This window comes from Armatimonadota bacterium (genome assembly GCA_017993055.1).
Taxonomy (GTDB): domain Bacteria; phylum Armatimonadota; class UBA5829; order DTJY01; family DTJY01; genus JAGONM01.
Genome location: JAGONM010000023.1, coordinates 1 through 56,694, shown reverse-complemented (window position 1 = coordinate 56,694; position 56,694 = coordinate 1). Strand labels below are relative to the sequence as shown.

The 56,694-nt window shown below is 64.1% G+C and carries 57 protein-coding genes; 21 read left to right on the top strand and 36 right to left on the bottom strand.

Annotated features, from left to right (window positions below):
• The first annotated feature begins 80 nt into the window (after positions 1 to 80).
• Genes KBC96_09970 through KBC96_09950 form a run of 5 tightly spaced genes read left to right on the top strand, consistent with a single transcriptional unit; the run spans position 81 to position 4,678 of the window.
• The gene (locus tag KBC96_09970) at positions 81 to 896 is read left to right on the top strand and encodes a sugar phosphate isomerase/epimerase (GenBank protein MBP6964721.1); all 816 of its coding nucleotides are present in this window, start codon (positions 81 to 83) and stop codon (positions 894 to 896) included.
• Positions 893 to 1,702, top strand: coding sequence for a sugar phosphate isomerase/epimerase (locus tag KBC96_09965; protein ID MBP6964720.1), 810 nt, complete (start codon positions 893 to 895; stop codon positions 1,700 to 1,702). The genes KBC96_09970 and KBC96_09965 overlap by 4 nt, the downstream gene beginning before the upstream one ends.
• Before the next feature lie 48 nt (positions 1,703 to 1,750).
• Positions 1,751 to 2,545, top strand: coding sequence for an endonuclease/exonuclease/phosphatase family protein (locus tag KBC96_09960; GenBank protein MBP6964719.1), 795 nt, complete (start codon positions 1,751 to 1,753; stop codon positions 2,543 to 2,545).
• Positions 2,542 to 3,342, top strand: a complete 801-nt coding sequence (locus KBC96_09955; protein MBP6964718.1) for an endonuclease/exonuclease/phosphatase family protein — start codon at positions 2,542 to 2,544, stop codon at positions 3,340 to 3,342. The genes KBC96_09960 and KBC96_09955 overlap by 4 nt, the downstream gene beginning before the upstream one ends.
• Complete coding sequence (locus tag KBC96_09950; GenBank protein ID MBP6964717.1) at positions 3,299 to 4,678, top strand: FAD-dependent oxidoreductase; 1,380 nt, start codon at positions 3,299 to 3,301, stop codon at positions 4,676 to 4,678. Before KBC96_09955 ends, KBC96_09950 begins: the two co-directional genes overlap by 44 nt.
• Before the next feature lies 1 nt (position 4,679).
• Here the strand turns inward: KBC96_09950 and KBC96_09945 are convergent, their stop codons facing one another.
• The 5 genes from KBC96_09945 to ndk form a co-directional block, all read right to left on the bottom strand.
• Positions 4,680 to 5,477 (bottom strand): amidohydrolase family protein, encoded by a 798-nt coding sequence (locus KBC96_09945; protein MBP6964716.1) that lies wholly within the window; start codon positions 5,475 to 5,477, stop codon positions 4,680 to 4,682.
• A gap of 1 nt (position 5,478) precedes the next feature.
• Positions 5,479 to 7,014: a 4Fe-4S dicluster domain-containing protein gene (locus KBC96_09940; GenBank protein ID MBP6964715.1), complete on the bottom strand. Its 1,536-nt coding sequence runs from the start codon at positions 7,012 to 7,014 to the stop codon at positions 5,479 to 5,481.
• A gap of 71 nt (positions 7,015 to 7,085) precedes the next feature.
• The gene (locus KBC96_09935) at positions 7,086 to 8,003 is read right to left on the bottom strand and encodes a DUF362 domain-containing protein (GenBank protein ID MBP6964714.1); all 918 of its coding nucleotides are present in this window, start codon (positions 8,001 to 8,003) and stop codon (positions 7,086 to 7,088) included.
• 42 nt (positions 8,004 to 8,045) lie between these two features.
• A complete protein-coding gene (locus KBC96_09930; protein ID MBP6964713.1) occupies positions 8,046 to 9,083 on the bottom strand; it encodes a DUF362 domain-containing protein in 1,038 nt (345 codons plus the stop codon).
• 79 nt (positions 9,084 to 9,162) lie between these two features.
• On the bottom strand, positions 9,163 to 9,579 hold the full coding sequence (gene ndk, locus KBC96_09925; GenBank protein MBP6964712.1) for a nucleoside-diphosphate kinase: 417 nt from the start codon (positions 9,577 to 9,579) through the stop codon (positions 9,163 to 9,165).
• A 507-nt stretch (positions 9,580 to 10,086) separates the two neighbouring features.
• Here ndk and KBC96_09920 point away from each other — a divergent pair.
• From KBC96_09920 to KBC96_09895, 6 genes are all read left to right on the top strand, one after another.
• The gene (locus KBC96_09920; protein ID MBP6964711.1) at positions 10,087 to 12,105 is read left to right on the top strand and encodes an N-acetylmuramoyl-L-alanine amidase; all 2,019 of its coding nucleotides are present in this window, start codon (positions 10,087 to 10,089) and stop codon (positions 12,103 to 12,105) included.
• A gap of 147 nt (positions 12,106 to 12,252) precedes the next feature.
• Positions 12,253 to 13,188, top strand: coding sequence for a hydroxymethylbilane synthase (gene hemC, locus KBC96_09915; GenBank protein ID MBP6964710.1), 936 nt, complete (start codon positions 12,253 to 12,255; stop codon positions 13,186 to 13,188).
• Between the two features lie 124 nt (positions 13,189 to 13,312).
• A complete protein-coding gene (nadB, locus tag KBC96_09910) occupies positions 13,313 to 14,890 on the top strand; it encodes an L-aspartate oxidase (protein ID MBP6964709.1) in 1,578 nt (525 codons plus the stop codon).
• A complete protein-coding gene (gene cobA / locus KBC96_09905; GenBank protein MBP6964708.1) occupies positions 14,887 to 16,419 on the top strand; it encodes a uroporphyrinogen-III C-methyltransferase in 1,533 nt (510 codons plus the stop codon). The genes nadB and cobA overlap by 4 nt, the downstream gene beginning before the upstream one ends.
• Positions 16,420 to 16,423: 4 nt before the next feature.
• Positions 16,424 to 17,992: a tetratricopeptide repeat protein gene (locus KBC96_09900; protein MBP6964707.1), complete on the top strand. Its 1,569-nt coding sequence runs from the start codon at positions 16,424 to 16,426 to the stop codon at positions 17,990 to 17,992.
• Positions 17,993 to 18,039: 47 nt separating this feature from the next.
• Positions 18,040 to 19,218 carry a radical SAM protein gene (locus KBC96_09895; GenBank protein MBP6964706.1) on the top strand — a complete coding sequence of 393 codons (1,179 nt, stop codon included), beginning with the start codon at positions 18,040 to 18,042 and terminating at the stop codon, positions 19,216 to 19,218.
• 146 nt (positions 19,219 to 19,364) lie between these two features.
• On the opposite strand, the gene KBC96_09890 is transcribed toward KBC96_09895, so the two are convergent.
• Both KBC96_09890 and KBC96_09885 read right to left on the bottom strand, forming a co-directional pair.
• The gene (locus KBC96_09890; GenBank protein ID MBP6964705.1) at positions 19,365 to 19,952 is read right to left on the bottom strand and encodes a DNA-3-methyladenine glycosylase; all 588 of its coding nucleotides are present in this window, start codon (positions 19,950 to 19,952) and stop codon (positions 19,365 to 19,367) included.
• Between the two features lie 60 nt (positions 19,953 to 20,012).
• Positions 20,013 to 22,094: a SpoIIE family protein phosphatase gene (locus KBC96_09885; GenBank protein MBP6964704.1), complete on the bottom strand. Its 2,082-nt coding sequence runs from the start codon at positions 22,092 to 22,094 to the stop codon at positions 20,013 to 20,015.
• A 214-nt stretch (positions 22,095 to 22,308) separates the two neighbouring features.
• Here KBC96_09885 and KBC96_09880 point away from each other — a divergent pair, with 214 nt between their 5' ends.
• The gene (locus KBC96_09880; protein ID MBP6964703.1) at positions 22,309 to 22,959 is read left to right on the top strand and encodes a cyclase family protein; all 651 of its coding nucleotides are present in this window, start codon (positions 22,309 to 22,311) and stop codon (positions 22,957 to 22,959) included.
• Positions 22,960 to 23,002: 43 nt separating this feature from the next.
• Complete coding sequence (locus tag KBC96_09875; protein ID MBP6964702.1) at positions 23,003 to 24,496, top strand: AAC(3) family N-acetyltransferase; 1,494 nt, start codon at positions 23,003 to 23,005, stop codon at positions 24,494 to 24,496.
• A 149-nt stretch (positions 24,497 to 24,645) separates the two neighbouring features.
• Here KBC96_09875 and KBC96_09870 read toward each other — a convergent pair whose 3' ends face one another.
• From KBC96_09870 to trpE, 15 genes are all read right to left on the bottom strand, one after another.
• A complete protein-coding gene (locus tag KBC96_09870) occupies positions 24,646 to 25,998 on the bottom strand; it encodes a sulfatase (GenBank protein MBP6964701.1) in 1,353 nt (450 codons plus the stop codon).
• 189 nt (positions 25,999 to 26,187) lie between these two features.
• Positions 26,188 to 26,688 carry a shikimate kinase gene (locus KBC96_09865; protein ID MBP6964700.1) on the bottom strand — a complete coding sequence of 167 codons (501 nt, stop codon included), beginning with the start codon at positions 26,686 to 26,688 and terminating at the stop codon, positions 26,188 to 26,190.
• Between the two features lie 3 nt (positions 26,689 to 26,691).
• The gene (gene recO / locus KBC96_09860) at positions 26,692 to 27,462 is read right to left on the bottom strand and encodes a DNA repair protein RecO (protein ID MBP6964699.1); all 771 of its coding nucleotides are present in this window, start codon (positions 27,460 to 27,462) and stop codon (positions 26,692 to 26,694) included.
• A gap of 63 nt (positions 27,463 to 27,525) precedes the next feature.
• Complete coding sequence (locus KBC96_09855; protein ID MBP6964698.1) at positions 27,526 to 28,059, bottom strand: hypothetical protein; 534 nt, start codon at positions 28,057 to 28,059, stop codon at positions 27,526 to 27,528.
• A gap of 215 nt (positions 28,060 to 28,274) precedes the next feature.
• Positions 28,275 to 29,021 (bottom strand): deoxyribose-phosphate aldolase, encoded by a 747-nt coding sequence (gene deoC / locus KBC96_09850; GenBank protein MBP6964697.1) that lies wholly within the window; start codon positions 29,019 to 29,021, stop codon positions 28,275 to 28,277.
• Positions 28,999 to 29,802, bottom strand: a complete 804-nt coding sequence (trpA, locus tag KBC96_09845; GenBank protein MBP6964696.1) for a tryptophan synthase subunit alpha — start codon at positions 29,800 to 29,802, stop codon at positions 28,999 to 29,001. The genes deoC and trpA overlap by 23 nt, the downstream gene beginning before the upstream one ends.
• Positions 29,799 to 31,010, bottom strand: a complete 1,212-nt coding sequence (gene trpB, locus KBC96_09840; GenBank protein ID MBP6964695.1) for a tryptophan synthase subunit beta — start codon at positions 31,008 to 31,010, stop codon at positions 29,799 to 29,801. The genes trpA and trpB overlap by 4 nt, the downstream gene beginning before the upstream one ends.
• Positions 30,991 to 31,635 (bottom strand): phosphoribosylanthranilate isomerase, encoded by a 645-nt coding sequence (locus tag KBC96_09835; GenBank protein ID MBP6964694.1) that lies wholly within the window; start codon positions 31,633 to 31,635, stop codon positions 30,991 to 30,993. The genes trpB and KBC96_09835 overlap by 20 nt, the downstream gene beginning before the upstream one ends.
• Complete coding sequence (trpC, locus tag KBC96_09830; GenBank protein MBP6964693.1) at positions 31,628 to 32,440, bottom strand: indole-3-glycerol phosphate synthase TrpC; 813 nt, start codon at positions 32,438 to 32,440, stop codon at positions 31,628 to 31,630. The genes KBC96_09835 and trpC overlap by 8 nt, the downstream gene beginning before the upstream one ends.
• A complete protein-coding gene (gene trpD / locus KBC96_09825; GenBank protein ID MBP6964692.1) occupies positions 32,437 to 33,465 on the bottom strand; it encodes an anthranilate phosphoribosyltransferase in 1,029 nt (342 codons plus the stop codon). The genes trpC and trpD overlap by 4 nt, the downstream gene beginning before the upstream one ends.
• The gene (locus tag KBC96_09820; protein ID MBP6964691.1) at positions 33,462 to 34,538 is read right to left on the bottom strand and encodes a hypothetical protein; all 1,077 of its coding nucleotides are present in this window, start codon (positions 34,536 to 34,538) and stop codon (positions 33,462 to 33,464) included. Before KBC96_09820 ends, trpD begins: the two co-directional genes overlap by 4 nt.
• A gap of 32 nt (positions 34,539 to 34,570) precedes the next feature.
• Complete coding sequence (pabA, locus tag KBC96_09815; protein ID MBP6964690.1) at positions 34,571 to 35,140, bottom strand: aminodeoxychorismate/anthranilate synthase component II; 570 nt, start codon at positions 35,138 to 35,140, stop codon at positions 34,571 to 34,573.
• Between the two features lie 23 nt (positions 35,141 to 35,163).
• Positions 35,164 to 35,514 (bottom strand): DUF5615 family PIN-like protein, encoded by a 351-nt coding sequence (locus KBC96_09810; protein MBP6964689.1) that lies wholly within the window; start codon positions 35,512 to 35,514, stop codon positions 35,164 to 35,166.
• Positions 35,511 to 35,750: a DUF433 domain-containing protein gene (locus KBC96_09805; protein ID MBP6964688.1), complete on the bottom strand. Its 240-nt coding sequence runs from the start codon at positions 35,748 to 35,750 to the stop codon at positions 35,511 to 35,513. Before KBC96_09805 ends, KBC96_09810 begins: the two co-directional genes overlap by 4 nt.
• Before the next feature lie 31 nt (positions 35,751 to 35,781).
• Positions 35,782 to 37,266, bottom strand: coding sequence for an anthranilate synthase component I (gene trpE / locus KBC96_09800; protein ID MBP6964687.1), 1,485 nt, complete (start codon positions 37,264 to 37,266; stop codon positions 35,782 to 35,784).
• Positions 37,267 to 37,405: 139 nt separating this feature from the next.
• Here trpE and KBC96_09795 point away from each other — a divergent pair, with 139 nt between their 5' ends.
• Positions 37,406 to 37,822: an NUDIX hydrolase gene (locus KBC96_09795; protein ID MBP6964686.1), complete on the top strand. Its 417-nt coding sequence runs from the start codon at positions 37,406 to 37,408 to the stop codon at positions 37,820 to 37,822.
• Between the two features lie 119 nt (positions 37,823 to 37,941).
• Here the strand turns inward: KBC96_09795 and KBC96_09790 are convergent, their stop codons facing one another.
• The 8 genes from KBC96_09790 to arsB all read right to left on the bottom strand — a co-directional run bounded on the left by KBC96_09790 (position 37,942) and on the right by arsB (position 43,816).
• On the bottom strand, positions 37,942 to 38,640 hold the full coding sequence (locus tag KBC96_09790; protein MBP6964685.1) for a cytochrome C biogenesis protein: 699 nt from the start codon (positions 38,638 to 38,640) through the stop codon (positions 37,942 to 37,944).
• Between the two features lie 2 nt (positions 38,641 to 38,642).
• Positions 38,643 to 39,551, bottom strand: a complete 909-nt coding sequence (locus tag KBC96_09785) for a thioredoxin family protein (protein ID MBP6964684.1) — start codon at positions 39,549 to 39,551, stop codon at positions 38,643 to 38,645.
• A 13-nt stretch (positions 39,552 to 39,564) separates the two neighbouring features.
• Entirely contained in the window at positions 39,565 to 40,092 is a 528-nt protein-coding gene (locus tag KBC96_09780; GenBank protein ID MBP6964683.1) for a thioredoxin fold domain-containing protein, read from the bottom strand.
• Positions 40,093 to 40,159: 67 nt separating this feature from the next.
• Positions 40,160 to 40,393, bottom strand: coding sequence for a TM0996/MTH895 family glutaredoxin-like protein (locus KBC96_09775; protein ID MBP6964682.1), 234 nt, complete (start codon positions 40,391 to 40,393; stop codon positions 40,160 to 40,162).
• Between the two features lie 107 nt (positions 40,394 to 40,500).
• The gene (locus KBC96_09770) at positions 40,501 to 41,562 is read right to left on the bottom strand and encodes a permease (GenBank protein ID MBP6964681.1); all 1,062 of its coding nucleotides are present in this window, start codon (positions 41,560 to 41,562) and stop codon (positions 40,501 to 40,503) included.
• Entirely contained in the window at positions 41,555 to 42,427 is an 873-nt protein-coding gene (locus KBC96_09765; protein ID MBP6964680.1) for an arsenite methyltransferase, read from the bottom strand. Before KBC96_09765 ends, KBC96_09770 begins: the two co-directional genes overlap by 8 nt.
• A gap of 1 nt (position 42,428) precedes the next feature.
• A complete protein-coding gene (locus tag KBC96_09760) occupies positions 42,429 to 42,755 on the bottom strand; it encodes a winged helix-turn-helix transcriptional regulator (protein MBP6964679.1) in 327 nt (108 codons plus the stop codon).
• Positions 42,752 to 43,816 (bottom strand): ACR3 family arsenite efflux transporter, encoded by a 1,065-nt coding sequence (arsB, locus tag KBC96_09755; protein MBP6964678.1) that lies wholly within the window; start codon positions 43,814 to 43,816, stop codon positions 42,752 to 42,754. The genes KBC96_09760 and arsB overlap by 4 nt, the downstream gene beginning before the upstream one ends.
• 274 nt (positions 43,817 to 44,090) lie before the next feature.
• On the opposite strand from arsB, the gene KBC96_09750 reads away from it, so the two are divergent.
• On the top strand, positions 44,091 to 45,200 hold the full coding sequence (locus KBC96_09750; protein MBP6964677.1) for a hypothetical protein: 1,110 nt from the start codon (positions 44,091 to 44,093) through the stop codon (positions 45,198 to 45,200).
• 45 nt (positions 45,201 to 45,245) lie between these two features.
• Here the strand turns inward: KBC96_09750 and KBC96_09745 are convergent, their stop codons facing one another.
• The 3 genes from KBC96_09745 to nifS form a co-directional block, all read right to left on the bottom strand.
• Positions 45,246 to 46,004, bottom strand: coding sequence for a ribonuclease H-like domain-containing protein (locus tag KBC96_09745; GenBank protein ID MBP6964676.1), 759 nt, complete (start codon positions 46,002 to 46,004; stop codon positions 45,246 to 45,248).
• Positions 46,005 to 46,132: 128 nt separating this feature from the next.
• Positions 46,133 to 46,957 (bottom strand): transcriptional repressor LexA, encoded by an 825-nt coding sequence (gene lexA, locus KBC96_09740; GenBank protein MBP6964675.1) that lies wholly within the window; start codon positions 46,955 to 46,957, stop codon positions 46,133 to 46,135.
• A gap of 187 nt (positions 46,958 to 47,144) precedes the next feature.
• A complete protein-coding gene (gene nifS / locus KBC96_09735; protein ID MBP6964674.1) occupies positions 47,145 to 48,320 on the bottom strand; it encodes a cysteine desulfurase NifS in 1,176 nt (391 codons plus the stop codon).
• A 186-nt stretch (positions 48,321 to 48,506) separates the two neighbouring features.
• On the opposite strand from nifS, the gene KBC96_09730 reads away from it, so the two are divergent.
• The 4 genes from KBC96_09730 (at position 48,507) to KBC96_09715 (ending at position 52,188) form a co-directional block, all read left to right on the top strand.
• Positions 48,507 to 48,929 (top strand): NfeD family protein, encoded by a 423-nt coding sequence (locus KBC96_09730; GenBank protein MBP6964673.1) that lies wholly within the window; start codon positions 48,507 to 48,509, stop codon positions 48,927 to 48,929.
• A 4-nt stretch (positions 48,930 to 48,933) separates the two neighbouring features.
• Complete coding sequence (locus tag KBC96_09725) at positions 48,934 to 49,854, top strand: SPFH/Band 7/PHB domain protein (protein ID MBP6964672.1); 921 nt, start codon at positions 48,934 to 48,936, stop codon at positions 49,852 to 49,854.
• A 176-nt stretch (positions 49,855 to 50,030) separates the two neighbouring features.
• On the top strand, positions 50,031 to 51,044 hold the full coding sequence (locus KBC96_09720; GenBank protein MBP6964671.1) for a D-cysteine desulfhydrase family protein: 1,014 nt from the start codon (positions 50,031 to 50,033) through the stop codon (positions 51,042 to 51,044).
• A gap of 37 nt (positions 51,045 to 51,081) precedes the next feature.
• Positions 51,082 to 52,188: a Nif3-like dinuclear metal center hexameric protein gene (locus tag KBC96_09715; GenBank protein MBP6964670.1), complete on the top strand. Its 1,107-nt coding sequence runs from the start codon at positions 51,082 to 51,084 to the stop codon at positions 52,186 to 52,188.
• Between the two features lie 53 nt (positions 52,189 to 52,241).
• On the opposite strand, the gene KBC96_09710 is transcribed toward KBC96_09715, so the two are convergent.
• Together KBC96_09710 and KBC96_09705 are read right to left on the bottom strand one after the other, a co-directional pair.
• Positions 52,242 to 53,051 (bottom strand): GNAT family N-acetyltransferase, encoded by an 810-nt coding sequence (locus tag KBC96_09710; GenBank protein ID MBP6964669.1) that lies wholly within the window; start codon positions 53,049 to 53,051, stop codon positions 52,242 to 52,244.
• Positions 53,052 to 53,066: 15 nt separating this feature from the next.
• A complete protein-coding gene (locus KBC96_09705; GenBank protein MBP6964668.1) occupies positions 53,067 to 55,613 on the bottom strand; it encodes a hypothetical protein in 2,547 nt (848 codons plus the stop codon).
• A 205-nt stretch (positions 55,614 to 55,818) separates the two neighbouring features.
• Here KBC96_09705 and KBC96_09700 point away from each other — a divergent pair, with 205 nt between their 5' ends.
• Both KBC96_09700 and KBC96_09695 read left to right on the top strand, forming a co-directional pair.
• A complete protein-coding gene (locus KBC96_09700) occupies positions 55,819 to 56,082 on the top strand; it encodes a ribbon-helix-helix protein, CopG family (GenBank protein ID MBP6964667.1) in 264 nt (87 codons plus the stop codon).
• Complete coding sequence (locus KBC96_09695; protein ID MBP6964666.1) at positions 56,066 to 56,467, top strand: PIN domain-containing protein; 402 nt, start codon at positions 56,066 to 56,068, stop codon at positions 56,465 to 56,467. Before KBC96_09700 ends, KBC96_09695 begins: the two co-directional genes overlap by 17 nt.
• 7 nt (positions 56,468 to 56,474) lie before the next feature.
• Here the strand turns inward: KBC96_09695 and KBC96_09690 are convergent.
• Positions 56,475 to 56,694: gfo/Idh/MocA family oxidoreductase (locus KBC96_09690; protein MBP6964665.1), on the bottom strand; the 220-nt coding region annotated here is incomplete at its 5' end.

Below are 56,694 nucleotides of genomic sequence, written 5' to 3'. Positions count from 1 at the left end.
GTCGGCACAAATCGCCAGGCCGGACGCGGGCGGGGAGGTTCGGGGCCGGGGGAAGAAGAACTCAAGGGTGGAGGGCGCTGATGTCCGGGATCGGCATAGCTGTGTGGAACTTCGAGGGTGACGATATCGCGGTCAAACTGCGCATGTTCGCCGAGATGGGTTACACGGCCGCGAGCATCAACAACCGCTCGCTCGATCTGCTGTCCGACGAGGACGAGTCGAGGATCGCCGAGACAGCCGACGAGCACGACCTCGCGCTGACGTTCCACGGCGGCTTCACCGATGAGTCCCAGGATTCGCAGGTTGCAGCGCGCCGGGCGGAGCGCATCGCCCGGCTGCACGAGCGCACCGGACGGGTCGCGTGTACATCCTATGATGTGCCGGGCACGCCGATCCCAGGCTGCTGCAGCCGGAAGGAGCCTGAGCGTATACTCGGCATGCTGGAGGACGTGCTGCGAACCATGAGCGGGACAGGCGTCAAGGTGCTGCTCGAGGACTGCCCGCTGTACCCCGAAGAGGCCGTGCGGATCGATGGGTTGAGGGAGCGTTACCCGCACCTTGGGGTTCTGATTGACCTCGGCCACATGAACCTCCGCCTTCGCGAGCCGAGGCACGATCCCCGGCCGCTGGATCCGGGCGCCGTCGAGGCGTATCTCAGACGGATCCCCTGGGAGATCGCGGAACTGCACGTCCACAGCAACGACGGGACGAGGGACCAGCACGCGCCTCCCTATGCGCCTAACGCGGACATGGCAGAGGCCGCGCGCGTGCTCCGAGAGATCGGGTTCGACGGCATCTCGACGATCGAACTCGTGCCGAAGTGGTGCGGTCTGCCTGACGATGAAATCGAGGATGCGTGCCGGCGGTCGCTCGAGTACTGGAGAGGCCTCCTGTGATAGACAGGTTTCTGATATCATCGGTCGCGTGGCAGGGAGTCCGGCACTCAGAGGCGATAGCGCAAGTCCGGGCGGCCGGTTTCGGCGGCGTGGAGATCCTCTGCAAGCCGGGGCATTTCGAGCCGGGCAACCGCGCTTATGTCGAGGACGCGCTTCGCGGGCTCGACGGCTGGACCAACGCCGAAGTCACCCTGCACGCGCCTTTCTACGATGTGGATCTGGCCGCGACTGACGCGGACGGGTGGAGCCATGCGGTGCGCGAGGCGATGCTGGCGCTGGAAGCCGCCTCTCGCCTGAAGGCCGGAAGCATGACGATCCACGTCAGGAGCATGACGGCGGCAGAGCGCTGGGACGGCGGCAACGTCGAGGCGTTCGGTCGGTCGCTGCAGCGCCTCATTCCGGCGGCATCGGAGCGCAGTGTCGGGCTTGCGGTCGAGAACTTCCCGCCGCCGTACTTCACCGCGAACGAGCGCGATCTCCTCGGTCTGATCGAGGGCTTCCCGTCGGTCGGGACGTGCATTGACACCGGACACGCCCACCTGGCGCACAGGCTCGTAGAGATCGCCCGCGCGCTGGCGGAGAGGGCATTGGTCGCGCACCTTCACGACAACAGCGCGTGCGGGAGGGACGAGCACCTCATCCCGGGGCGCGGCACGATCGCGTGGAGGGAGTTCGTCGAGGCGATGCGGGGCTTCAGGGGCAGGCCGGTCATGGAAGTTGGAATGACGGGGACGCTCGGCGAGACCCTGGCGAACGTCGAGAAGGCGATCAGGGAGACGGGGCTGGAAGGTCTGGTGGGAGCATAGGCCCCGTCTGTCCCATATGATACATCGGGATCGAGCAGGAGTGGGAGCATGAACGTTCGGCTGAAGATACTGTGCTGCAACATACGGGTGGACGTACCCGCGGACCACGAGACGCGAAACGGCTGGGACGACCGCAAGGACCTGTGCCTGGAGGTGATCCGCGCGCAGAAGGCCGACGTGATATGCCTGCAGGAATGCAGAGAGGCTCACTACGGGTTCTTGAGTAGCGGGCTTCCGGAGTACGACAGCTTCGGACTTGCGAACCCGGACCCTGAGTTCAACCCGACAAATGCCATCTTCTTCGCCCGCGGCCGGTTCGAGACGATCTCGGCGGGCGGGTTCTGGCTCTCCGAGACGCCGCACGTCGAGGGGTCGCTGTCCTGGGATTCGGCCCGCTCGAGGTTCGCCAACTACGTGAACCTGAAGGAGCGGGACTCGCGGCTGGAGTTCAGGGTCTGGAACAGCCATCTCGATCACATCGGCCGGACTGCCCGGGTCGAGCAGGGCCGGTTGATCGTCGAGTCCTCGCGGGCGATCTCGGACAGCCTGCCCCAGATCTTCACCGCCGACTGCAACGCGGACGCGTCCGACCCGGCGATCCGCAACCTCATCGCCGGCGGGTGGAACGATACCTACGCGGCGATACACGGGCCGTCGGACCCGGGATTCACGTACCATGGGTTTCTCGGCCCGAAGTATGACCCGAAGAACGGGGTCGGCAAGATAGACTTCATCTTCACTCGCGGTCCCGTGGAGACGCTGGCCGCCGGAATCATCTGCGATAGCCGGGACGGGAAGTACCCGAGCGACCACTACTTTCTGTCCGCCGAGGTGGGGATTTGAGCGACACACTGAAGATCATCTGCTGCAACATCAGGGTGGACGTCCAGGCGGACGCGGACGAGGGCAACGGCTGGAAAGACCGCAGGGGGATGTGCGTGGAGGTGATGTACGGCCAGCACCCGGACGTCATCTGCGTGCAGGAGTGCAAGGGCAACCAGTACGCGGACCTCAAACGGGGGCTTCCCACATACGACGGATACGGGATCTCCAACACCGTGACCGGGTACAACCCGTCGAACGCCATCCTCTATCTCCGCTCCCGCTTCGAGCTGATAACGGCGGGAGGGCACTGGCTGTCGGAGACGCCCCACGTCGCAAACTCCAAGTCCTGGGACTCATCCCTGCCGAGGTTCGTAAACTGGGTGGATCTCAGCGACCGGACGTCGGGCAGGGAAATCCGGGTGTGGAACAGCCATTTCGACCATGTCGGGCAGAAGTCCCGGGAGGGGCAGGCCCGCCTCATCGTCGAAGGCGCGAAGCCCTTCCCCGCCGATCTCCCTCAGTTCTTTACCGCCGACTGCAACGCGGACGCCTCCAATCCGGCGATCAGAGCGTTGAAAGAGGGCGGATGGGTGGACACGTACACCGCCGTCCACGGCCCGGACGATCCCGGAAACACGTTCCACGGGTTCATCGGGCCGAAGTACGTGGGCAAGGTCGGCAAGATCGACTTCGTCTTCTGCCGGGGTCCGGTCAAGCCCACGGTCGCGGAGATCATACGCGAGGGCAGGGACGGACGGTACCCGAGCGACCATTACTTCGTATCAGCCGAGGTGGCGCTTGACGAAAGGCGTTGACCGCACTGAGGCAGACGTCCTGGTGGTCGGCGGGGGGCCTTCGGGGATCATCGCGGCGGTTGCGGCAGCCGATAGCGGGGCGAGGGTGGCGCTGATCGAGCGGCGCGGATTCGTCGGGGGCAATCTGACCATCGGCCTGCCGGTCCTCGGGTTTCTCAGCCAGAAGGGCGAGCAGATCATCACGGGCCTGCCGCAGAGGCTCATTGACCGGCTCAGGGCAGTCGGCGCGGCCGGCGAGCATCAGGCCTGTCCGCTTCACGTCAGCCTCACACTGATCGCCCCCGAAGCTGTGGAAACCGTCGCGCTTGATATGCTCCGGGAGAGCGGCGTCGAGATCATTCTGCGCACCGCCTGCGCGGACGCCATCGTGGACGGCGGCCGGATTCGGGGGATCGTCACGGAGGGCGGGTCGGGGCGCGGGGCGATCGAGGCCGACGTCGTCATTGACTGCACGGGCGACGGAGACGCGGCGTTCCTGGCCGGCGTGCCGTGCGGGAAGGGCGACGATCTCGGCGGAATGCAGCCCCCCACGCTGATGTTCTGCATGGCCGGCGCGGATACCGAGAAGCTCCGCATGAGCCTTGCGAGCGACCCGCAGGCGTACGATGCGGACTACATCCCGCCGGAGTACTTCCTCGAGCACCGACGCTTCATCGTCGTCGGCCTCAGAAAGCTGATCGAGAAGGCGCGGCAGGCGGGCCTCTCGATCCCGACAGACAGGACGATCCTGATCACCGGCCTGCGCGAGGGCGAGGTCTGGGTCAACATGACGCGGGTTAAAGGCGTTGACGGCACTGACCCGCGCAGCCTTGCGCTCGGCGAACTGGAGGCCGCGGGCCAGATAGACGACATCCGCAGATACCTCATCGAGTACGTGCCCGGCTTCGAAAACGCGCGCCTCGACAGGATAGCCCCGTTCCTCGGCATCCGCGAGACCCGGCGCATCGTCGGCCGGTACGTCATGACAAGGGACGACGTCTTGAGCTGCCGTAGGTTCGACGACGCGGTCGCAGTCGGCAGCTACCCGGTGGACCTCCACCACCCCGGCGACGACAACTGCACGCTGGAGTGGTGCGGCGATTGCTACGACATTCCGTACCGATCGCTGGTGCCTCAGGGCGTGGAGAACCTGCTGGTTGCCGGGCGGTGCATCTCGACGACGCACGAGGCTCTGGCGGCGGTCCGGGTGATGTCAACCTGCATGGCGGTGGGAGAGGCGGCCGGTCGGGCGGCGGTGATGGCGGCCCGTGCGGGAGTGTCACCGTCAGGCGTTGATGTTGATGCGCTCAGATGCGCGCTGATTGAGTGCGGGGGGTATCTGCGGGAACGGCCGTAGGTCACATCGCTCCCAGGAGACGCATCGCATTCCCGCCTAGTACGGCCGCAGTCTGCTCTTCAGAGAGTGAGAGCCCGCGTATCCCGGCGACTTCCTGCGCCTGGTCCGTCCAGGGTGAATCCGTCGCGAACAGCACCCTCTCGACGCCGTGTGCGCGCATCAGCGAGACCATGGCATCAGGCCCGAGGTCGGCGAGCGAGTATGACGTGTCGAAGAACAGCTCCCGGCCGACGAGATGGCGCTCCACCTCCCCCCAGCACTGATAGCCGCCCATGTGCGCGGCGATGACGGTCATCTCCGGCACGGCGTCGAGAACCCTCGCCAGGCGGTCGGGCGTGCAGTGGACCGGCGGTGGCAGGCCGATGTCCACTCCCGCGTGGAAGAGCACGATCAGGCGCGCTTCCTCGAGAGCGCGATACATCGGCAGCAGGGCCGGATCGTCCACGAAAAACTCCTGATAGTCCGGGTGGAACTTCACGCCGACGATGCCGTCGCCGGCGATCCGCTCGATCTCGGCTCGCAAGTCGTCCTGAAGCGGGTGGAGCGTGCCGAAGCAGATCAGGCCGGGATACTGCCGGTTGACCTCGGCGGCCCAGCGGTTGATGCTTCCGACCTGGGAAGGCTTCGTGGCGATCGGCATCACCGCCGAACGGGCGATCCCCGCCGCCCGCATCGAGGTCGTCAGCCCGGCGCACGTGCCGTCGGTGTGGGCGGGGACGCTGCTGCACTCGGATAGAGCGGCGATCGCCCTCGGCGCAAGCGCATCCGGGAACGCATGCGTGTGAATGTCAACGATCATCTCAGGATCCCCGCCTGTCGCCGAAGGAGTACACGCGGATCGCGGCTTTCGGCTGTATCGGGCAGGCGGCCTCGCAGAGCCCGCATCCGACGCATTTCTCCTCGTTGACGGTCGGCACCCTCGCGCCGCCCTCTTCCTTCCACTCGATGGCTTTGTAGGAACAGTACTCATCGCAGACGATGCACTGCTTCCCGGCGTTCCACGCGATGCACTGGTCGCGGAGAATGACCGCGGTGCCGATGAAGATCTCCTTCTTGGCCTCGACCTCGAACGGCTGTATGGCGTCGGTCGGGCATACCTGACCGCAGGCGTTGCACTGCTCGGTGCACGGCCCGATTCGCGGGACCAGCACAGGCGTCCAGATGCCCTCGATGCCGGCGTCGAACAGCGCGGGCTGGAGGCCGTTCGTCGGGCAGGCCTTCATGCAGAGGCCGCACCGGGTGCACCGGGCGACGAACTTGCTTTCCGGGCAGGAGTTGGGCGGCCGGATGAGGTACTCGCTGCTCAGCTTGATGCTCGACCCGGCGACGGCCGGCGTCTTTCGACCGGGATCGACGGCGGCGACTGTCACGAGACCGAGGCCGATGCCCATCCCCTGGAGAACGCGCCTGCGCCGAAGATCGAGGCTCGTCTCGCGGTGGAACTCGGGCTTCGGCCTGAGCCGGAAGCTCACCGCGTCTCGCGGGCAGACCTCCACGCAATCCATGCACTCGATGCACTCGGTCAGGCGGGTGAGCCTGGGGTTCTCAGGGATGGCCGCCATCTTGCAGTCGTGGGCGCACCGGGAGCAGTCGTTGCAGCCGGATCCGACGACCCTCTTCAGCAGAGGGACTCGCGAGAGCAGGCCCAGCAGGGCCCCGAGCGGGCAGAGGTTCCGGCACCAGAACCGCCGCGAGACGCCGTTCAACGCTACGATCGCGACGAAGACCCCCAGCACGAGGAATGCCTGGCGGAAGTGTGTCTGCTGGCTCGAGACGAACGCCGACGCCGCCATCCGGTCGCCGAGCCACATGCTTGCCGAGGCGAGCGGCCCGAAGCTGCTGCCCGACCAGACGTACAGGTGATCGGCGAACCACTTGACGGTCATCTGTACCGGCGCGACGAATCCGATAACCACGGCGCGGTGGATCAGGCTGAGCGGATCGAGCAGGTAGACGAACTGCATCGTGAAGACGGCCGTGACCGCCAGCCCCGCGAGGACATAGTACTTCAGGCTCAGCATCCTCCACCCTTCGCGGTGGTGGCGCTTGCGGAAGAACACCCGGTCGGACAGGTCGAGGGTCGTGCCCATCGGGCATATCCACCCGCAGAAGACCCGCCCGAGCAGGATCGTGAGGCCGACGACGATGAGCGACAGCGCCATTTCGGGGATGAAGCTTCGGGACGCGAGCATCGAGGCCGCGGCCGCCAGCGGGTCGAGCTGCATGAGCAGGTCGGACGGGATGCCGTTCCAGAGCGGATATGCGGTTTTGAAGACGAGAAACAGGAACAGCCCGAAGAAAAGCACCTGGCTGACCCGCCGGATGGTACGTGTCATGATCAGTGATTCGTGATGAGTGATGGGTGATTCGCACGAAGACCTGTAAGTCACGAATCACTGATCACTCGTCAGACCTTCTTCTGCGTGACTTTGGCGAGGTCCATCGTGCCGAGGCCGAGCTTCGACGCCGCCACGATGTGACCTACCTGCGAAGGGTTTCTGCCGAGGAGCTTCGCCGCGTATGCGTCCACCGCCACCGGGTCGGTCGCCGCTATGATCTGCCCGACGTCCTTCGTGGTGCCGGGGCCCTTCGGGCCGCCGGTGAGCAGGATTCGCACGGCGTCGAGAATGATCAGGTTCGGCTTCACGGCAGAGGCGTAGTCGGCGATGCACTGGTCGAGTCCCTTGCGGTGCCAGCTCTGGCGGTCCCAGTTCGTGCCCATCAGGTTCTTCATGCTCGCCGTCATGCCGGAAGCGCCGTGAACCTTCGCTATCGGCACATTGATGAAGCAGTCGGCGTCCATGATCTCCCGGGCGCACTCGTCCGCCTTCAGTATCTTGCCCTTGGGGATCGTCACCGGCTTGTACATGCTCTTCGCGTGCCCCGAGACGAGGCGGACCTTCTGGTCGGCGCAGACCTTCTTAGCGCCGCTCAGATCGAATGCCGTCTGCCAGTTGTCGCACGTGTGATCGAGAACGGTGATGCGGCCGGCCCCCGCCTGCTTGCAGAGTCTGATGATCGCGGCCAGGACCTGCGGGTTGGTGTTCGCCGCCACTTCCGGGGCGCGAGCCCACGCGATGTTCGGCTTGATGACGACCGACTTCCCCTTCTTGACGAACTTGCCGATACCGCCGAGCCCGTCTATCGCCTTCTTGACTTTGGCCTCGATGCTGCCCGCCGACGCTATCGAGAGCACCGACCCGGCGGCTTCTGCTTCCTGAAGGATGCCGAGCAGTTCGTCCCCCGCTATCGCGAGGCCGCACGTCGCCGCGCCCGCTATTCCGGCGCGCCGCAGAAACTCGCGGCGCGTGAACTTGTCCGTCATTGCTTCCTCCGTGTCTTCGTGTATTTCCGCGCTTCCATGTTCCTATACGGTCTTTCGGATGATCTCGATCTTCGCCGGGTCGTTTGTGCCGATGCCCATGGATGCGGCAGTCTGTATGAACTTCGTGGGGCGGCCGGACTCCGCGAGCGGCTTGAGGTCCATCTCCTTGCGGCGCTCCTCGATCATCTGCCATGCCTGATAGTCAACCGCGACCGGGTCCGCGCCGATCATTATCGAGCGGCACTCCCATGCAAACTCCGGCTTGTAGCCCGGCCCGCCGTTTGCCAGCGGCTTGAGCGCGTCGCACACGATCAGGCGCGTCTTCTCCCTGATCGCGGGGATCGAGTTCAGCTCGGCAAGGAACGGGTCGCAGTTGTTGCCGTGATGCGCGCTCGGATTGTCGTGAGTGCCGTAATGGTTCTTCATCGCGCAGGTCACGCCGGATATGCTGTGGTCCTTGACTATCGGGACGTTGATCAGGGCGTTGATCTTCTTCGTCAGGATCGTGCTCAGCTTGCCGCTGAAACTGCCGACCGTCGTCCGCTCCGGCTCGTACTCGCCCTCCGTGCCGTAGCACGCGACTCGGGTGCCGCCACGGTTGATGACGAAGCCCGACTGAGTGAGTTCCCTGTCGTTTCGATCCCAGACGATGATGTTCTCCTCTTTGACGCCCGCGATCTTCAGTCCCGCTATGATCGAGGCGGCGAGTTCGGGATGAGTGGATGCGCCGACGCGGAAGAGCGTGTTGACCTTGATGCCGACGACGTCGGTCGGCCTGAACAGTTTCTTCCATGCGGCGGCCTCGGAGGGCAGGCCGGTGTAGGCCTTCATCCCCGCTGACAGCATCGAGTTCAGCACGGACTGGTTCACCGTGGGGTCCACCTCTCCTACCGATGCCATCTTCAGGCCGGACACGGTGCTCGCGTTCGCCTCGCCGAGCACTCTGTCGCCTTTGACGATCACGATCCGCGACTTGCCGTTCGGGGCCGAGAGCGCCTCGATCGGGAGCACTCCCGCGCTGATTCCGGCGCCGGCGACTGCCGCGCCCTTGAGAAAGTCTCTTCTGCTGAGTCTTGTCATCAACCGCTCCTTGTCTGACGCACGTCGGGTGTCTGCGGATGTTCGGGGGGATGATCTGATGAATGTCCTGCGGTTCGTCCTACTCGAGAATCTCCTCGGGCTCGAACCAGATGGCTATCTCGGACTCCGCGTTCTCCGCGCAGTCCGAGCCGTGTACCAGGTTCTCCCTGGTGCTGAGTGTAAGATCGCCGCGAATCGTGCCGGGGGCGGCGTCCAGCGGATCGAGGCCGCCCATCATCTGCCTGACCAGAGCGACGGCATTGTCACCGGCGACGACCAGGGCGACGACCGGGCCGGAGGACATGAACCTGACGACGCCGTCGAAGAAATCCTTGCCCCTGTGGGCCTCGTAGTGCCTCTCGACCAGTTCGACCGTCGGCCGGAGCATCTTGAGGGCCTTGATCTGAAGCGTGCGGCTCTCGAATCGGCCTATGACCTCTCCGATCAGCCCGCGCCTCACGGCGTCCGGTTTGACCAGCACAAGAGTCCGTTCCATGTCGTCCTCTACGGAGCGCGCGCCGCAGGCCGCATCGCTCTGCGGCCAGTATATCAAGAGGGTGCTGAGGTGTCAAGGAACGCGGACGTGGGCATCTGTGCAAAAATGTTTCAAAAGTTTTTATTTGTTATGTTTAGAAACACTCTGGCCGGGGTAAAAGGGAATCGGCAGGGACATGGAAGTCGGCCGGCTTCCGGGGGACTCCGAACGGGTGTAACCTGAATGCCGCAGTCGGCCGACTTCCAACCGCATAGTGGCCGGGAGGCGGAAAGGGTAAGTGGCCGCCGATCCCGGGGCAGGAAACGATCTCCGGACACGCGGCAAGCGTCATGGGTGTGACGTTGTGAACCGGAAGTCGCAGTCTCTCAGCGATGCATCTCATGTGGGGTGCGGTGCACTCGCGGGGAGCGCAGAACCCGCCTCGAGGATTGCCCTACCGACCGCCTTCTGTTATAATGAGGCCGGGCTCACCCCCGGCCTCATTAGTTTCTATACCCGGGTGAAACAATGAAACCTGCCACTTCCGCTCTCCTGGTCTCGGCCGCCCTCATCCTCTCCGTCACCTCATCCTTCGGCGGCTCTCGCATATCCGCCCCCACGATCGTTCCCAAGGACGAGTGGGGCTCGATGCGCGAGGGTGATCGCTATCAGGACCGCGTCTTCGATCCGTATTCGCAGGGGCCGCTCGGCGACCCCGTCGCGATAACGATCCACCATACGTACATCCCGGCGGGCGCCAATCCGCCCGATCCCGCCGAGGACAGGAGGAAGCTCCGCGAGATTCAGGAGATGCACGTCGGCAAGGGCTGGGGCGACATCGGATATCACCTCCTCATCGGAAGCGACGGCACCGTCTATCAGGGCCGCCCGCTCGGATGGATGGGCACCCACTCGCCGCCGAACACGTCGAACATCGGCGTCAACGTGATCGGGGACTTCCACGAGAAGGAATACCCGTCGCAGGTACAGATCGAGTCCCTCGCGCGGCTGCTCTCCTGGCTGTGCGACACATACGACATTGACCCGACCGCGAATGCGGTGATCTTCGACCGGACCGCGATAGCGGTCGGGGGCCATCGGGACTGGAACGCGACGGCATGCCCCGGCGACCACCTCTACGCCCCGCTTGCCGACATCCGAAACCGCGTGCGCGCCGACCTGCTGGCGGGGCATCCTCCGTACGATGCGAGGCCCTCCGTGCTGCAGTTCTATCCGACCGCGCTGCTCGCCGGCCGGGAATACACCCTGGATCTCCATGTCAGAAACGTCGGTTACCTGCCCTGGTCGCACTTCAACCGGGTGCGTCTGGATTCGCTGAAGCCCGATGCGCTCGTCGTCCCCGAGCCGTCGCTCTCGGACGGCGAGACGGTCGGCACTCTCGCCAACAGGACGTGGACGCTGGCGATCCGATCGCCCGCCGAGCCCGGCCCCGCGCGGCTGGCCGTCCGGATGAGCGAGGCCGACCGGCCGTTCGGCGGAGAGATCGGCTGGGACGCCGAGGTGCTCAGCCCGGCGGCGTTCATCTCCGAGTGGCTCACGGCGGGCGCGTTCACGGCTCAGGCCGCGGACGGCTCGCCGGCTTCGCCGGATGCCCTGATCGCCCGGGACTTCTTTGCGGGGCAGCCGCTCGACGTCATGGACACTTTCGACGAGGCGAGCGAGAAGGCGCACGGTTATTCCGTGACGGATGAGTACTCGAGCGGAGAGCGCAGCTTCCGGGGCCCCGACGGTCAGCGGGTGAGTGAGAGCGGGCGCTACTTCCGCGGCGAGGAGAACCTCACTCTCTCCCTGACGGGACACAAAGATGGGAACGTGATACTCCGCAGGCTGATAGACGCGGGCGACCGCGACCAGCGCGCGAGCATCACCGTGAACGGCGAGTGGCGGACTATCTGGAGCCATCCCGGCAGGGAGCGCTACCGCCTCTGGAAGGAAGTTGACACCGTCATCCCGTACTACCACCTCGCGGGGAAGCGGGAGATCACAGTGAGCGTGAAGTCGCTCGGCACGGTGCAGTACGGCTGCAACTCGTTCAGGTACGCCCTCCTCGACTCGGGCGAGCCGCTCGCGGCTCCGAGGCTCGGAGAGAAGGTCGGCGACGGCAAGTGGGAGTCCTGGAAGTCGCACGACGGCCTGACGGACCTCTCATCCGCGTTCAAGGATGCGCAGGCCGGGGCGGCCTACCTCGCGGTATACGTCAAGTCGCCGAGGACGCAGCGTGTAGAGTTTCGGACGGGGTATGCGGGCCGGCTGAAGGCGTGGGTGAACGGCGAGCTGGCCGTTTCGAGTCTCGGCGGGAAGCCCGATTTTCCCGATACCGAGAGCGGGTCCGTCCTGCTCAAGAGCGGCTGGAACCGCCTGCTGGTGAAAGTCGTCCTCGACCCCGGCGCGAAGAACCTCTACGCGAGGTTCTGCCGGAAGGACGGCAGCCCGGCGGAGGGCCTGAAGGTCTCGTTCGACCCGAACGACCGGGCAGCGGAGGAAGTCCGCACTGCGAAGGCGGAGAGCGCCCCCGCGAGCCTTTGATAAAAAACGCGGCAGTGAAGGGAGTTCACTGCCGCCGAGAGCATGAGGAAGGCAAGGGGCAACAACCGTTGCCCAGTTGCGCACAAAGCGCAATGTATTGCTCTTGTACCCGCATGCGGGGTAATCCAAACATCGGCAGTCAATAACATGAAGTTTCTGACGGTCGGGACCAGGGGCAGCGCGCTAGCGCTCGCACAGACCAATCAGGTCGCCGAACGCCTCAGACAGCTGTGGGAGGCGTCTCCAGGCGGCGACCCCTTCACTGTCGAGGTACAGGTCATCAAGACGAAAGGGGACCGGATACTCGACGTCCCCCTGGCCGGCATCGGCGACAAGGGCCTCTTCGTCAAGGAACTCGAGCAGGCGCTGCTCTCCCGCGAGGTGGACTTCGTCGTCCACAGCATGAAGGACCTGCCGACCGAGATGCCGGACGGCCTCTGCATCGCCGCCGTGCCCGAGCGAGAAGACCCGCTAGATGCACTGGTCTCCGGCGGCGCCGTGCTCGCCGACCTGCCGCCGGGAGCGCGGATCGGCAGCAGCAGCCTCCGCAGGCGCGCCCAGATACTCCACCACCGCCCGAACCTCGAGATCCTCGACATCCGCGGCAATCTCGACACCCGGCTCCGCAAGCTCGACAACGGGGAGTACGACGCGATCGTCCTTGCATGCGCGGGATTGAACCGCATGGGCTGGGCCGACCGCATCACCGAGAAGCTTTCGCCCGAGATATGCCTGCCCGCCGTCGGTCAGGGCGCGCTCGCGATCCAGGCTCGTCGGGACGACCCCGAGACGTTCCTGCTGCTGGCCGTTCTCGATCACCCGGAGACCCACGCGGCGGTCCGAGCGGAGCGGTCGCTGATGAAGTCGCTCGAAGGGGGCTGCCAGGTCCCGATCGGCGCTCTCGCCCGTCTGGATAGCGGCGCGCTTGTCCTTGAGGGAGTCGTCGCGAGCCTCGACGGGGCGAAGCTCGTCCGCGGCCGGGTCATCGATCGACCGGATCAGCCCGACGAACTCGGCATCGAGCTGTCCCAAGTCCTCCTCTCCGCCGGCGCTGACCGTATCCTCGCCGACCTGCGACGTTAGTCCTCGAAGCCCATCCTGTTGACTCCCCTCACCGTGAAGTGGGATAATCGCCGAGGGAAAGCGAAGAACTTCGCGGCCGGAAAACCAGTCCGGCGGCGGCGAAAAGAGACACTTCATGGCAGTTATGGATGTTGATTACCTCGTCCTCGGGAGCGGCATAGCGGGGCTGAGTTTCGCGCTCAAGGTGTCGAAGCTCGGACGGGTCGCGCTGGTCACGAAGAAGAGCGACACCGAATCTAACACGAACTACGCGCAGGGCGGGATCGCGGGCGTGATCGCCCCCGATGACAGTTTCGATCTTCACATCCGCGACACGCTCGTCGCGGGCGCAGGGCTCTGCCGGCTGGAGACCGTCGAGATCCTCGTCAGGGAAGGCCCGGAGCGGATCAGGGAACTCGTCGAACTGGGCGTCCAGTTCAGCCGCGAGAAGACCCCCACCGGCGAGACGAGGTTCGCGCTCGGACGCGAGGGCGGCCACTCGATGCGCCGCATCCTCCACGCCGCCGACCTGACCGGGCGGGAGATCGAGCGCGCGCTGATCGTCCGGTGCAAGCACCAGGAAAACATCCGCACCTTCGAGCACGAGTGCGCGATTGACCTCATCACGCGCCCCGGCGACAGCGGCCTGACGTGCTGCGGGGCATACGTGCTCGACGCCGAGACCGAGGAGGTCACGACCTTCCGCGCGAGGGTCACTATGCTCGCGACCGGCGGCGCGGGGCAGGTCTATCTCCACACGACGAACCCGGAGATCGCTACCGGCGACGGCGTGGCGATGGCATACCGCGCGGGGGCCGGTATCGCCAACATGGAGTTCATCCAGTTTCACCCGACCTCCCTGCATCACCCCGAGGCGCGCTCGTTCCTCATCTCGGAGGCGGTCCGGGGCGAGGGAGGCATCCTGCGCCTCAGGGACGGCAGCACGTTCATGGAGAACTACCACGAGATGGGCTGCCTCGCGCCGAGGGACATCGTCGCCCGCGCGATTGACGCCGAGCTGAAGAAGAGCGGAGACGAGTGCGTCTATCTCGACGTGACGCACCTGGACGCGGCCCACGTCCGGGAGCGGTTCCCGACCATCTACCAGAAGTGCCTCTCGGTCGGCATCGACATCACCGAGGACTGGATCCCGATCGTCCCGGCGGCTCATTACAGCTGCGGCGGCGTGTTGACCGACGTGAATGCTCGGTCCTCGGTCGAGCGGCTCTACGCATGCGGAGAAGTCGCATGCACCGGAGTCCACGGCGCGAACCGGCTGGCGTCGAACTCCCTGCTCGAGGCGGTGGTCTTCGCTCACCGGGCGGCCGGCGACTCGGAGCAGTACATGGGCGCGCGCTGCGAAGGCGAGATACCCGACTTTCCGAAGGCCGCCCACTCGAGGCAGACATCCCTCGAGGAGATCGCGGGGCTGAAGGGCGCGATCAGGCGGATCATGTGGCGCTACGTCGGCATAGTGCGCACGAACGAGCGGCTGCAGAAGGCGAAGGACCAGCTCGCCGAACTCGCCGCGCGGGTGGACGCGATGTATGAGTCCGGCCGCTTGAGCAGCGACCTTCTCGAACTTCGGAACATGGTCACGACGGCCTCCCTGATCATAGAGTCCGCCATTTCCAGGAAGGAAAGTCGGGGGCTCAACTACAATCTTGACTACCCCAAGCTGGATGAGAACACGAAGGATACAGTACTGAACCGCGGATCATGACGGACAAGCTGGTTGGAAGAGTCTATCTGGTAGGAGCAGGGCCCGGTGATCCGGGCCTGTTGACCCTGAGGGGCGCGGAATGTATCCGGCGGGCCGACGTGATCGTATACGATCGCCTGGTGCATCCCTCGATCCTATGCCACGCCCGCCCTGAGGCCGAACTGATCTACGTCGGCAAGGAATCCAGCCGGCACACCATGAAGCAGGAGGACATCAACAGTCTGCTCGTGGAGAAGGCTCGGGAGGGCAAGACCGTCGTGCGGCTCAAGGGCGGCGACCCGTTCGTCTTCGGGCGCGGCGGCGAGGAGGCGGAGGCGCTGGTGGAGGCGGGCATCGAGTGGGAGGAAGTGCCGGGAGTCACCTCGGCGATCGCGGCTCCGGCCTACGCGGGGATTCCGGTCACGCACCGCGGGCTCACGACATCACTGGGCATCATCACCGGCCACGAGAGAGCCCCCTCGCCCTCTGAGGGAGAGGGTTGGGGTGAGGGTCAGCAGTCGCGCATCAAGTGGGACAAGATCTCCACCGGCCTGGACACGATCGTCTTCCTCATGGGCGTCGAGAACCTGCCGAGCATCGTGTCGGAATTGGTGGCGAATGGAAGGGATCCCTCGACGCCGGTCGCGCTCGTCCGATGGGGCACTCGGGCCGAGCAGGAGACGCTCGTGGGGACCCTCGCGGACATCGTCGAGAAGTCGGCAGGCTTCAAGTCGCCGGCGGTCACCGTCGTCGGCGATGTCGTCAACCTGCGGGAGAAGCTTCGGTGGTTCGACAACCGCCCGCTGTCCGGGAAACGCGTGCTCGTCACTCGGAGCCGCGATCAGGCGAGCAAGCTGTCCGAACTCCTTCGCGAGCAGGGAGCCGAGCCGGTCGAGTTCCCGGTCATCCGCATCTCGCCGGTCCAGGACTGCAGTGAACTCGATGCGGCGATAGACCGGATCGGGGAATACGACTGGATACTCTTCACGAGCACGAATGCGGTCTACAACCTGTGTCGTCGTCTCTACGAAACCTGGAAGGACGTCCGATCGCTCAAAGGCCCAAAGATCGGCGCTATCGGACCAGCAACCGCCGAGGCTGTCTCGTCTCTGGGCATGCGGATGGAGTTCATCCCGTCAGAGTTCGTCGCGGAATCGGTCGTCGAGGAGTTCCCCGAGGACCCAGCCGGGAAGCGTATCCTGATCCCCGGGGCGAAAGACGCGCGCGAAGTGCTGCCCGAAAAGCTCAGGGAAAGGGGAGCGCAGGTGGATGTCGTGGCGTCTTATCAGACGGTGATCGAGGAGTCCTGCGCGCCACCGATCAAGGAAATGCTTGAGCGCGGGGAGATCGACATCATCACGTTCACAAGTTCCTCGACGGTGAAGAACTTCGTTCAGCTTGTCGGCCGGGAATCGGTACGGGAGGGCGTCATGATCGCCTGCATCGGCCCGATCACCGCCCAGACCGCCGAGGACCACGGCCTCCATCCCGACATCGTCGCGGAGGACTACACGATCGAGGGGCTGGTGAAGGCCATTACGGGGAGGTAATGAGATGGAGCATGACGAGCTGATAGCTGAGATCAGGAAGGCATACCGTGAGGATGACTTCCCGCTGGTGTGTAAGCTGTGCGACCAAGCCGCTCAGGAGAATCCTGAGTCGCCGGAGGCGCAGGCGCTCCTAGCGGTTTCGCTCTACTGGCGGGCGCGCAAGGACGAAGCGGCATCGGCGTCTCTCCGTGCGCTCGAGGTGCGCCCGGATATGCCGATAGCTCTAGCCGCCAGCTGCGTCATCGCCACCTGTGAGGGCGATATTGACTCGGCCCTGAATGCGGCCGACTCCGCCATTGCTCGTGCTCCGTTTGACCCGCTGGTGGTGGCTTTCTCCACGGGCGCGTATAGCCTCAGCGGCGACAATGCCAAGGGGTTAGCGGCGATAGAGTCGTATCGCCGGGAGCACCCGGATGATATTGACATGCTGCACCACTTGATCACTTCACTGAGGAGCGCCGGACGCTCTGAGGATGCAGAGGCACTCCTGGCGGATTGTGAGCGACGCTCTCCAGGATCTCACAGATGGTTCCATCAACGCGCCCGAGTCGCGATGCTGAACGGCAGTCTTGCCGAGGCGATTGACCTGCTTACGCAAACCACTCAACAGGCGCCGGGCTCTTACATGTACTGGGCCGAACTCGGTTCCGCACTGGCTTTCGCCAAGCGTGACAAAGAGGCAGAAGAGGCCGCAATGAAGTCTCTCTCGATCTGCCCACTCTCGTCATCTGCAATGGGCGTGATGGTCCGCGTCTGCAATCAGCGAGGCGACAAGGAAGGCGCTGCCGAGTGGACCGCGAGGGCCGCCGAGGCCGTACCGGCGTTGAGCTTGTTTGCCCAGATTCGAAAAGCCAACGCGGCGATAAAGAAGGGTGACTGGGAGGCAGTACTGGAGTTGACAGAGCCTGTGCTGTCCACGCGCACGCTCTCTATTCGATCGAACGCATTGGGACAGAGGGTGCGTGCGTTCCTCGCCCTCGACCGCCTGGACGAGGCAGAAGCCACGCTGGTAGAATACGAGGGCATTGACAGCAAGCGCCGAGAGGTCCACGAGTTCCACGGCAAGCTGGAGGCGGCCCGGGGCGACACGGAGCAGGCCATCCGGACCTTCACCGCCGGTATCGAGAAGTTCCCGACCGATGGCACGATGAGGGCGCAGTTGATACGGCTTCTTCATGCATCAGGCGACACGGAACGCGAGAATGCACTTGCAGAAGATGTCGTGTCGAACCCTCCCGATACACCTTGGGGCTTCTCGGAGCTGTACCAGGCTCTGGATGAAACAGAGCATCCTGTGACAGCGCGGAGAATCCTGCTGATAGGAAAGGAGCGATTCCCGAACTCCGAGGAATTGCAGCTGTTCGATCTTGTGAACGAGTTCGAGAAGAAGCTGAGCCAGAACGACCTCCGGGGAGCTAAGCAGGTTGCAGACAAGATGCCCACCATTGAGTTCGGAGAGGTGGCAAGAACAGCCAAGCGGGGGCTGTCAATGATCGAGAAGTTCAGGAAGGCCATCGGCTTGGACAAAGCAGGGCCCCCGGGACCGGCAGGCGGCTCTGAGACCCTGCATTAGGTCCGTCTCCGTGTCCTCTGTGCCTCTGTGGTTAGATAGGAAAGTGCATGATTGGTATCACAAAACTATACTGCGGGACGGCGACGGCCGGTGACCCGCTTCGATATGGACGAATGAGCAAGGGGATGCCCGCGCACCTGCTCCAGTACTCTCAGGACAAGAAGCCGATCGTGGTATGGAACGGCACGCGCCGGTGCAACCTCAAGTGCATCCACTGCTACGCCGACTCCGACAACAAGGCGTATCCCAACGAGCTATCGACCGAGGAGATCCAGGCCGTTATCCGTGACCTGGGCGAGTTCGGCGCGCCGGTGTTTCTCTTCTCGGGCGGCGAGCCCCTGATCCGCGAGGATATGTACGAGAACGCCGCGCTCTGCAGGGAACTCGGCATCCGGCCGGTGATCTCGACGAACGGCACGCTCATCACGGAGAGGGCCGCCGAGCGCATCAAGGAGACCGGCTTCGGCTACGTCGGCATTTCGCTGGATGGGATCGGCGAGCGGAACGACTTCTTCCGCGGGCAGAAGGGCGCGTTCGAGGCGGCGATGCGCGGCTTCGACAACTGCGTCGCCGTCGGGCAGAAGGTCGGTCTGCGGCTGACCCTCACGCGTCACAACTACGAGCAGCTCGGCGCGATCTTCGACTTCATCGAGGAGCACAAGATCAACCGCGCGTGCTTCTACCACCTCGTCTACACCGGTCGGGGCAGCGAGATGCAGAAGGACGACCTCTCGCACGAGGAGTCCCGAAAGGCCGTCGATCTGATCATCGACCGCACGGCTGATATGAACCGGCGCGGGCTCGATGTCGACATTCTCACGGTCGACAACCACTGCGACGGGCCGTACCTCTACATGCGCATGCTCCGAGAGGGCAATCCGCGCGCGGACGAAGTGCTTCAACTCCTCGAGTGGAACGGCGGGAACAGCTCGGGGATCGGGATCGCTGATATCGACAACGAGGGCAACGTCCACGCCGACCAGTTCTGGTGGCATCACTCGTTCGGCAACGTCCGGGAGCGCCCGTTCAGCGAGATCTGGACCGACACTTCCGATCCGCTGATGGCCGGCCTGAAGGACCGCAAGCATCTCCTCACGGGCCGATGCGCCTCCTGCAAGTGGCTCGATATCTGCAACGGGAACTTCCGCGTCCGGGCCGAAGCCGTCCACGGCGACGTCTGGTCTCCCGATCCGGCGTGTTATCTGACCGATCAGGAAATCACCTGATCGGAAATTCGAAATTCGAAGCACGAAACTCGAAACAAGCCCGAATAACCGAAATCGGAAAAGGCAAACGATCCTCGCGTGCAGGGTTGTTTGCCTTCTTTGCTCTATTGGAGTTTGTTTCGTGCTTCGAGTTTCGAATTTCGTGCTTACCGCTTGGACACGTGCGCATTTCCCGCGAGATAGAACCGCCAGGGGTAGTCGGCCGCCTCCCGGATGCCGATGCGCGTCGTGGTCACGATCTCGCCCGGGACGAAGCCGTCGTCGACGATCGTCAGGTCGCTGCCGGTGAGGTCGAGGCCGTTCTGCAGGCGGTCGAGGCCGAATGCCATGCAGAGCTTCCCCGGTCCGCTGGCAAGGTTCGTCAACACGTCCGTGCCTCGGTTCTTCTCCATCAACTCTAAGCCTTCCAGCGGCTCGGCGGCGCGGATCAGCACCGCCTCTCCGACTCCCTCCGGCGCGGTCACTGCGTTGAAGCAGTGGTACATCCCGTAGGTGAAGTAGACGTACGCGTGGCCCGGCGGGCCGAACATCTGGGCGTTGCGTTTCGTCATCCCCCGGCAGGCGTGGCACGACGGGTCGTCGCTGGTGTACGCCTCGGCCTCGACGATCCGCCCGGCGATGATCTCCTCGGGCGTTCGGCGAACGAGCACCTTGCCGAGGATCGCTCGCGCGGCCTCGATGGTATCTCGGAGGTAGAACTCCCTGGGGAGCGGCTGACAGTCGGCGCAAGTCATGGCGGGGAGATTATAGCACGGGCAGGGCGCGGAATCGAATAGTCGGCGGTGCGGTGCTCATCAGTCCTTCGCGCGGGCGATCATCACCACGGCGGCGTCGTCCCTCATGCGGCCTCGCGCGAACGAGTCAACCTCGGCGATCAGCGCGTCGAGCGCTCCGTCCGGGGTGAGGTGGCCGTGCCTCCTGAGGCTCTCCGCCACTCCCTCCGTTCCGAAGAAGACCGCGTCGTGGCGCGCTTCGGATATGCCGTCGGTGTAGAAGACTATCCTGTCGCCGGGATTCAGACAACCGTGGTGGCTGTCAAAGGCCATGTCGGACGACAGCCCGAACGGCGGAGACCCTATGCCGAGGAACTCGATCCGCCCGCTCGCCCTACGGATCGCCGGGGGAGGATGGCCCGCGCTCGCGTACTCGACGCGTCCGGTCGGCGGGTCAATGACCGCGAGGAGCAGGGTGATGAACGACGACCACTGCTGTTGAGGGTAGAGCACCGAGTTCGCGTGTGCCAGCACCTCGCCCACGTCGGACATCTCGTACGCGAAGGCCCTCACGGTGCTTCGGGCCGCCGCCGCCATCGCCGCCGCCTCCACGCCCTTGCCCGAGACGTCGCCGATCACCACGCCGAGCCGCCCGGACTCCGTGGTGAACACGTCGTAGAAGTCGCCGCCGAGGTTCGCCTCCGAGTACGCGGGCAGATATCTCGCCGCTACGGCGTAACCCGCTCCTACCGACGGGGTCTTCGGTGCGAGGGCCTGTTGAAGAACCTCCGCGAAATGCCGCTCCCTGCGGTAGGCCTCCTCGAGTTTCATCTGAGTCTGCTTCAGCGAGGTGATGTCGCGCCACACAGCTATCGAGCCGATGATCTCTCCGTCCGCGTCCCGGATCGGTCCGGCGTTCACGAGCAGCGGGATGCGCCGCCCGTCCTCTCCGACTACCACCCACTCCTCGTCCGTGACCACCTCTCCGTCTCGGATCGCGCGTGCCGACGGCAGTTGCGAATAATCGGGTCTCGTGACTCCGTCCGCGCAGTAGATATCCCACTCGTCCAGGCGGACCTTGTCCGGAACTCCGACCGGCGCATCGGAGGTGCTGCCCATCAACTGCTGGCCGTAGATGCTCATCATGCGGATGATCCCGTCGGGCGCGTCCGAGATGGTGATCCCCTCCGGCGCGAACTGCATGAGCGCTTCCAGGGTGCGCCTGCCCGCCTCTGCCTCCTGCGCCCGCCGCTCGGCCTCGCGGGCGGCCTCCATGTTCTGCATCGCCAGCGACACCGACGCCGACAGCTTGCGCGCGAAGTCCACCTGCGCCTCGGAGAAGGTCAGGGGCTTCGAGAGGCTGTAGAACGCCAGGACTCCGGCGACCTCGCCGACCTTGATGAGCGGCATGGCTATGACCGACCGGGGGCAGACGCCGTGCGCCGAGGCGAGCCCCGAGGACCCGGTCACCTCCTCCATGACCACCACGTCGCTGGACTCCAGGACCGTGGACAGCACGAGCGACTGCTCGTCGGAGAAACTGCCGCCGTCCGGTTCGCCGGGGAATCCGTCGAGGTACTTCGCGGCCCACCCGTCGCCGTCGCGCAGGGTCACCGCGGCGGCCTCGGTCGAGAGGACGTTCATCGCCTGGTGCACCACCTCCCGCAGGACCTCCTCCGTGTCGGGGGTCGAGTTGATCGCGATGTTGATATCGTTGAGGACGCCGCTAAGCCTCTCGGAGTGCCTGCGCTCGGTGACGTTCATCGCAACGGTGGATATCGCCGCCACCCGGCCGCCTGAGTTCTTGTGCGGGACGAGCGAGATGTCCCAGTAGGTGGTCTCGCTGCCCCAGTGGAACCTGATGTCGCGGAAGCGGCTGACCTCGCCCGTGGAGTTGACGTGATCGTAGGCCGAACGGAAGGCGTCGCGCCAGCCGGGAAGGGCGTCCCAGGGGCGGCCGCCCAGCACCTCGTCGGGATCGGCGATGCCGGACCCGCGAAGCACCTCCCGCGAGGCGCCGTTCAGGAAGATGACGCGGTAGTCGGGGCAGGCGACGATGATGACGGCGTGCGGAAGCCCGCCGAGCGTCCGCTCGGCGATCACGCGAAACTCATCCTCGCCCATGTCGAGTATGCAGTTCGGGCTTGTCGGATACTCGGCCATGCCGTTTCAACCTCAGGCTGATTCAGCCTCGGCGCTCAGACGTTCCGCACCGTGAATACTGCCCGCAAACGAGTACTGCAAAACATATTATACCACAATACTGAGCAACCGGAGAACTTCCTGGCAAGCAATGGCCGGCGCCCCTGTTGACACCTCGCCCGCCGGAGGGTAATATTCTACCGAGACACGCGCCGCGCCGCGGAGGGATGCCGAATTGCCCCGCACACTGGACATCACCGGCCCGATCTACGAAGGGATGTGGACCTACGGCCTTCCGTACGCGCCGTTCCGCATGGAAGAAGTCCCGCCTGTTGACTGGGTCGCGTACCCGACTTACTCCTGGAACATCTCCATGAGCGTTCAGACAGGCACGTATCTCGAGACCGGCGCGCACATGTTCCCGGGGATGCGGACGATTGACCGGTTGGCCCCGGAGGACCTGTTTCTCGCCGCGCGTGTCATGACCTTGAGCCCGAAACGCCCGGGTGAGATGATCACGGGCGAGGAGATCGGCGCGCTCGCGGACGACATCCCCGAGGGCGCGGCCGTCCTGATCTGCGCCGGCTGGGGAGCGAACTGGGAGAGCCCGGGGTTTCTCGCCGACTCGCCCCGGTTCTCCGCCGACGCGATGGACCGCATCCTGTCGCTCAGGCCGGCGCTCGTGGGGGCGGACCTGCCGAGGTGGGACAGCCTGGAGCATCCGCAGGGCTTCTTCGAGCGGTTCTTCCGGCAGGACGTGCTCCTGCTGGCCCCGCTGGTGAACCTGGAGCGGTGGGGGTCGCGCGCCGGGAGGCTCATCGTGTTCCCGCTGCCGATCCGGGGTGCGTGCGCCTCACCGGCGAGGGCGGTGCTCGTGAGCACATGAGTCCCATATGTCCCGTTTGTCCCATACGGGCGGAGGTAGCACCTTGGAGTTGACCAGAGACGACATCGTTCGCGGACTGCGCGACCTCGGCGTGAGCAAGGGGGACGTGCTGATGGTGCACAGTTCCCTCTCGAGCCTCGGACGGGTCGAAGGCGGCGCGGATACCGTGATAGACGCACTCGTCGAGGCCGTCGGGCCGACCGGCACCGTCGCGATGCCTACGCTGTACATACCTTCGATCAGCTCCGGCGAGGTCTTCGACGTCGAGCAGTCGCCCTCGCACATGGGGACGATCACCGAGGTCTTCCGCACGCGGCCGGGGACTGTTCGAAGCGTGCATCCGACGCATCCGATCGCGGCGTCGGGCGCGCGGGCGGATGAGCTGGTCGCCGATCACGCCAAGGCGCCTACCGCGTGCGGGGAGGGCACTCCGTTCAGCAGGCTCATCGAATGGGGCGGCAAGGTTCTCCTGCTCGGAGTTGACCAGGACCGCAACACGCTCCTTCACACGGCGGAGGACTACGCCGACTGTCCATACCTGACCCCGCGGCGCGTCAGTTACCGCGACCCCCGGGACGGCACCGTGAAGGAGATAACCCTCCAGCGGTTCCCCGGCCCGCACCGCGACTTCATCGGCCTCGACCCGCTGTTCCGCGATGCGGGCGTCATGCGCGTCGGTCGGATCGGCAAGGCGGTGTGCAGGCTCATGGACGCCGCCGGCACCGTCCGCGCCGCCGTCGAGGCCCTGAAGGCCGACCCCGCCGCCGTGCTCTGCGAGAACCCCGCCTGCGCCGACTGCGTCCGGCAGAGAGGCGCGGTCCGCCGGAAGGCGCTCGCATCCGAGGAGTTCACTCTGTCCGTGAGGATAGACGAGCCGACCGACTTCGAGGATCTTGCGCGGGAGCTGTGGGGCTTCGGCATAACCGCCGTCGAGATCGGCCCGGAACTGCTCCGGCAGATGATGGGCTATGGGATGGAGCCGTCGCTCAAGGCCGTGCTCGACTCCGGACTCTCGGTGACGGGGGTAGAGGTGACGGGCACCAAGTCCATCCCGGACGCCGTCAGGTTCGCCGCGAGCGTCGGCGCGGGCTCGATCATCAAGGCGGCTCCCAGGGGAGACCTCACCGGGGCGCTGTCGCGGCTCAAGGCCTTCGCCGAGGAGTCCAGCGCCAGGCGCCTGCCGCTTCTGGTCAGGAATGACAGCACGTCAACCGTCAATACCGCCGAGTCCACCCGGGTGCTGAAGGACCTGGGCGTGGGACTCGCGTTCGATCCGGCCGAGTTCGCGGCGGTCGGCCAGCACCCGTTCCTCAATGTCTACTATCACGGCCTGTCGAAGAGCCTGGTCAGGCAGTTGTACGTCAAAGACGGCACGTTCGGCGGAGAGCCGACCGAACCGGGTTACGGCAACGGTGAGGTGAAGGAACTGATCTCGATCCTCCGCTGCCGGGGGTTCGACGGCCCGATGGTGATATGGCCGCGCGGGAGCATCGCCTCATCCTGCCGGGCGTTCTGGGACCTGCTGACGGCGATGTGACCGACGCCTCTGCCGTCTGGTCATGCTGAACTCGATTCAGCATCCGTCCCGGGCTGCGTGAACAGCGGTGGGCCCTGAATCAAGTTCAGGGTGACGTGTTCGCGGCCCAAGGTGGCGTGTCGTCGTGTTCACGGCAACGAGTGGTCTGCTCACCAGACGACCGGCTCCTGAGGCTTGTCCTTCGACGGGTCGTAGTCCGGGTTCACGGTCGGCATCGGGGCGTCCACCGACTTGCGCCACGCCGCGAGCCGCGCCCTGAGCGCCCTCGCCTTCCCCGGCATCTCCTTCGCGAGGTCGCGGGTCTCGGACACATCGTCCCTCAGGTTGTACAACTCCACCCGGCCGCCGTCCTCGAAGTACTCGATCAGCTTCCAGTCGCCCGCCCGGATCGCCCCACCGGGCCACGCGCCCGCGGGGTGGTAGTGCGGGTAGTGCCAGTAGACCGCGTCGCGGTGCAGCTTGCCCGTCTGCTTGAGGAGCGGGACGAAGCTGACACCGTCCTTCGCGGTCTCGGCGGCCTTCCTGATGCCGGCGATCTCGAGCATCGTGGGGAAGAAGTCGGTGCTGGTCACGACGCCGCCGCAGGTCGTGCCGGGCTTCACGACTCCCGGCCACACGACGAACATCGGCTCGCGGATTCCTCCCTCGTAGAGCATGGTCTTCCCGCCCCGGAGAGGGTCGTTGCGCGTCGCTCTCTGCAGTCCGCCGTTGTCGGACATGAAGATGATCACGGTGTTGTCGGTCAGTTTCAGGTCGTCGAGCTTCTTCATCAGCCGGCCGATGTTCCTGTCGGCGTTCTCGATCATCGCCGCGTACCTCGGGTCGCTCTGCCCCTTCGCATCCCCGGCCTTCGCCTCGTACTTGTCCGCCAGGTCCTCGGGAGCCTGGAGCGGGGTGTGCACCGCATAGTGCGGCATGTAGAGCAGGAACGGCCTGTCCTTGTTGGCGTCCAGGAACTTCATCGCCTCGTCGGTCAGGCGGTCGTCCAGGTACTCGCCTTCCTTGCCGGTGGTGATGTTCGGAATCCCGTAGGGGTAGAAGTGGCTCCCCGGGCTGCCCCGGTGTGTGCCGCCGAAGTTGAAGTCGAAGCCCTGTTTCTCCGGCCAGAACGGCTCCGTGCCGAGGTGCCACTTGCCGACGGCGGCGGTGGCGTAGCCGTTCGACTTGAGCACCTCCGCGATGGTGATCTCCTCCAGCGGCAACTCCTGGTGGAACGCCGGGACGAGCAGCTTCGGGTTCTCTTTCTTGTGGCCGGCGATCCAGTCGGTCAGACCAATGCGTGCGGGATACCTGCCGGTCATGATGCTGGCGCGCGTCGGCGAGCATACGGGGCACGCCGCGTAAGCCTGCGTGAACCTCATCCCCCGGGCCGCGAGCTTGTCTATGTTCGGCGTCTCGTGGTACTTGCTGCCGTAACAGCCGAGGTCGGCCCAGCCCATGTCGTCCATCAGGATGAATAGGAAGTTCGGCTTCCGACCGGGCGCGGCCATCGTCCGATCCATGAGGCCGAATCCGCCGACCATCGCCGCCGCTCCGAGCCCACTCAAGAACTCGCGTCTGTTCATAGCAAACCTCCGGATGGAGTGGTGGAGCTGCCACGGTCGCGTCATGCTGAACTCGATTCAGCATCCACCCTGGCACGGCGGGGTAGACCCTGAACCAAGTTCAGGGTGACATCCATCACCACTCCGTCATTCCATCCCTACTTTCCCCGCGATCCGGTCCACGACCTGCTGGTGGGAGAGGCCTGTGCACTCGACGATGAAATCAGCGTACTTCTCGTAGAGCGGCAGGCGCTCGGCGTACATGTCGCGGAAGGTCTGCGGCGACGGGAGCACGACGCCCCGAGTATCGAGGTCCTGGATGCGCTCGAGGAGCGTCTCGCAGGGTAAGTTCAGGAACACGATTCGCCCCACGGCCTTCAGGTGCGCCATCGCCGCCGGACTGTACACGACGCTTCCGCCGGTCGCGACGACGTGGTTCTTGAGGTCGAGCGCCAGGATGTGCCGCTCCTCGATCTCGCGGAAGGCATCGTCCCCCTCGGAATCGAGGATATCCTGCAGGCGTCGCCCCTCGGCGGCCTGGATGATGATGTCGGTATCGGCAAACGGCATCGACAGCGCTTTGGCGAGGAGCACTCCGACGGTGCTCTTGCCGACGCCCGGCGGCCCGATCAACACGATGTTGGCCACTTGCTACTCCCCTCGTATCGCTTCCAGGAACTCCGCGCTCTTGATGTCGCGGTCGCAGTGGAAGCGGATGAACCACCGCATGGCGCGGGTGATCTGATCCATCTCGTCCGGCCCGATCTCCATGCGCTCGATCTCCGGCGCCTCGGCGGTGATAAGCCGGCGCATCGTCTCGATGGTCTCGGGCGCGACCTGTATCGCATCTTCCGGCAGCGGCCCGCACTCCCGGCAGGCGACGCCCCCTAGCGACGGGCTGAAGTGCGGTTCCTCCGCCGGAATCGCCCCCTGGCACCGCACGCACTTGTCCAATACCGGTTCGTAGCCCAGCAGCGCCATGAACTGAAGCTCGAACATCCGCGCGATCGTCTCCGGGTCGTTCGGCCTCTCCAGCAGGTAGAGCGAAGACAGCAGGGTGTCGAACAGGTCGCTGCTCGGCTCGCGCTCCTCGGTCATTCGGTCAACGAGTTCCAGCAGATACGTAGCGTGGGCGACCTTCTGGAGGTCCGAGCGGATTCGGGGAAACGACTCCCTCACGTCCACCTGGGTGATGATGTCAAGGTTGCGGCCGGTCGCGAGATGCATTCGGCTGTAGGTCATCAGCTCGGTCGGGCCCGCGAGGCGGCTGATCGGCTTGCGCGCGCCCTTGGCGATCGCGGAGAGCTTGCCGCGCTCGCGCGCGAGGAGCGTGACGATCCGGTCGGTTTCGCCGAAGCTGATCCGTCGCAGGACTATGACGTTGGCGGTGTATGAGCGCATGGTGGGGAGTTCAGAGTTCAAAGTTCAAGGTTCAAGACCCGCAGGCAGAAACGGATAGCTGGCAACGCCTTGTTTGCCGATCGCCTATACTTCAGATCCCGAGTAGATCAATAGCAGCGCCCACATAGCAAGTCCCAAGACGAGACAAATGATGTGCCCTAAAGACCACCCGTAAAATTGCTGTAGTGGATCTCGCTTCTCCGTTACGGAATTAACATAGTTCTGCACCGGAACAAGGCATAAGAAAGAGGGGATGAAGGCGGAGATTATGCTCGGAGTCAGGCCTGGAGCTCGGCTGACGATGTTGGCAAGAATTATCAAGATCACCCACCCGGTGGCCAATCCTCCAGGGGAGAAACGGGGGGACTCGAAGGCACAGGCGTCGCTGTCATCGTGTATGCGGCGAAGAAGACCATGGCAGTAGAATACCCCGAACACCGCTCGCCAGAAAGGCCTTATGTGCAATCCGTCACGGTCCTTGATGTAACTCCAGTTCTTGTACATCCAGTAGGCCTCGTAAAGACTCATGGATACGATTGACAGGACGATGAGCCTTGCAGGCGGAACATACAGAAAGAGTGGCTTCTGCGTCTGCAGGTCCTGGATGTCTGTGTTCACGGTCTCGCCTCCTTTACCTGTGTGTGCCAACCGACCCAGATCACCATCGGCAATGGCAGGGCGACTGGGAATAGGCGGGCGATGGCGCTCCTCGGCCCTTCTGCTTCACAGATATGATTTCGACCTCGCGCGGTCAGTTCCTCCCATAAACAGAAAGGGGACGGAGTTCACCTCCGCCCCCAACGGCCTTCACAATCCTGATTCCTGGCTTCGCCCTACTGCTGAACGGGCTTGAGCAGTTCTTCGGGGTTGTACATCTCGACGAGCGCGATGCCCGTGCTGGTGCCGAGCCGGTTGGCGCCCGCGTCGAGGAGGTCCATCGCGTGCTCGATGGTTCGTATGCCCCCGGCGGCCTTCACGCCGATGGAGGGGCCGAGGACCGTCCGGATCAGGCGGATGTCCTCCAGGAGCGCGCCGCCGTTGCCGGCCGTGCCGGTCGAGGTCTTGACGAAGTCCGCCCCGCAGTCGCGCACGATCTCGCAGGCGGTGATCTTCTCGTCATCGGTGAGAGCGGGGGTCTCGATGATGACTTTGACGAGCGTGCGGCGGGAGTCCTCGGTGAGGCCGGAGAGCTGGGCAGCGCTCACTATCTCGGAAAGCTCGCGCTGGACGTACTCGATGTCGCCGGACTTCAGCGCCGAGACGTTCATGACGACGTCGAGTTCGCCCGCGCCGTTCGTGACGGCGTTTCGCGCCTCGTAGACCTTTGTCGAGCGGGTGACCGTGCCGTAGGGGAAGCCGATCGGCGTGCAGACCTTCACGTCGGTGCCGTCCAGCATCTTGACGGCCAGGGGAACCCAGTAGGGGAAGACAACGAGCGCGGCGAAATGGTGCTGGCGCCCTTCCTCGATGAACCGGACCATCTCTTCCCTGGTCGCCGCAGCCTTCAGATACGTGTTGTCTATGAGCTTGGAAAACTGCTCTCGTGTATACACCGACTTACCTCCCGCCGCGCGTCGCATCCTTCAGCGCGGACACGAACCGGCCCACCTCCGCCTGCAGATCATCCTTGCGTGCGCTGTTCGCAATCAGGTTGACCAGCGCGCTCCCGACGACCGCCGCATCCGCATGGGAGCAGACCTCGGCGACGTGCTCCGGCTTCGATATTCCGAAGCCGACTGCGACCGGCAGAGGGGTGTGCCTCCTGATCCTCTCGACCAGTCCCCCTATTCCTTCCGCGAGCCGGCCCTGCGCGCCCGTAACTCCGGTCCTGGATACACAGTATACAAATCCAGAGACGAGCCTGGCAACACTTTCGATCCGGGAATTCGTGCTCGTAGGCGCGAGCAGGAACACCGTATTGATTCCATGCGAGTCCGCCGCGGACTTCCACGCGCCCGACTCCTCCGGCGTGAGGTCCGTGATGATCGCGGCATCGGCTCCCGCATCGGCCGCGTCGCGGGCGAAACTCACCAATCCATATTGTCGGATGGGATTGTAGTATGTCATTAGAGTAATCGGCACTTCCGATATCGTCCGAATCGAACGAACCAGTTCCAGTACCGAAGAAACGTTGACCCCATGCCTGAGCGCGCGCATGGACGCCTCCTGGATGCACGGCCCGTCCGCGATCGGGTCGCTGAACGGAATCCCGATCTCGACGATATCCGCTCCCGCCCGGTCGAGTTCGAGCACGACGCCGAGAGTCGTCTCCAGGTCGGGGTCGCCGGCGGTCACGAAGCAGATCAGCCCGCCCTCGCCGGCCGCCTTCAGTTCGGCGAAACGCCTCTCGACGCGGGTCATTTCGCCACCTCCCGACCCATGATCCGCGACGCGCTCTCCACGTCCTTGTCGCCCCGGCCCGACAGGTTGACGACCACGATCCGGTCCTTCGCAAGCGTCGGCACGAGCTTTCTGGCGTAGGCCACGGCGTGCGCCGATTCGAGCGCGGGGATGATGCCCTCCGTGCGAGCGAGCCATTCGAACGCGTCGAGCGCTTCTGCGTCGGTGATCGAGACGTACTCCGCGCGGCCGGCGTCCTTGAGGTAACTGTGCTCCGGGCCGACGCCGGGGTAGTCGAGCCCCGCCGAGACCGAGTGCGTCTCGATGATCTGCCCGTCCGCGTCCTGGATGAGATAGCTCGACGCACCGTGAAGCACCCCCGGCGACCCGGCGACGAGAGTAGAAGCGTGGCGCCCGGTCTCGACGCCGTCGCCGCCCGCCTCGACCCCCACCAGCTTCACTCCGTCGTCGCCGATGAAGCGGTAGAAGAGGCCCATCGCGTTGCTCCCGCCGCCGACGCACGCCAGCAGGTAGTCCGGCAGCCGGCCCTCCTTCTCGAGCATCTGCCGCTTCACCTCCGCGCCGATGACGGACTGGAAGTCTCGCACCATCGCCGGGAACGGGTGCGGGCCGGCGACCGTGCCGAAGATGTAGTGCGTGTGCTCCACGTTCGTGACCCAGTCGCGCATCGCCTCGTTGATCGCGTCCTTCAAGGTGCGGGAGCCCGACTTCACCGTTATCACCGTCGCGCCGAGCAGTTCCATCCGGAAGACGTTCAGCGCCTGGCGGCGGACGTCTTCCTCGCCCATGTAGACGACGCACTCGTAGTCGAAGAGCGCGCACCCGGTAGCGGTGGCGACCCCGTGCTGGCCGGCGCCGGTCTCCGCGATCATTCGGGGCTTCCCCATCCGCCGGGCGAGCAGGATCTGGCCCATGACGTTGTTCATCTTGTGCGAGCCGGTGTGGCAGAGGTCCTCGCGCTTGATGTAGACCTTCGCGCCCCCCAGCTCGCTGGTGATCCGCTCGGCGAAGTAGAGCGGCGTCGGCCGCCCGATGTACTCCCGCAGAAAGTAGTCCAGTTCCTCCTGGAATGCCGGATCGCCCTTCGCGCGCTCGTACTCCTCCGAGAGCTGGTCGAGCGCGGGTATCAGCGTCTCCGGCACGAACCGGCCTCCGTAGTCTCCGAAATGGCCCAGGTCGTCCGGCAGGTTAGATGCGGCGTTTGGCATTGAATACGAACTCCTTGATCTTCTCGTGATCTTTCCTTCCGGGAGACGACTCGACTCCGGTGGAGACATCCACCGCGTAGGGCGCGACCGTGCGGACGGCCTCCAGGACGTTGTCGGGCGTCAGTCCGCCCGCGAGGATGACCGGCTTTCCGAGCGACTTCGCCTCCACGGCCAGTTTCCAATCGAACGTGAGGCCCGTGCCGCCCATCAGCCCCTCGACGTGAGTGTCGAGCAGGAGCGCGGCGCACGCCCGGACCGCGTCATCGGCCGTCGCGCGGCGGATGCCCTCCGCCGACTGCACCCTGAGCGCCTGTATGACCCTGTACCAGCCGAACCCCCCGGCGGGAGATGCGAAATCGCCCAGTGGGCCGGGTATGCCGTGCAACTGCGCGAAATGGACGCCGGTGTGTTTCCAGATGCGGTAGACCTCATCCGCGTCCTGGTTTGCGAAGACCCCTACGGTGCTGACGAACGGCGGAAGCCGCTCCTGGATATCCAGGGCGGTCTTGACGTCAACCCTCCGAGGACTCTCCGCGAAGACGAAGCCGAGCGCGTCCGCGCCCGCCTGGACGGCGGCGAGGGCGTCCTCGATATTCGTGATACCGCAGATCTTGACCCTAACCAAGAAGTTCCCTCACCTTGGTTCGCGGATCGGGCTCTCGCACGAGCGATTCGCCGACGAGTATCGCGTCCACGCCGGCCGCCATCAGCCGCTCGACGTCCGCGCGGGTGTTGATCCCGCTCTCGCTCACCAACACCCTGTCCGGCGGGACCTTCGCCGCCAGTTCGAGCGTCGTCTCCAATCCGGTCTCAAAGGTCTGCAAGTCGCGGTTGTTGATGCCGATGATGCGCGCCCCTGCTTCGATGGCAGTCTCCAGTTCCTCCGCAGTGTGCACTTCGACGAGCGAGTCCATGCCGATATCGCGGGCAACCCCCATCAGGACTCTGAGATCGTGAGGAGGGAGCGCCGCCGCGATCAGCAGGATCGCGTCCGCCCCGGCGGCGCGCGCCTCGTAGACCTGTATGCGGTGAATGATGAAATCTTTCCGCAGGAGCGGGATGCCGACCGCCTCGCGGATCTGCGTCAGGTACTCGAGCTTGCCCTGGAAGTACTTCTCGTCTGTGAGCACCGATATCGCCGACGCGCCGGTCTCCTCATACCTCCGCGCGATCGCCACCGGATCGAAGTCCGGGCGGATGATACCCTTCGAGGGCGAGGCCTTCTTGACCTCGGCGATCAGGCGGATGTCGGACCGCGCAGACCGAACCTCCCCCAGCCCCTCCTTGGTAAGGAGGGGAGCTATGGCTGCCCTGAAGTCCAAGGGTGGGTCGGCCTCGAGAGCCATTGTCATCAGGTACTCGGCGGGAGCGCTCTTATGAAGCGCCTCGACCTCGGCGCGCTTGTCTGCCAGGATCTTGTCGAGAATCAACTCCCTGCCAACTCCCTGCTCAGTTTGCGGAGTCCGTTCAATGCCCCGAGCGCCTTGCCGTTCTCGATGGTCTCCCGGGCGAGGGCGATGCCGTCATTCAATGATGACGTCTTCCCGGCGACTTTGAGCGCGGCCCCGGCGTTCAGGCACACGATGTCGCGCTTCGGGCCGTCGTCGTCGGTCAGGACTCCCTCCGCTATGCGGGCGCTCTCGGCGGGATCGGCCCCCTGCGCCAACTGCTCGCGGTCGGCGGTCGGGAGTCCGAACTCGGAGGGCGAGATGTCGTAGGTCTCCAGCTTGCCGTCGGACAGCTCGGTGATCCTGGTCGGGCCAAGCGTCGACAGCTCATCGATACCATCATACCCGTGAGCCACGATCGCCGACTCGCTGCCGAGCTCGAGGAGCACCCCGGCCATCAGTTCGGTCAGATGCTCGTCGAAAACACCTATCAGCTGCCTGCGCGCGCCCGCGGGATTGGTCAGGGGGCCGATGATGTTGAAGACCGTTCGGATGCCGATCTCCTTGCGCGGAACGACCGCGTGCTTCATCGAGGGATGGCACGCCGGGGCGAAGAGGAAACCGATGCCCGCCTTATCTATGCACTTGCCGACCTGCGCCGGCCCGAGCGTGATGTCCACCCCGAGCGCCTCCAGAACGTCGGCGCTCCCGCACTTGCTCGACATCGCGCGGTTCCCGTGCTTGGCGACGGGTACTCCTGCACCCGCGACCACGAACGCTGCGGTGGTCGAAATGTTGAACGAGTTCGATCGGTCTCCGCCCGTGCCGCAGGTGTCCATCACTTCGGCCCTCCGCCTGGTGGGGATGCGGACGGACTTCTCGCGCATGGTCCGAGCGAATCCGCTCACCTCATGGACGGTCTCGCCCTTGATACGGAGGGCGGTAATCAGGCTGGCGATCTGGGCGGGAGTCGCCTCGCCCTCCATGATCTCCATCATGACCTCCGCCGCCTCGTCAGCGCCGAGGTGCTCGCCCAGGACTATCTTGTTGATGGCTTCACGAATCATACATCAGTACCTCGCGGCCGAGCGTCACCTGGTCCGGTCGGCCTGCCGATGTGTATGCTGCGGGTCTTGTCGTCCCTCTCGACCATGATTCCAAGCTTCTCCGCTATCGTGAGGACCGGCGCATGCAGGCTCGACCACTTGATGTACGGCGCCGCGGGGAGCGCGATCTTCTCCCCGTCAAGAAAAGCCGACTTGTCGCCCGGTTTCATGCTGAGCGAACGGTTGCCGTACGTCACTGTGCATTCGCTCGCGGCTTCATCCCAGGCCACGTGACAGCCTTCGATCCACTCCAGCCCCCTTACCATCGCCATGACGACTCCCTGCTCTCCGAACAGCCGGGGATCGTCCACCTGCAGGTGAACACTTTCGGCGGGGTCTCCGAGCCAAATGCCCCAGGGCCTAAGGTCGAGGCCGACGTTGGCGCTCGGCTCGAAATCCCTTGCGGTCCAGACGATCATGCCGCCCTTCTTCACATGACCCTCGAGCGCGTCGGAGAACTGCGGCTCGTAGAACGAGGCCACGTCGGAGGCGTCCAGGGTTACTACGGCCTCGCCGATCTTGCCCTTCCAACTCTTGCCGGTCATAAGAATGTACGAGAACGATCTGCCTCCCATGCTGTCCTGGCCGAGAGGCGACGTATACTCGTCTACAACCACCCTGGTCTGATCGGCCTTGAACGACACATTCTTCACGTGCCAGGCCCTGTACGTCTCGCCGGGAGACGCCGGACCGGGCCTGGTTGGAACGAAGGTGGTCTTGACCGGCTTGCCGTCTACCCAGGAACTGAAATTCTTGAGATCGCTGCTCCTGATGGGCCCCACGTCCACTCCGGTCGCCTCCTCCGGAAAGCCCATCTTGACGGTTGTCGCCGGCCCCTCGTTCTTGAACACGAACTCGCATCGAACCTTTGCGCTCTCCCAGCCGATACGGACATCAACCTTCTCCCTGACCAGGCGCACGGAACGGTGTCCCTGCATCGGCGTGATGGTGCCGCCGACACCGGTTATCGCCCCGTCGTTGGCGCAGGCGGCGACAGATAGAAACAACAGCAACACCGGCAGCGCACGCCTCATGAACCGCCTCCCGTTCCCATAGCAGGTCTCACTCAGTGTTTCATATCCACGAAGTTCCGGAGCAGGCGCTTGCCCTCTTGTGTAAGAATGGACTCCGGGTGGAACTGGACCCCCTCGACGATGAACTCCTTGTGCCGAACGCCCATGATCTCGCCGATGTCGGTCTTGGCGGTCACCTCCAGGCAGTCCGGGAGCGTCGTCGGCTCGATCACCAGGGAGTGGTACCGGATCGCCTCGAACGGATTCGGCATTCCCTCGAAGACCCCCTTGCCGTCGTGTTCGATCATAGAGGTCTTGCCGTGCATCAGCCGCCCCGCGCGGACGACGTCGCCGCCGAACGCGTATCCGATGCTCTGGTGGCCGAGGCACACGCCGAGAATCGGGATCTTGCCCGCGAACCGGTTGATCGTCTCGACCGATATGCCTGCTTCCTTAGGCGAGCACGGGCCAGGCGAGATCACGATCCGGTCCGGCTTCATTTCCTCGATCTCGTCGGTCGCGATCTTGTCGTTCCGGTATATGCGCAGTTCCTCGCCCATCTCGCCCAGATACTGGACCAGGTTGTACGTAAAGCTGTCGTAGTTGTCAATCATCAGTATCATGGCGTGTCTCCAATACTCCAGTGCTACCTCGGAGGCCAGACGCTCATCACGTTGTCCCTCATCATAACTACCAGACCCGGCCACTGGGACTCGTCAAAACGTCTGGCCGCTTCCATCACACGGTGATGAATCTTGATGCGATTCGGCTGGCGAAGATGCACGATCAAGATACCCCAATGAGGCTCTTCTCGCTTGGCTGCAAATCCCCTGTCTGTGGTCACCAGCAGGCGATGCTGTTGCTGAGCCGTCTCCCACATGGATGAATCGCTCATGCCTTCGCCAGGTGTACCACGCACGTCAAGGACATCACAACCCAGTGATCGCAGCTCGGCCACGGTCATCAATGGTATGTTCTCGTCTGCCAATATCTTCATGCCGCGCTCAAGGGCGATTCGAGGGGCGAAACCTGCTCTTCAGCCAGCGACGCCGCGTAGTCGAGACAGGCGAGGATGTCTTCACGGGTGATCGAGGGATAGTCCTTCAGCAGATCCTCGATAGCGTCACCATTGGCCAGCATCTTGACGATCTGATGCACAGGAATCCTTGTGCCCTTTATGCACGCCTGTCCGTGGCATATGTTTGGATCAACCGAGATCCGCTCAATGGTCATGCTGTCCGTCTCCTTATGTTTGATCTGTGTTCTAGTCCAGGCCCGTGTGCGCCAGCTCGATGGCCTTGATCAGCGCTCCCGCCTTGTTCATCGTCTCCTGGTACTCCGTCGCGGGCACGGAGTCCGCCACGATCCCCGCGCCGGCCTGAACGTATGCCGTGCCGTCCTTGACGAGTATCGTGCGGATCGTGATGCAGGTGTCCATGTTGCCGGAGAAGCTGAAATACCCGATCGCGCCCGCGTATGTCCCGCGCCGGGTCGGCTCCAGTTCCTCGATGATTTCCATCGCCCGTATCTTCGGCGCGCCGGAGACAGTTCCCGCCGGGAACGCCGCCCTCAGCACGTCGAACTGGTCCATCCCCTGAGCCAGCCTGCCACGCACGTTCGACACGATGTGCATCACGTGCGAGTAGCGCTCGATCACCATCAGCTCGTCCACGTTGACGGAGCCGTACTCCGAGACTCGGCCGACATCGTTGCGCCCGAGATCCACGAGCATGATATGCTCGGCGCGCTCCTTCTCGTCGGCGAGCAGTTCCTTTTCCAGCGCGAGGTCCTCCGCTTCCGTATTGCCCCTTGGACGGGTGCCCGCGATTGGCCTGACGGTCACCGCGCCGTGGTCCTCGGTAACCAGTATCTCCGGCGACGAGCCGATGATCTGCATGTCGTCATACTGGAGGTAGTACATGTACGGCGACGGGTTGACCGATCGGAGCGCCCGGTAGACGTTGAACGTGTCCGCCTTCAGCGGCACGGAGAGCCTCTGGGAGAGGACGACCTGGATGACGTCGCCCGCCTTGATGTATTCCTTGCTCTTCTCGACCATCCGCTCGAACTCCGGCTTCGTCATGTTCGAGTCGGGCACGATGGCGACTTCCTCGGCGGACGGATCGCCGGCCGGCGGCAGGACCGTCGTCCGCAGGCGCTCCACGATCTCGTCTATCTTCTCGACCGCCAGATCGTAGGTCGTGGCCGGGTCGGAGCCGACCTCCGGCGTGCAGACGACTTTGATGCGGTGCTTGACGTGGTCGAAGACGAGCAGGATGTCGGTGAGCAGGAAGAGGATGTCGGGCACGTCGAGATCGTCGTCGGCCTTCTCCGGCAGGTTCTCGAAGAACCGGACCGCGTCGTAGCCGATGTATCCGACCGCGCCGCCGCAGAACCTCGGGAGGTCCGGGTCGTCAACGTAGGTGTACCTGCCGAGGAGCCTCTTCAGCACGTGAAGCGGGTCTTCGCCGTCGCCGAGCTGAACCTTGTCGGCGCGCCACCGCTCGACGATCTGCACCTCGCGCCCCTTGCTCTTCATGACGAGGAATGGGTCCGTTCCGAGGAACGAGTAGCGGGCGAGGCGCTCCCCGCCTTCGACGCTCTCGAGCAGGAAGGAGTACTTGCCGCGCGCGATCTTGCGGTAGGCGGAGACGGGCGTCTCCATGTCGGCAAGGACCTCACGGTAGACCGGTACGAGGTTGCCCTGCTGCGAGCGCTTGATGAAATCTTCTTTGCTGGGATGATGCATCGGCCTGCTCCCACGAGGCGGGAGACCGCCGGACGCGATCTGCGCCTCCGAAATGTGAACGCATTTTATCAGAAATCGGAACACGCGGTCAACGCACCCGCCTTCCCGGGACGGCGGCAGGCGTGATACAATGCCGGCGATGAAGAACCAGGCGATCCGAAGACCCGTGCCCGCGGTGGCGGCGGTGATAGCGCAGGACGGCAGGCTGCTCCTCATCAGGCGCGGGGCCGAGCCTTCGAGAGGCAAGTGGTCGCTTCCCGGCGGAAGCGTCGAGTGGGGCGAGACGCTGACCGATGCCGTCAGGCGGGAGGTCCGCGAGGAGACCGGGCTGGAGATCGAGGTCGGCAAGGTCGCGGGCGTCTTCGACATCATCACCGATGACGAGGAGTACCACTACGTGATAGTGGACTACTTCGCCCGACCCGTCGGCGGCGAACTCCGTCCGGGAGACGACGCGTCCGACGCACGTTGGGCATCGGCGGAGGAGTTGGACTCGCTCGATCTGACCGATCGCCTGCGCGAGCGGCTGGACGAGATGGGGTTCGCAAGCCGGTAGACGGCAGGAGGCCCGGATGCCTAGCCCCAGTAACGCCTCAGGATCAGGAATACGAGCACGCCCCAGATCAGCAGGCTATAGATGACCGTTCGTATGAGCACCCTGTTCATCGGCCGCTCCTAGATCATCCGCCGGATCAGGTAGACCCCGGCGATCAGCACCAGCGCCCCGCAAGCCTTCTTGAAGATCGCAGCGCCCCTCGATTCCTCGTTCCAGTTCAGGTAACGCTGGACCAGTTCCGCCGAGGTGCCCGCCAGCACGATCACCGAGCAGTGCCCGACGCCGTACACGAGGAGCAGCATGATCGCGTAAACCAGGTTCGTCGAGGCCACCTTGAACGTGACTGCAAGAATCGGCCACATGAAAGCGAACGTGCACGGCCCGAGAGCGATCCCGAACACGAGGCCGAGGATGAACGCTGCGAGGAATCCCCTGCGCTTCATCCCCACCTGCCCCGGCCCGGACCACGGCATAGGGATGACGCCGATCAGGTGCAGGCCGACGATGAAGAATACCGCCGCGACGAGATAAGTGCCCCAGGGGCCTACGTCGCCCATCATGCGCCCGGCCTGCGCGGTGGCGGCCCCGATCAGCGCGATGGTGACGAGTATCCCCGCCGCGAAGAGCGACGCGATCCCGAATGCTCGACGGGTGGTCAGCTTCCCCTGGTCGCTGATGAACCCGACGATCAGCGGGATGCTCGCAAGATGGCACGGACTCAGGACGATGCTGAGGACCCCCCAGAGAAAGGCGGCCCCCAGCGCGATCGCCGGCACGCCCCCGACCGCGGACTCGAGCGTCGAGAACAGCCGTTCCATCGTCACTTCAGCCCGAGTTTTGCTATCTCGGCCTCGATGGACGCCCTGTCCTTGAACCCCACCACCTCAGATACCTGCCCGCCGGCGGCATCGTAGTATATGGTGTGCGGGATGCTCTGCGCCCCGTAGTACGCGCCCAACACGGGCTCCTTCTCGACGTTGATGTCAACCACTACGAGCTTGCCGGCGAACTTCCTCGCGAGGTCCTTGATAATCGGCGCCATCAACCGGCACGGCTGGCAGGTATCGGCGCCGAACTTGACGACGGCCGGCATCCCGGACCGCCGGGCCTTCTCCACCGGGTTCTTCATCCACCTGGCGTACTGCATCCTCGCCCAGACGTCCGAAACTCTCACGGCGTGGCGCTCGCTAACCCCGGCGACGTGCTTCTCCAGAATGGCGTTCCCCTTCTCCTCGCGAAGGTAGCTCTTGATGGCGGACTCGACCTGCTCGTAGGTGGACTTCCCCATCATCGCGGAGTTCTCAGCGTAGAACTTGCGCGCCTCCTCGTCGGACACGGTTATCTCCCCGACAAGGCTGTTGACGTACTTGCGCATCAGCTCGTCGCCCGAGACGCCGTTCTTCTCGCCCCAGGCCTGCGCCTCCGCCTCTATCAGTTTGCCTACCGCCAGCTCCTGCAGCAGCGCAAACTGGTATGTCCTGTACTGCTCCTTCGCGGGCGACTCGAGTTTCGCGACGGCATCGTTCAGATCCTTCGCCGTGATCTTGACTCCGTCCGCCTCCAGAAGCGCGCCGGGTACCGGCCCGGGGACCGCCGCTCGCAGCGGCCCGGAAGACAGTCCGGGGTACTTGGATTCGATGGTGACGGTTTCCGCCCCGCATGCGATCCCGGCGGCCAGAAGCGCCAGGCATGCGATCACCAGGAGACCGATCAGTTGATTTCGAAGCATGTGGATGTTTCTCCTATAGCTTGATTCCGTGTTCGCCGAACGTGGCGACGATATCTTCTTTCGATATGAAGCCCATGTGGCGCGCGATCTCCTTGCCCGATGCATCGTAGAACACCTGGGTGGGGATGCCGACGACCCGGTACCTCCTGGCGGCTTCGGGGTCCTTGCCGGTGTCAATGACCTCCACCAGGAGGCTGCCCTTGTACTCAGAGCGCAGTTCCTCCAGCACCGGGACCATCATCTTGCACGGGACGCACTTCTCCGCCCCGAGGTCCACCAGTTTCGGCAGGCCCTTCGGTTTGGCGGCGGCCGCTTGCGGCTTCACGGGCTTCGCGGCCTCAGGTTTCTTGACGGAATCCTTGACGGCAGGTTCCGCTTTACTCGGCGCGGCCGCTTCGGTCTGAGTCTTCGAAGGCTCAGCAGGCGGCTGGGGCTTCTCGACGGCCGGAGAGGGAGTCGTCTCCTTGACCGCGGCGGTGTCGGGCGGAGCGGTCGTGCCGACCTGCTTCGCGCAGCCGGCAAACAACAGTGCCACTGCCATCAGAGCGATCGCGACCGGCATGCGGACTCTATTCATGGATGTGTTTCCTTTCTGCGGTTCGAGTCAGTCACTGCTTCAGCAACCTCGCGATCTCCTCGGGGCTGAGCAGCTTGCCGGCGGACTTCACCTCGCCGTCAACCGCGAGGGCCGGAGTCATCATGACGCCGAACTTCATGATCTCAGCCAGGTCGGTCACCTTCTCGATCTCGATGTCGAGACCGGCCTGCCGGATCGCTATCTCGGCGTTCTCCATGAGCGCCTTGCACTTCGGGCAGCCCGTGCCCAGAATCTGGATTCTCATTATACTATTCCTTTCGCGAGCCGGGTAGCACGTATTTGACGCGCAACCCCGTCGGGAGTTCACGTCTCGACGATTCGCCGATTACGAGTACGAGCGGGAGAAAGAGCCTAGAGCAACAGGTTGAACAGATACCCCACCAGGAGTATACCCATCGCTACTACACCTACGAACACCCCGATCAACCGGGGCTTCAGCACGCGCCGGATGATGACCACCTCGGGCAGCGAGAGCCCGATGACCGACATCATGAACGCCAGCGACGTCCCCAGCGCCGCGCCCTTCTCCATCAGCGCCTGGACGACCGGGATGATTCCCGCCGCGTTCGAGTACATCGGGACTCCGATGATCACCGCCAGCGGGACGCTCCACCAGACATCCTCGCCCATAAACGAGGCCATGAGCCCTTCCGGCACGTAGCCGTGAATCCCCGCGCCGACGGCGATCCCCGCGATCACGAACGGCCATACCCTGCCGACGATCTCACGCACGGCGTGGAGCCCGTACCCAACGCGGGCGTTCCACGTCAGGCCGGGTTCGTCCGCCCCTTGGCCCATCTTCACCTCGAAGACCCATTCCTCGATGTGCCGCTCCATCTTCAGCCGCCCGATCACCCATCCCGCCGTGATGGCGACGAACAGCCCGGTCGCCAGATAGAGACCCGCGACCCTCCAGCCGAACATCCCATAGAGCAGGACGAGCGCGACCTCGTTGATCATCGGCGCGGCGATCAGGAACGAGAAGGTCACTCCGAGCGGGATGCCCGCCTCCACGAACCCGATGAACAGCGGGCACGCCGAGCACGAGCAGAACGGCGTGACGATCCCGAGGCACGCGGCAAGGATGTTGCCGACGAACTCCCGCTTGCCCGCCAGGATGCTGCGGGTGCGTTCCGGTGTGAAGAACGATCTCACGATCCCGATGCCGAATACGACCAGCACGAGAAGCATCAGGACCTTCGGCACGTCGTAGAGAAAGAACGCTACGCTGCTGCCCAGATGACTATCGAGCGAGAGACCGAATACCCGAGACGTGATGAAATCCGCCGCGGGACGGAGCCATCGGTAGACGAGCGCCCACACGACGAGTCCGAGCGCCAGGACGGCGTAGAGGCGGCGTGCATCTAATCCAGCTTGTTCTGTCGGACCGTTCCGACACGTCGGACTATCCACAACAGCAGCAACCCCTCGGCTTCTCTGCCCGGACGAAAGCGCTCATGATCGAGCCGACCAGATCGGCGATCCCCTCCGGCCCAAGCTCCCTGATCACTTCGCCCGGCACGATGCCCTCGGCATCTTCGGCGGAGTAGGTCCGGGCGGTCTCGACGGTCGGAACGGCGAACCCTGCTTCGGCCAACTTTGACCTGTACTCATCAACGTGCAGAGCGCCCGCGACACAGCCCGCCCACAGCTCCAGGTGCTTCTGCAACTCGGCGGATATCGGCCTCGTCAGCACGATGTCGGCGACCGCGAACCGTCCGCCGGGCTTGAGGACCCGGTATGCTTCGCGCAACACCTGGTCCTTGTCGGTAGAGAGGTTGATCACGCAGTTGCTGATGATCACGTCCACCGAGCAGTCCGGGAGCGGGATGCTCTCGATCTCGCCTCTCAGGAACTCGACGTTCTCGACGCCGGCTTCCTTTTGGTTCTGTCGGGCGAGCGCGAGCATCTCGTCGGTCATGTCGAGCCCGTAAGCCTTGCCGGTCGGCCCGACGCGCTTCGCGGAGAGCAGGACATCAATCCCGCCGCCGCTCCCGAGGTCGAGCACGACCTCCCCGGGCTTCAGCTCGGCCAGCGCCAGTGGGTTCGCGCATCCCATCGAGGCCAGGAGCGCCTCGACCGGTATGCCCGCGACCTCCGCCTCGTCGTAGAGGTCCCGCGTGATCGCGTCCTTGCACGTGTCGCCGCAGCAGCTCGACTCCTTGCGCTCGCCGGCGTTCAAGGCAACCCGGCCGTATTTCTCTCTGACGTAGCCCTTGACGTCATCGTCGCAGCACGATGGTTCGGTCGGTCCGCAGCAGCATCGCTTCTCAGGCATATCAGCCTCCTATCTTGCACATCGCCATCTTCTGCTCCGCATCCGCGCGTATGACCGCATCTATGCAGCCGAGGAATTCGAGTATGCACGGACAGCAGAGCCGGTAGTACATCCACAGACCCTTCTTGCGGCCGGACACGATCCCCGCGTTCCTGAGCACCGACAGATGCTTCGAAACCGTGGACATATCCGAACCGACCAGCGCCTGAAGCTCGCAGACGCAGAGTTCGCCCTCCGCCAGCGCCTCGATCATCGCAAGCCTGCTCGGGTGGCCCATCGCCTTTATGACCTGCGCCTTGGCCTTGTAGAGTTCCTCGTCGTATGTCATCTGGCGACCTCGCAGATCGGCGCAAAGCATTTCCTGCGGAACAAGAACGCCACGTTGACCAGCCCTATCATCACCGGCACCTCGACCAGCGGCCCTATCACTGCCGCAAACGCCGCGCCCGAGTTGATGCCGAAGACCGCCACTGCCACCGCGATCGCCAGCTCGAAGTTGTTGCTTGCCGCCGTAAAAGCCAGGGTGGTCGTCTTGCCGTAGTCCGCCCCGATCTTCCGTCCCATGAAGAACGAGACCAGGAACATGATCACAAAATAGATCAGCAGAGGCACGGCTATCCTGAGCACGTCGAACGGCCGGGCGATGATCTTCTCGCCCTGGATGCTGAACATGACTATGATCGTGAACAGCAGCGCCACGAGCGTGATCGGGCTGACCCGCGGGATGAACTCGCGCTCGTACCACTCCCGCCCCTTCAGCCTGAGCAGGACGAACCGGGTCAGCATTCCCCCGATGAACGGCACGCCGAGGTAGATGAAGACGCTCCTGGCGATCTGCCCGATGCTGACGTGGACCGCGATGCCCTTCAGCCCGAACAGCGGCGGCAGGACGGTGATGAAGACATACGCGAAAACCGAGTAGAAGAGCACCTGGAAGATCGAGTTGAACGCCACCAGGCCGGCCGCGTACTCGCGGTCGCCGTCCGCCAGGTCGTTCCAGACGATCACCATCGCGATGCACCGAGCCAGGCCGATCATGATCAGCCCGACCATGTACTCCGGGTAGCCGCGCAGGAATGTGATCGCCAGCATGAACATCAGGATCGGGCCGATGACCCAGTTCTGGACCAGCGACAGCGCAAGTATGCGGAAGTCGCGGAATGCCTCGCCGAGCCGCTCGTACTTCACCTTGGCGAACGGAGGATACATCATCAGGATCAGTCCGATCGCGATCGGAATGTTCGTCGTTCCGACCTGGAACCGGTTGATGAACGGGACCACCCCGCTCACGAGGTATCCGAGCGAAACACCGACCGCCATCGCCAGGAATATCCACAGCGTGAGATAGCGGTCGAGAAAAGACAGCTTCTTGCCGATGTTCTCAGTCATCATCAGTCCTCCGGCGAAGTCCCTGGCGGCGCATCCGGCAAACTACTTGGTATTATAGCCAAATAGCCAAATAATGTCAAGGGTCCGTTTTCTGGCAGAGCGTGGCAGGCAGAGGTGGGTCAGCCCCTCGATATGGCTTCCAGAAAAGCCGACTCGGGGAGATCGGTTGGGGTGGTCCGCCAACACAATACCCGACTGATGTCGAGTAGCGAAGCGTATCGAGACACGGCACATGCCCTGCAGGAACACTCCCTCAACCGGCGAACAAGAGAGCATGAAAACAATCCTTGCCCTCACCATCATGCTCATCGCCGCGGACTGCTCGGCGGGATGGCTGCAGCAGGCCGAGATGTGCAACGGCTGGTACAAGCAGTGGACCGACGCCGCGATCTCGGACATGAAGGACGTTCCGTTCGTCATCGGCGTCCCTCTCGACAAGAAGATCATCGAGAAAGCCCACAAGCAGGGGACGAAGGTGCTCGCTTACGTCACCTTCTACCAGATGCCGCCGCACGAGTACCAGCGGGCGAACCTCGCCGAGCACCCTGACTGGAACGTCATCAAGCCCGACGGCTCGATCGGCATATCTTGCTTCGAGGGCACGGAGAACACCGGCTGGAAAACCGTCTGCCCGAATTCGCCCGCCTTCCGGGACTACGCGATCGCATACACGAAGTACATGATGGACCTCGGCGTGGACGGCCTGTTCATTGACAACGGCCACCCCGACGTCGAGTGCGTGGCCCCGAAGTTCAAGCGCCACCGGCACATCTACAGAGACAAGGACAACATCTACGCCTACCGCAAGCTCCTCGAAGCCGTGAGGTATCGTGTCAAGCGATATGGAGACGACAAGGTTGTCATAGTGAATGCCGGTTACCCGAACCAGGAGTGGGTCGGCGCGTGCGACGGGCAGATGCTGGAGTCGTACATCTGCACATGGGCATCGAAGACTCGGTGGCACGACGAGGCGACACTGCTCGGATGGCAGCGTCAGTGGGGCCCGCAGGCTGACAAGGGGCACACTCTAATCGCCCTCTCGTACATCGGCTATACGGAGAGCCCGCCGCGCGAGGATGCGTTCTACTGCTACTCGTGGGCGAGGCTATCGGGGTTCGTCTGGGCGGACTGGTTCTCGGCGAAGGACGCCGCGCGCGACCTCTACAAGCTCCGGCTCGGCAAGCCTCTCGGCCCGATGACGACCGGCGACGGCTTCTACATGCGCGAGTTCGAGAAGGGGATCGTCGTCGTCTCGAGCGAGTCCAAGGGTGCGCGGATCGCTCTTCCGAACGGCAGGTGGCGCGACGTCTTCGCGGGCAAGGACCTGGCGTCGAACGCGATCACCCTCGGCAAGAGCGTGGGGCGGGTGTACCTGCGGAAGTAACCGTCAGACCGGTCAGACGTGTCGGACTCGTCCGACCGCAGCCTCCTACACCAGCTTCGGCAGAAGCTCCGCCATCGTGATCAGATCGAGGGCGTTGTGGACGAAGATTCCTTCGAGCGGGGCGGCGTTGCCGGTTCGCACGAAGTTGTGGTAGATCTCCGGGATCAGTTGGCCGGGCGTGTCGCCGTATCTCCTGCGGCCGCAGAGATTCTCCTCCAGCGTCTGAAGCCGGCAGTCGGGCAGTTTTCCCTTCCACAAACGCCTCGCGGGCTGGAGCAGGTCCAGGTGCTCCTGCTCGAACTCGCGCCGTATGCGGTGGAAGACCATCCGGTCGCGCATATACGGCACGTCGAACGTCTTGCCGTTGTAGGTGACGATCATGCCGTAGTTCGACGCGACGTCGCCCAGGTGAGCGAGGAGCGCGCCCTCCTCGGAGTAGTCGCGCGCGAAGTACTGCTCGATCACGACCTCATCGCCCCGGGCGGCCAGTGTGCCGATCAGGAAGAGCGGGCAGTTCGCGAACCCGCAGGTCTCGATGTCGAGGAAGAGCACATCCTCCGGCGCGCGCCCGAGCTTCTCAACTTCGGCGACTGACACGACGACCGGCCCCGCGTCCTTCGGCAGCAGGGCTTCGGGTTTCCTCTCGCAGACGTACAGCTCGCCGTGCTCGTGCGCGTGGACCCGGCCGGGCAGGACGTCCTCCAGGGCGGCGATCCGCCGGGCGGGCCGATCGGTCGGCGGCCTGGGAGCGGGCCGCTCGATGTTCACGCGGGATAGTCTCTGCCTCAGTTCGGGATCGAGCATGGGAAAACCAAAGTGATTAGTGATGAGTGATGGGTAGATAGTAGAGAGTGAGCAGTTGGCGGTTGCGAATCGTGCCCGAATCCGGACTAATCACCATTCACTAATCACAAATGACAATTTTCCGGCTGCTAGAACTGCCGGATCGAGAGCGTCACCTTGCCGAGGACCTGCGCTTCGCGGGTGATGATCGGCTCGTAGGCGGGGTTCTCGGGCTGGAGGCGGACGCTGCCGCCGTCGTTGTAGAAGGTCTTGACGGTCGCCTCGTCGTCGAGCAGGGCGACCACGATGTCCCCGTTCACGGCGGTCTCCTGGCGGCGCGCGACGATGATGTCTCCGTGGAAGATGCCCGCGTTCATCATGCTGTCGCCGCGGACCTTCAGCGCGAAGTGTTCGCCGGACTGAGTCAGGTCGGCGGGAACGGTGAGGTAACTCTCGACGTTCTCGCTTGCGAGGAGCGGCATCCCCGCGGCGATCCGCCCGACGACCGGCACGGGCACGAACTTCGCCTGCCCGGGCGAGTACTCGCCGGGCACTTCGATACCTCGGTAGCCGTACTTCGACTTCGTGATACAGCCCTTCTGTTCGAGTGCTTCGAGGTGCTTGTGGACGGTGCGCGTCGAGCGTACGCCGATCTCCCGCGCGATCTCGCGCACGGTCGGCGACTCGCCGTTCCTGGCCATGTGCCGGCGGATCGCCTCCAGCACGTCTCTCTGTCTCTCCGTCAGCTCCTGCACCCGGAATCCTCCTGAAACCGTCTCGATTATATCACAAACGAAAGAGGAATGGAGCGGTGTCGGACGCCGACAGGTGCATTTCCCCAGAGCAGGTGCGCCTCTCGATATGCCACCAGAGTGTCCACTCGAGAAGATCGGTGTTCGGGTCCGCAGAGGGGACCAACCGCCTAGTGTCGAGTAGCCCTGAGTAGCCCTCAGGGCATATCGAGACACGGCCATGTCGCCACCCACTGAACTCGAATGCACCCGACACCGACAGCCCTGAGTGTCCGCTCTGGCGGATGTATCGAAGGGCGGCATGGCCGGCACGGAGGCACGGCCACTACGGGAGGCCGTCCTTCGATACACGCTCCGGAGAGCGCACTCAGGACTAGACGGCACCCACTACTCCAGCGCTCTGCCGCCATCACTCCATCTTCCCCGGCCCGTACATCGGCGACATCGCGCGGAGGCGTGCGACGATGCCCGAGAGGCCGTCCACGACCTTCTCGAGGTCCTCCCGCGTCGTCGCGAGGCCGAGGGTCAGCCTGATCGAGCCGTGCGCGAGTTCGTGCGGCAGGCCGATCCCCAGGAGCACGTGCGACGCCGACAGGTCGCCGGAGGTGCACGCCGACCCGCTCGAGACGCAGACGCCGAGCATGTCGAGCGAGAGGATCATGGACTCGCCCTCGATGCCCTGCACGCTCACGTTCACGTTGTTCGGGAGCCGCTTCGTCGGGTGGCCGTTCAGCCTCACGTTCTCAATCCTGGTCGTGAGCTGCTCGATCAGCCAGTCGCGGAGTCCGATGAGCCGCGCGGACTCCTCGGCCATCCCGGCCATCGCCATCTCCGCCGCCTTGCCGAGCCCCGCGATACCGGCGACGTTATGCGTCCCCGCGCGCTTCCGGTTCTCCTGGCCGCCCCCGTGCAGGTACGGCTGAATCCGGACTCCCTTGCGGATGTAGAGCGCCCCGATCCCCTTCGGCCCGTACATCTTGTGGGCCGAGAGCGAGAGGAGGTCCACGTTCAGCGCGTCCACGTTGATAGGGATTTTGCCGACCGACTGGGTCGCGTCCGTGTGGAAGATCACGCCCTTTTCCCGGGCTATCGCGCCTGTCTCGGCGATCGGCTCGATCGTGCCGATCTCGTTGTTCGCGTGCATTATGCTGATCAGGATCGTCTTGTCGGTGATCGCGCGCCGGACGGCCTCAGGGTCGACGAGGCCGAACTCGTCCACAGGAAGCACCGTCAACTCGAACCCGCGCTTCTCGAGGTACTCGCAGGTCTCGAGCACGGCGTGGTGCTCGATCGCGCACGTGATGATGTGGTTGCCCTTCTTCTCGTGCTGGAGAGCCGTGCCGATGACCGCCCAGTTGTCCGACTCGGTCGCGCCGCTGGTGAAGTAGACCTCCTTCGGGTCGGCGCCGATGAGTGAGGCCACCTTCTCGCGGGAAGCTTCCACTGCGGCTCCGGCCTCCCGTCCGAACGTGTAGAGCGTGGACGAGTTCGCGTACTGCTCGGTCAGGTAGGGCATCATATTCTCAAGCACGTCCGGGTGGAGCGGCGTGGTGGCTGCATGGTCGAGGTATATCAGTTTGCTCATGGTGTTCCTCCGTTAGTCTAGGCTACCCAGTATTGCCGGTTATGTCAACATGCTTTCGCCGAAACCTTCGGCGAAACCGCGGCTGCCGTGCCGCAAGGACAAGTTGCGGGGCGCGTCGAAGTATTGTTTGCAGTATGCAAATCCCGAGAGGATGGTGGTGCGGCAATGGCGTGGGAGAGCTGGTGGATGTGGATGATTCTCGCCGCGGTTCTGATCATCGGCGAGATGCTGACGGCCGGGTTCTTCCTGATGTGGTTCGGCATCGGGGCGGCTGTAGCGGGGCTGCTGGATCTCGCGGGCCTGGGGGTGGGCTGGCAGTTTGCCGCCTTCATCGTCGTGTCCGGCGCGCTGTTCGCGGTCTCCCGCAGGTTCGCCGAGCGGGTAACCCAGACGCAGCCGCCCGGGATCGGAGCGAACCGCCTGATCGGCAGGAAGGGAGTCGTCATCGAACCGATAGACAACATCAAGGCTTCGGGCCGGGTGACGATAGATCGCGAGGAGTGGAGGGCGCTCGGCGAGACGAACGACGCCATACCCGTTGACGCGACCGTCGAAGTCCTGGCGCTGGACGGCACGCGAGTCGTAGTCAGGCCATACAAGGAGGAGTAGCGGAATGGAACTCTTGCTGATCGTAACGGCGATCCTGTTGTTCATCATCGTCGGGATGGGGACGAAGATCATCAGGCCCTGGGAGCGCGGGCTGATAGAGCGGCTGGGCAAGTACCAGCGCACGGTGGACAGCGGTCTCACCATCATAATCCCCTTCATCGAGACCATGACCAAGGTTGACATGCGGGAGCAGGTCGTGGACGTCCCACCACAGGCCGTCATCACCAAGGACAACGTGGCCGTTGACGTGGACGCGGTGACCTACTACGAAGTCACCGACCCGGTCAAGGTTACCTACAACGTCGCCAACTTCTATCTGGCGGCTACCAAGCTGGCGCAGACGAACCTGAGGAACCTGATCGGCGACATGGCGCTCGACGAATCGCTGACCTCCAGGGAGATCATCAACACCAAGCTGCGCGAGATACTCGACGAGGCCACCGACAAGTGGGGTACCAAGGTCACCAGGGTGGAGCTTCAGCGGATCGAGCCGCCGACGGACGTGACCCAGGCGATGCACCGCCAGATGAAGGCCGAGCGCGAGAAGCGAGCGATGATCCTCGAGGCCGAGGGAAGCAGGCAGGCCGCCATCCTCTCGGCTGAGGGAAGCAGGCAGGCCGCGATACTGGAGGCCGAGGGCAAGGCGGAGGCGATCAAGAAGGTGGCGGACGCCGATCGGTACCAGAAGCTGACCGTCGCGGAAGGAGAGGCTCAGGCTATCGAAACGGTGTTCGGCTCGATCCACAAGGGCAACCCGACCAACGATCTGATCGCCATCAAGTACCTGGAGGCTCTGCCGAAGATGGCGAACGGGCAGGCGACCAAGATATTCCTGCCGTTCGAGTCGTCCGGCATTCTCGGCAGCATCGCCGGCATCGCGGAACTCCTCAAGGAGAAAGCCGCGCCCGAGAAGGACAAGCAGTAGGGGCGAAACATTGGCCCATCGGGTAGCACCTGGCGATCGGATCTGATGCCAATGGTTCGCCCGGAGTGCGAGTCAGTGTCGGTAGGGGCGACAGCATTGGCCCGTCGGATTGCGCCGGCGTCTCGGACCGGACGCCAATGCTTCGCCCACTCGAGTACGAGTAGGAGTACGATCCGATGAACATAGACAGCCTGCCGAGGGTGCGACTCGCGAGCCTGCCGACCGAACTGGAAGACGCCCCGTCCCTCGCGGCGGCGATCGGTGTCGGGCGCCTGCTCGTAAAGCGCGACGACAACACAGGCCTCGCGACCGGCGGGAACAAGGCCCGGAAGCTCGAGTTCCTGATGGCGGAGGCGCTCGATCAGGGCGCGGACATCGTGATCTCGTGCGGGGGCAACCAATCCAACCACGCGCGAATGACGGCCGCCGCCGCGCGGAAACTCGGCCTCGACTGCGTGCTCTTCCTGACGAACCCGATGCCGCACGAGTTCGAGGGCAACCTGCTCCTCGACACGATACTCGGCGCGCGGATGGTCTTCCTCGGCGACACGGGGATGGAACGACTGGCAGAGGCGATGGATGCCGAGGCGGATGCTCTCCGGTCGGCGGGACGGACGCCGTACGTCATCCCGATCGGCGGCTCGACGCCGGTCGGCGCGATGGGATACGTGACCGGCGTGAGTGAGCTTGCAGGGCAGTTGAGGAAGCTGGGGATCAGAAACCCGGACATCGTCTTCGCGGTGGGGTCTTGCGGGACGGCCGCCGGGATCGCGCTCGGATGCGAGATGTACCTTCCCGATGCCGGGCTCTTCGGCATATCGGTCAGCCAGGATGCCGCCGAGATCGTATCGCGGGTCGAGCGGATCGTCCCCGCCGCGGCGGAACTCATAGGGGCGAAGTTCTCCGGGACGACGCGTTTGACCGCCCACGACGAGTACATCGGCCGCGCGTACGCCGTCCCGACGCCCGAAGGCAAGGCGGCGATCCTGCTGGCGGCCCGTACCGAGGGGCTGATCCTCGATCCGGTCTACACCGGAAAGGCGATGGCGGGACTGATTGATCTTGCGCGCAAGGGTGTTGTCGGGAAGGGAAGGCCTGTGGTCTTCTGGCACACCGGCGGATCGTCGGGCCTCTTCGCACACGAGAAGCTCTTCCGCGACGATGCGCGGGAGCTTTCCGCTGATCTGTAGTTCCCATGGTGCTGATGGGACAAATGAGGAGACGCCCATGATCCTGAAAGACATCATCCCGATCCTGGAAGAGATCGCCCCGCCGCACTACGCGCAGGAGGGCGACTCGATCGGCCTGCAGATCGGCGATCCTGATGCCGACGTTAGCAGTATCGTCGTCTCGGTTGATGTGACCCCGGAGGTCGTCCGGGAGTGCGCGCGCCGGTCCGCCGACCTCCTCATCACGCACCATCCGCTCATCAGCCCGAACTGGCAGCCGCTCCCGAGCGTGCGGCTCGACGTGTACCCGCAGTCGCTCGTCTATCAGCTCATCAACTCGGGGATCGCCCTATATGTCATGCACACGAACTACGATTCGGCGGATGGCGGGATCAACGATACGCTCGCCGAGAAGCTGGGGGTGCTCGACGGCGAGGTCATGCTGCCGACATGGACCGACAAGCTGTTCAAGCTCGTGACCTTCGTCCCGGCGGATGCGCTCGATGCCGTTCGTGACGCGATCTCCGAGGCGGGAGCGGGTTGGATCGGCAAGTACTCGCATTGCACGTTCCAGACCCCCGGCGTCGGGACGTTCAAGCCGCTCGAGGGCGCGGAACCCTACGTCGGTAAGGTCGGCGAGTTGGAGAAGACGCCCGAGATCCGGCTCGAGACGATCGTCCCGGACGACCGCCTGCACGACGTGATCAGCGCGATGATCGCGGCTCATCCGTATGAAGAAGTCGCCTACGACGTCTACCCACTGAAGAACGAGGGGCGCACCCATGGGATCGGCCTCTGCGGAAGTCTTCGGAAGCCGACGACCTTCGGGGCGTTCTGCGAGATGCTCTGCAAGGTGCTGACCGTGCCGGACCCGCGGAAGGCGGGCGATCCGGATTCGAAAGTCGAGAAGGTCGCGATGCTCGGCGGTGGAGGCAGCAAGCGGATAGGCCTCGCGCACTCGATGGGCGCGGATGTCTACGTCACCGGCGACGTGAACCACCACCAGTTCCTCGAAGCGAAGGCGCTCGGGATCAATGTGATTGACGCCACTCACTTCTGGACCGAGCGCCCCGGCATGGTGGCCCTCGCGCCCAGGCTGAAAGACATCCTGTCGTCCGACGGGATCGCGGTCGAGTACGTGGACTACATCACACTGAGCGACTGATCCTTCCGCGAGCGCGGACACGGCTCTTGGTCCGAGCCTGGCAGGTTCGCGACTCAGAACCGCTTCGTCCAGTGGCGGTCGTTGTCGAACGTCTCGAACCCGGCGGAGTTGTAGAATGCCTTGCGGTTGTCGCCATACGACTCGACGAATGCCCGTTCCGCACCGATCGCCTTCAACCGCCGCAGCCCCTCGGTCAGCATCTCCCGGCCCAGGCCGAGCCTGCGGTGATCCGGATGCGTTGCGACCGGCTCGAACATGCCGATGTTGATCGCCGGATCGTACCACACCACGCAGAACGATGAGAGCGTGCCGTCACTGTGCCGTGTCATGATCTCCAGGTCGGGCCTGAAGAGCGGCGCCTTCTCCATGCTCGCGAACCCGGCGGAGACTTCCCTGGCCGGTCCGTGATCGAATCCCTCCGAGACCGCGTTCTGCCTGTCCAACTGATCCTCCACCTGGCATCCATCGGCGAAGGAGTAACCTTCCGGAAGCTGCGGAATGTAGTCCTTGTCCAAGTACTGGGCGTTGAAGTACTGACCGCCATCATCGCGCGGATATCCTCTCGACGCGAGCCGGTCGTTCAGGTGCTCGTAGCCCGGGCGGATCTGGAGGAAGGCGTCGTTCCCGCTCTTGTTGTGGCATACGGCCACGATGCGCCCGTCCTCTTCCCATATCCTGATGGACGTGTGCCAATGCGGCCAGCCGCCGCCCGCCGGCTCCATGTACATGGGGTTCACGAGGTACTCCGCGTACTCCCACTTCTGCGGCAGCCAGCAGCGCTGGATCTTAGTCCTGAGGTACATCTCCCTGAGGAAGTCCATTATCCTGTCGTAGTCGTCGGAGTAAGGTCTGGATGCAATCATGCGCCTGCCTCCATCCTACGGGATAATCGGCATCGGGCCCCACTGGTAGAGGTGGACCTGGAGCGGTGTGTAGTCCGCCGTGAACGAGCCGCCGGTGACGGGGATGCTCCCCCCTTCGAGCGGCAGGTTCAGCATCGAAGGCGCTCCGGCCGGCAGGGTGATCGTGGCAGTCTGAGCCTCGCCGGATACATTGACGGTGATCAGCAGACCCGACGCCCCGTTTCTGATCAGCCTGGTGTGGACCCAGCCGTTCGAGCACCCGTGGCCGCCTTCGATCGAGGGCAGACAGTAGAACGGCGTGAACGTCTTCAACTCCTGCACGAGCCGCCCGACCTCCGCCCATGCGTCGGGAATCGACGGGTAGTACGAGAAGTACAGGATCGCCTTCGAGTTGTGCGCCAGCGCCATGTAGGTCATGCAGCGCACCTCGGTCGGCGACGGGATGCCGTACCCTTCCGTCCCGCCGAAGCACTGGATTGCCGGCCAGACCGGGAAGTCCTGGCCGTGGATCTGGTGCAGGCGGTCAATGTGGTCGGTCATCGCCCAGATGTTCTGTCGGTGGAGCGGGTAGACGTCGGACATGGTGTAGTCGTCGCAGAACCGGTAGTTCCACAGCGAGTCCCACAGGAAGTGAGCCGTACCGATCGGCCTCGTCGGGTCGGCGGCGCGGACCTTCTCGTAGTAGTCGCGCTCATACTTCGGGGTGAGCCCGTGACCCTCCGGCTCGTCGTCGAGGTACCACGCGAGGATCGCCGGATGGTCCTTCCTCGCAAGCCACTCATCGGTGCCGTAGGGGATCGTCATCAGCCCGTCCGCCTGCAAGGAATCGAGCTGATCGGGCGTGACGGCGTAGATCACCGTGTTGAACCCCTTGGCGAGGACCTCCGGCCGGACGAGCGAATCCCACGCGTAGATGAAGATGCCGATCGGGAAGAACGGCTTGCCGCCCACGAGGCAGTTGCCCTGCTTGTCGAACTTGACGTATCGCTCCTGCCGCCCGATGATCTCGATATCACCCGGCTTGCGCGGTCGGATCACCCGGATGTTCCGCGCTCCTCTGCCCAGGTCTTCGCCTGAGATTGCGCCCACGATGCCGGTGATCTTGACATAGTCGCCGTGGTGGAGCGGGCGGACGTCCTCGACGATGCCCGGATCGGTGATGCGCACTCGAAGGCCCGTCGGCATGAACGCCTCATCCTCGGAAGTCGGGGTGGCGAACCAACCGTCGTTCGTGAGGCTGCCGTCGTCAATGTAGAAATCCCAGTTCGTGCCGTACATATCGTAGACCGTCGGGTCAACGACCTTGCCTATCACCGTCGCCAGCAGGCCGACGTTGTTCAGCGGGCCGAAGCTGTTCTCCGCCGGATTCCACGCCGAGACGCCCGCATTCCCCCAGGCGCTCATCGGCCATACGCCCTTGACCAGTGGCTCGGAGCCGCTCACCGTCAGTTCCATCGGACCGTACCATCCGCCGCCGACCTCCGAGCACTTCATGAGGAACGGCTCCAGGGGCGTGTTGCCGGTGCTCCGAACGGACACCGACTCGGCAATGATCTCGCGCTCCCCCGTGTGCCAGGTTCCCCTGGCCTCGGACGTATTGGCGATCCGACCGACGATGTCCACCCGGTCGCCCTCCTGAACCGGAGTCGCCGATCGCACCCGGATGCCCGCCGCGCGCTCGACTCCCTGCCCGTCGTCCTCGATGTAGAAGACCCCGCCCGATGTGCCGGCGGTCACCAGCTTGTCGGTGAGGCTGACCTTCGTGCCGCGATCGAGCAGCCGGGCCATCGCGATCGTATTCACCATGGTCGGCGTCTCGGGGTCCTCCTGGACGATGTTCACGTTGTCCACGATCATATCGCCGGAGCCGTCGCCGTCCTTCACTGAGGTAAAGCACGCGATGTTGGCGATCTGGCTGACCTGAGTCCCGGTCGTGCTCACGAGGAAGGGTACGCCGCCGGTCGGGGTGATCTCCGCGAGCGCGCCGCCTCTCGGGCCGAAGAACAGCTTGTAGGTCTTGGCGCTGACGTTTGCCTCGACGCGGACCGTATACCAGGTGTTCGCGGCATAGGTCAGAAGGAGCGGCGAGCGGACGTAGGTCTGGGTGCCGGTCTGATAGGTGATCGCGCCGGGGGCTCCGTTCGGCGAGTATGCGATATTGCCCTCGAAGGTGATCGAGGTCGCCCAGTTGGCGCCGGTGGTGGCGACGTCGCCGTTGGTGAGCCTCATGCCGAAGCCGGCGGTCGTCTGCCCGAGCATGACATCGAACTGAGCGGTGCAGCGTCCGTCAGTCACAGCGGCGAACGACGTAGTCCGAGAGATCGTGTTGCTCGTGACCACTCCCGCGCCGTTATCGTCGTGGATGACCATCCACTTGTTGCCGGCGGGAGTGCCTGCCTGCGTGAGGGCGCTAGTGCCGGCGACGGCCTTGGCGATCCTCCATCCGGTCGGTATCTGGCCGATGGTGGCGGCGTCGAAGTTATCCGCCAACAGCGTCGTCGGCGTGGACTGAGCTATGATGGGCAGACACAGGATGATGGCTGCCAGGATGAGATGCTTCATAACACCTGCTTCTTTCCGATGGGACTGCATCCCCGGCGAGGGGCCTCCTAGATCATTATACCGCAGAGAGATGAGTTCATGGTATCGTTTGGGCGCGAAATACGAATAAGGCAGGGCGATTCAGTGAATACCACTGCGAAAGGCTGGCATTGACAAGTCCCTTGCGATGTGTTAGCATATTACCAAAGTGTAAGCACGGAGGCCCATGATGGTCAGAACGCAGCTTCAGCTAACAGACGAGCTTGCGGCGAAGCTCAGGCGAATGGCAAAGAGGCAGAGGATGTCCATGGCGGAAGTCATGCGCCGGGTATTGGAGACGGCGCCTGAGAGCGAGGCTCTTCCTGATCGAGAAGAGTTGAAGAAGCGCGCTTTAGCGGCGGCCGGATCAGCGGATTTCGGCGCGCCGGACATCGCACGCCGACACGACGAATACTGGGCGGAGGATCTGGCGGATGAGCACCTTCATTGACACGTCAGCCTTCATTGCAGTATTGTCGCGCTCGGCGGATGAACATGCCTCAGCAGTCAGTACGTGGGAACGGCTGCTGGCGTCCGATGAACAGCTCGTCACTTCCAACTACGTTGTGGTGGAAACCTGTGCGCTGGCTCAGAAGCGGGCCGGAATGAGCGCCGTTCGCACGTTTCTTGATGACGTACTGCCTGTTGTACAGGTGCAGTGGGTCGATGTTGCCATGCACGCCGACGGCTCTCGCCGCGTGCTCTCGTCATCGCGACAGGGTCCGAACATCGTGGATTGCGTGAGTTTCGAGGTGATGCGGCAACTCGGCATCTCCAGCGCATTCACCTTCGATGAGCACTTCCGAAGAGGCGGATTCCGCGTACTCCCCGGGTAGCGGGAGATCAGGGAATACCGACCGGCAGCCCGGTGCGGACCGACTCCTCGATCGCTTCGATGACCCGCGTCACGACCAGGCCGTCTTCGCCGGTGACCATCGGCTCGGTGTCGGTGAGCACGCAGTCCACAAAATGCCGGATGCTGTCGGCCGCGAAGCCCTTCTGCTGACCGTAGATCGTCGGCAGGACGAGGAAGTCGGGGTACTCCGCTGAGGTCTGCGTGTAC

Coding starts and splice junctions, on each gene's coding strand:
- KBC96_09970 (MBP6964721.1), top strand. CDS start 81: ATGTCCGGGATCGGCATAGCTGTGTGGAACTTCGAGGGTGACGATATC.
- KBC96_09960 (MBP6964719.1), top strand. CDS start 1,751: ATGAACGTTCGGCTGAAGATACTGTGCTGCAACATACGGGTGGACGTA.
- KBC96_09945 (MBP6964716.1), bottom strand. CDS start 5,477: ATGATCGTTGACATTCACACGCATGCGTTCCCGGATGCGCTTGCGCCG.
- KBC96_09940 (MBP6964715.1), bottom strand. CDS start 7,014: ATGACACGTACCATCCGGCGGGTCAGCCAGGTGCTTTTCTTCGGGCTG.
- KBC96_09935 (MBP6964714.1), bottom strand. CDS start 8,003: ATGACGGACAAGTTCACGCGCCGCGAGTTTCTGCGGCGCGCCGGAATA.
- KBC96_09930 (MBP6964713.1), bottom strand. CDS start 9,083: ATGACAAGACTCAGCAGAAGAGACTTTCTCAAGGGCGCGGCAGTCGCC.
- ndk (MBP6964712.1), bottom strand. CDS start 9,579: ATGGAACGGACTCTTGTGCTGGTCAAACCGGACGCCGTGAGGCGCGGG.
- KBC96_09920 (MBP6964711.1), top strand. CDS start 10,087: ATGAAACCTGCCACTTCCGCTCTCCTGGTCTCGGCCGCCCTCATCCTC.
- hemC (MBP6964710.1), top strand. CDS start 12,253: ATGAAGTTTCTGACGGTCGGGACCAGGGGCAGCGCGCTAGCGCTCGCA.
- nadB (MBP6964709.1), top strand. CDS start 13,313: ATGGATGTTGATTACCTCGTCCTCGGGAGCGGCATAGCGGGGCTGAGT.
- cobA (MBP6964708.1), top strand. CDS start 14,887: ATGACGGACAAGCTGGTTGGAAGAGTCTATCTGGTAGGAGCAGGGCCC.
- KBC96_09900 (MBP6964707.1), top strand. CDS start 16,424: ATGGAGCATGACGAGCTGATAGCTGAGATCAGGAAGGCATACCGTGAG.
- KBC96_09895 (MBP6964706.1), top strand. CDS start 18,040: ATGATTGGTATCACAAAACTATACTGCGGGACGGCGACGGCCGGTGAC.
- KBC96_09890 (MBP6964705.1), bottom strand. CDS start 19,952: ATGACTTGCGCCGACTGTCAGCCGCTCCCCAGGGAGTTCTACCTCCGA.
- KBC96_09885 (MBP6964704.1), bottom strand. CDS start 22,094: ATGGCCGAGTATCCGACAAGCCCGAACTGCATACTCGACATGGGCGAG.
- KBC96_09870 (MBP6964701.1), bottom strand. CDS start 25,998: ATGGATCGGACGATGGCCGCGCCCGGTCGGAAGCCGAACTTCCTATTC.
- deoC (MBP6964697.1), bottom strand. CDS start 29,021: ATGCGACGCGCGGCGGGAGGTAAGTCGGTGTATACACGAGAGCAGTTT.
- trpA (MBP6964696.1), bottom strand. CDS start 29,802: ATGACCCGCGTCGAGAGGCGTTTCGCCGAACTGAAGGCGGCCGGCGAG.
- trpB (MBP6964695.1), bottom strand. CDS start 31,010: ATGCCAAACGCCGCATCTAACCTGCCGGACGACCTGGGCCATTTCGGA.
- trpD (MBP6964692.1), bottom strand. CDS start 33,465: ATGATTCGTGAAGCCATCAACAAGATAGTCCTGGGCGAGCACCTCGGC.
- KBC96_09820 (MBP6964691.1), bottom strand. CDS start 34,538: ATGAGGCGTGCGCTGCCGGTGTTGCTGTTGTTTCTATCTGTCGCCGCC.
- pabA (MBP6964690.1), bottom strand. CDS start 35,140: ATGATACTGATGATTGACAACTACGACAGCTTTACGTACAACCTGGTC.
- KBC96_09810 (MBP6964689.1), bottom strand. CDS start 35,514: ATGAAGATATTGGCAGACGAGAACATACCATTGATGACCGTGGCCGAG.
- KBC96_09805 (MBP6964688.1), bottom strand. CDS start 35,750: ATGACCATTGAGCGGATCTCGGTTGATCCAAACATATGCCACGGACAG.
- trpE (MBP6964687.1), bottom strand. CDS start 37,266: ATGCATCATCCCAGCAAAGAAGATTTCATCAAGCGCTCGCAGCAGGGC.
- KBC96_09795 (MBP6964686.1), top strand. CDS start 37,406: ATGAAGAACCAGGCGATCCGAAGACCCGTGCCCGCGGTGGCGGCGGTG.
- KBC96_09790 (MBP6964685.1), bottom strand. CDS start 38,640: ATGGAACGGCTGTTCTCGACGCTCGAGTCCGCGGTCGGGGGCGTGCCG.
- KBC96_09785 (MBP6964684.1), bottom strand. CDS start 39,551: ATGCTTCGAAATCAACTGATCGGTCTCCTGGTGATCGCATGCCTGGCG.
- KBC96_09780 (MBP6964683.1), bottom strand. CDS start 40,092: ATGGCAGTGGCACTGTTGTTTGCCGGCTGCGCGAAGCAGGTCGGCACG.
- KBC96_09775 (MBP6964682.1), bottom strand. CDS start 40,393: ATGAGAATCCAGATTCTGGGCACGGGCTGCCCGAAGTGCAAGGCGCTC.
- KBC96_09765 (MBP6964680.1), bottom strand. CDS start 42,427: ATGCCTGAGAAGCGATGCTGCTGCGGACCGACCGAACCATCGTGCTGC.
- KBC96_09760 (MBP6964679.1), bottom strand. CDS start 42,755: ATGACATACGACGAGGAACTCTACAAGGCCAAGGCGCAGGTCATAAAG.
- arsB (MBP6964678.1), bottom strand. CDS start 43,816: ATGACTGAGAACATCGGCAAGAAGCTGTCTTTTCTCGACCGCTATCTC.
- KBC96_09750 (MBP6964677.1), top strand. CDS start 44,091: ATGAAAACAATCCTTGCCCTCACCATCATGCTCATCGCCGCGGACTGC.
- KBC96_09745 (MBP6964676.1), bottom strand. CDS start 46,004: ATGCTCGATCCCGAACTGAGGCAGAGACTATCCCGCGTGAACATCGAG.
- lexA (MBP6964675.1), bottom strand. CDS start 46,957: ATGGCCGTGTCTCGATATGCCCTGAGGGCTACTCAGGGCTACTCGACA.
- nifS (MBP6964674.1), bottom strand. CDS start 48,320: ATGAGCAAACTGATATACCTCGACCATGCAGCCACCACGCCGCTCCAC.
- KBC96_09730 (MBP6964673.1), top strand. CDS start 48,507: ATGTGGATGATTCTCGCCGCGGTTCTGATCATCGGCGAGATGCTGACG.
- KBC96_09725 (MBP6964672.1), top strand. CDS start 48,934: ATGGAACTCTTGCTGATCGTAACGGCGATCCTGTTGTTCATCATCGTC.
- KBC96_09720 (MBP6964671.1), top strand. CDS start 50,031: ATGAACATAGACAGCCTGCCGAGGGTGCGACTCGCGAGCCTGCCGACC.
- KBC96_09715 (MBP6964670.1), top strand. CDS start 51,082: ATGATCCTGAAAGACATCATCCCGATCCTGGAAGAGATCGCCCCGCCG.
- KBC96_09710 (MBP6964669.1), bottom strand. CDS start 53,051: ATGATTGCATCCAGACCTTACTCCGACGACTACGACAGGATAATGGAC.
- KBC96_09705 (MBP6964668.1), bottom strand. CDS start 55,613: ATGAAGCATCTCATCCTGGCAGCCATCATCCTGTGTCTGCCCATCATA.
- KBC96_09700 (MBP6964667.1), top strand. CDS start 55,819: ATGATGGTCAGAACGCAGCTTCAGCTAACAGACGAGCTTGCGGCGAAG.
- KBC96_09695 (MBP6964666.1), top strand. CDS start 56,066: ATGAGCACCTTCATTGACACGTCAGCCTTCATTGCAGTATTGTCGCGC.